The 43,480-nt window shown below is 74.6% G+C and carries 19 protein-coding genes and 2 pseudogenes; 17 read left to right on the top strand and 4 right to left on the bottom strand.

The window, feature by feature from the left end; genetic code table 11:
- Window positions 1-21 precede the first annotated feature (21 nt).
- The 15 genes and pseudogenes from ACFYOU_RS29885 to ACFYOU_RS29815 form a co-directional block, all read left to right on the top strand.
- Window positions 22-90: pseudogene (locus ACFYOU_RS29885) on the top strand (hypothetical protein); the annotation flags it as partial.
- 15 nt (window positions 91-105) lie between these two features.
- Window positions 106-9,537: an SDR family NAD(P)-dependent oxidoreductase gene (locus tag ACFYOU_RS29880; RefSeq protein WP_391309972.1), complete on the top strand. Its 9,432-nt coding sequence runs from the start codon at window positions 106-108 to the stop codon at window positions 9,535-9,537.
- A gap of 25 nt (window positions 9,538-9,562) precedes the next feature.
- Window positions 9,563-19,918 carry an SDR family NAD(P)-dependent oxidoreductase gene (locus tag ACFYOU_RS29875; protein ID WP_391309967.1) on the top strand — a complete coding sequence of 3,452 codons (10,356 nt, stop codon included), beginning with the start codon at window positions 9,563-9,565 and terminating at the stop codon, window positions 19,916-19,918.
- Between the two features lie 58 nt (window positions 19,919-19,976).
- Window positions 19,977-23,123, top strand: a pseudogene (locus tag ACFYOU_RS29870) (type I polyketide synthase); the annotation flags it as partial.
- Window positions 23,120-25,048 carry an HAD-IIIC family phosphatase gene (locus tag ACFYOU_RS29865; RefSeq protein WP_391309966.1) on the top strand — a complete coding sequence of 643 codons (1,929 nt, stop codon included), beginning with the start codon at window positions 23,120-23,122 and terminating at the stop codon, window positions 25,046-25,048. The pseudogene ACFYOU_RS29870 and the gene ACFYOU_RS29865, both read left to right, overlap by 4 nt.
- Before the next feature lie 107 nt (window positions 25,049-25,155).
- Window positions 25,156-26,142 (top strand): MsnO8 family LLM class oxidoreductase, encoded by a 987-nt coding sequence (locus ACFYOU_RS29860; protein ID WP_391309964.1) that lies wholly within the window; start codon window positions 25,156-25,158, stop codon window positions 26,140-26,142.
- Window positions 26,143-26,251: 109 nt separating this feature from the next.
- On the top strand, window positions 26,252-27,904 hold the full coding sequence (locus ACFYOU_RS29855; protein WP_391309962.1) for an ABC transporter substrate-binding protein: 1,653 nt from the start codon (window positions 26,252-26,254) through the stop codon (window positions 27,902-27,904).
- Entirely contained in the window at window positions 27,889-28,890 is a 1,002-nt protein-coding gene (locus ACFYOU_RS29850; protein WP_391309960.1) for an ABC transporter permease subunit, read from the top strand. Before ACFYOU_RS29855 ends, ACFYOU_RS29850 begins: the two co-directional genes overlap by 16 nt.
- Complete coding sequence (locus tag ACFYOU_RS29845) at window positions 28,887-29,696, top strand: ABC transporter permease subunit (RefSeq protein ID WP_391309958.1); 810 nt, start codon at window positions 28,887-28,889, stop codon at window positions 29,694-29,696. Before ACFYOU_RS29850 ends, ACFYOU_RS29845 begins: the two co-directional genes overlap by 4 nt.
- Window positions 29,693-31,333 carry a dipeptide ABC transporter ATP-binding protein gene (locus tag ACFYOU_RS29840; protein WP_391309955.1) on the top strand — a complete coding sequence of 547 codons (1,641 nt, stop codon included), beginning with the start codon at window positions 29,693-29,695 and terminating at the stop codon, window positions 31,331-31,333. Before ACFYOU_RS29845 ends, ACFYOU_RS29840 begins: the two co-directional genes overlap by 4 nt.
- Before the next feature lie 197 nt (window positions 31,334-31,530).
- Complete coding sequence (locus tag ACFYOU_RS29835) at window positions 31,531-32,718, top strand: cytochrome P450 (RefSeq protein ID WP_391309953.1); 1,188 nt, start codon at window positions 31,531-31,533, stop codon at window positions 32,716-32,718.
- 7 nt (window positions 32,719-32,725) lie between these two features.
- The gene (locus tag ACFYOU_RS29830; RefSeq protein WP_391309951.1) at window positions 32,726-32,932 is read left to right on the top strand and encodes a 4Fe-4S domain-containing protein; all 207 of its coding nucleotides are present in this window, start codon (window positions 32,726-32,728) and stop codon (window positions 32,930-32,932) included.
- Window positions 32,933-32,985: 53 nt separating this feature from the next.
- Window positions 32,986-34,176 (top strand): acyltransferase family protein, encoded by a 1,191-nt coding sequence (locus tag ACFYOU_RS29825; RefSeq protein WP_391309949.1) that lies wholly within the window; start codon window positions 32,986-32,988, stop codon window positions 34,174-34,176.
- Between the two features lie 27 nt (window positions 34,177-34,203).
- Window positions 34,204-35,433 (top strand): cytochrome P450, encoded by a 1,230-nt coding sequence (locus ACFYOU_RS29820; RefSeq protein ID WP_391309947.1) that lies wholly within the window; start codon window positions 34,204-34,206, stop codon window positions 35,431-35,433.
- On the top strand, window positions 35,430-35,624 hold the full coding sequence (locus ACFYOU_RS29815) for a ferredoxin (RefSeq protein WP_389764309.1): 195 nt from the start codon (window positions 35,430-35,432) through the stop codon (window positions 35,622-35,624). Before ACFYOU_RS29820 ends, ACFYOU_RS29815 begins: the two co-directional genes overlap by 4 nt.
- A gap of 63 nt (window positions 35,625-35,687) precedes the next feature.
- Here the strand turns inward: ACFYOU_RS29815 and ACFYOU_RS29810 are convergent, their stop codons facing one another.
- The 3 genes from ACFYOU_RS29810 to ACFYOU_RS29800 all read right to left on the bottom strand — a co-directional run bounded on the left by ACFYOU_RS29810 (window position 35,688) and on the right by ACFYOU_RS29800 (window position 37,913).
- On the bottom strand, window positions 35,688-36,698 hold the full coding sequence (locus tag ACFYOU_RS29810; protein ID WP_391309944.1) for an aldo/keto reductase: 1,011 nt from the start codon (window positions 36,696-36,698) through the stop codon (window positions 35,688-35,690).
- Between the two features lie 13 nt (window positions 36,699-36,711).
- Window positions 36,712-37,227: a hypothetical protein gene (locus tag ACFYOU_RS29805; RefSeq protein WP_389764313.1), complete on the bottom strand. Its 516-nt coding sequence runs from the start codon at window positions 37,225-37,227 to the stop codon at window positions 36,712-36,714.
- 80 nt (window positions 37,228-37,307) lie between these two features.
- Window positions 37,308-37,913, bottom strand: a complete 606-nt coding sequence (locus tag ACFYOU_RS29800; protein WP_391309942.1) for a TetR family transcriptional regulator — start codon at window positions 37,911-37,913, stop codon at window positions 37,308-37,310.
- Between the two features lie 100 nt (window positions 37,914-38,013).
- On the opposite strand from ACFYOU_RS29800, the gene ACFYOU_RS29795 reads away from it, so the two are divergent.
- Window positions 38,014-39,444, top strand: coding sequence for an MFS transporter (locus ACFYOU_RS29795; protein WP_391309940.1), 1,431 nt, complete (start codon window positions 38,014-38,016; stop codon window positions 39,442-39,444).
- A gap of 251 nt (window positions 39,445-39,695) precedes the next feature.
- Complete coding sequence (locus ACFYOU_RS29790; protein ID WP_391309939.1) at window positions 39,696-42,506, top strand: AAA family ATPase; 2,811 nt, start codon at window positions 39,696-39,698, stop codon at window positions 42,504-42,506.
- 53 nt (window positions 42,507-42,559) lie between these two features.
- Here ACFYOU_RS29790 and ACFYOU_RS29785 read toward each other — a convergent pair whose 3' ends face one another.
- Window positions 42,560-43,333 (bottom strand): BTAD domain-containing putative transcriptional regulator, encoded by a 774-nt coding sequence (locus ACFYOU_RS29785; RefSeq protein WP_391309937.1) that lies wholly within the window; start codon window positions 43,331-43,333, stop codon window positions 42,560-42,562.
- Window positions 43,334-43,480 lie beyond the last annotated feature (147 nt).

Genomic DNA, 43,480 nt, shown 5'->3' with positions numbered 1-43,480 from the left:
GGGGGTGGTCGTGGTGGTGGTGTGCCGTTGTGGTTGGGGTCGTTGAAGTCGAATGTGGGGCATGCGCAGGCGGCTGCGGGTGTGGGTGGGGTGATCAAGGCGGTGATGGCGTTGGGTGCGGGGGTGTTGCCGCGGACGTTGCATGTGGAGGTGCCGTCGTCGCGGGTGGAGTGGGTGGGTTCGGGTGTGGAGTTGTTGGGGGAGTCGAGGGTGTGGCCGGATCGGGGGAGGCCGCGGCGGGCGGGGGTGTCGTCGTTCGGGATCAGCGGGACCAACAGCCACGTCATCCTCGAACAAGCACCCGAGGAAGAACCGGACGGCACGCTGCCGGTGGACACCCGTGACCCCGGTGCGGACCCCGAACCGTCGTCGCCCGTACCGTTCCTGCTGAGCGCCAAGACCGCCACCGCGCTCCGGGCCCAGGCCGCCGCACTCCACGACGCCCTCGCGGCGAACCCGACGCTCCGACCCGTCGACGTCGCCCACACCCTCGACCGCCGGGCCCGGTTCGCACACCGGGCGGTCATCGACGCCGACCCGGACGTGCTGGACGCGCTCGGCGCGGTGCGGGACGGCCGACGGCACCCGCGGGCGGTGGTCGGCCGGGCCGCCCCCGACGCCCGGTTGGCGTTCCTCTTCTCCGGGCAGGGCGCCCAACGCATCGGCATGGGCGGCGAACTCCTCGACCGTTCCCCGGTGTACGCCGCGGCCTTCGACGCCGTCGCCGGCCACCTCGATCCGCTGCTCGACACCGGGCTGCGCGCCCTGCTCACCGGGGACGCCGAGGTGCTGCGCGAGACGCGGCACGCCCAACCCGCCCTGTTCGCCGTGGAAGTGGCGCTGCACCGCCTCGCCGAGTCGTACGGCCTACGGCCCGACTTCGTCCTGGGGCACTCCGTGGGCGAGGTGGCCGCCGCCCACCTCGCCGGGGTCCTCGACCTGCCCGACGCCTGCACCCTGGTCGCCGCCCGCGGACGGCTGATGCAGTCCGCGCGTCCGGGCGGGGCCATGGCGGCCCTCGCCGCCACGCAGGAGCAGGCGGTCGAACTGCTGGCGTCGACGGGCGGCGCGGTCGAACTGGCCGCCGTCAACGGGCCCGGGTCCGTGGTGCTCGCCGGGGAGGCGGACGCCGTGGACCGGTTGGTGCGGCAGTGGAAGGAGGCCGGCCGCAAGGCGTCCCGGCTCAAGGTCAGCCACGCCTTCCACACCGCGCACATGGACGACGTGCTCGACGAGTTCCGTGCGGCGCTCGCCCCGCTGACCTTCCACACCGCAGACACCCCCGTGATCTCCACCGTCACCGGAGCCCTCGCCGACGCGCAGGAGCTGTCCACACCGGAGTACTGGGTGCGACAGCTCCGACGCCCCGTACGGTTCGCGGACGCGGTGCGCACCGCGGTCGCGCTCGGCGTCACCCGCTTCGTGGAAATCGGCCCCGACGGCACCCTGGCCGCCCTCGCCGCAGAGACCGGGCGGACCGGGTCGGCCGACGACCTCGTCACCGTCCCCCTCCTCCGGCCCGGCAAGCCCGAACGGGACACCGTACGAACGGCGTTGAGCCGGCTCCAGGTCGCGGGCATCGAGGTCGACCGCACCGCGGACCTCGTCGGCGCGCGTCTGGTCGATCTCCCCGGCTACCCCTTCGAAACCCGCCGCTACTGGCTCGACGCACCGGAAGAGGAGGGCAGCGCCGAGGCGTTCGGGTTGCGGACCAGCCCCCACCCGCTGCTCGCCGGATCGACCGAACTCCCGGACGGCAGCGTGTTGTTCACCGGCGTCCTGTCCCCGCGGCGGCAACCGTGGCTGTCCGAGCACCGCATCGACGGGCGGACCCTGGTCCCGGCCGCGGCGTTCCTGGAACTCGCCTTGGCGGCGGGCGACGCCCTGGACCGCCCCGCGCTACGGGACCTCTTGGTCCGGGCCCCGCTGGAGCTGATCACCACCGCGGACGTCCCGCTCCAGGTGAGCGTCAACGCCGAGGGCGAACTCGCGGTACGGGCCAGGGACGCCGACGGCACCTGGACCGTGCACGCCACCGCCGTCCTCACCGACACGGCGACCCCCGCCGCACCGGTGCCCGAGGAACCGGACCCCGCCCCGGTCGTCCGGCTCGACCTGGGCGACCGCACGGCGACCTACCAGCAGCTCGACGGGTCCGGGTACGCGTACGGCCCGGCCTTCCAGGGGCTGACCCTCGCCCGTCGTGCCGGCGACCACCTGCGGGCCGAGGCGCAGACCCCGTCGACGGTACGGGGCGCCGACCGGTTCGGCCTCCACCCCGTGCTGCTGGACGCCGCCCTGCACGTCCTGCCGCTGCACACCCACGGCGGCCCGCGGCTCGTCCCGTACGCCCTCGACGGGATACGGCTGCACCGGCGCGGGGCGACCCGGGTGACGGCGAGCCTGGCACCCGTGGGCCCCGACGCGTACCGCCTCGACCTCGCGACCGCGGACGGCGAGCCCGTGCTCACCGTCGAACGTCTCGCCCTGCGACCGCTGCCCGCCACGGCGGAGTTGTACCGGACGGACTGGGAGCCCGCCGCCGAGCCGTTCGCCACCGAGCCGCCCCCCGCCGAGGCGTCCGCTGTCCCCGACGTCCTCGTCCTGCCCGAGGCGGCGACCGCGGACGCCGGTGATCCGCTGCCGGCCGCCGAAGCCGTCCGGGCCGCCGTCGTGGCACGGCTCGCGGCTGACGCGCCCGCCCCGCTGGTGGTCGTCACCCGCGGACTGGCCCTCACGGAAGGGGAGCAGGTCAGCGCGGGCACCGCCGCGGTCTGGGGACTCGTGCGCGCCGTGCAGGCCGAACATCCGGGGCGCTTCGCCCTGGTGGACACCGACGGCACCCACGACGACGCCCTGCTCGCCGCGGTGGCCGCCCGCTGGCCCCGTGCGGCGGTGCGCGACGGCACGGTGCACGTGCCCCGGCTGACCCCCTTGACGGACGCCACCCCGGTGCCGGACGCCGACCCGGCACCGGGGGGTGCCCAGGACCCCGAGGCGTCCCCGCCCGGGGCCTGGCCGTTGAGCAGCGCGGGCGGCGTGGTCCTGGTCACCGGAGGCACCGGCACGCTCGGCCGGCTGACCGCACGGCACCTCGTCACCCGCCACGGCGCCCGCCGACTGCTCCTGGTCTCCCGACGCGGCCCCGAGCACCCCGACGCCCCCGCGGCCGTGGCCGAACTGACCGCACTGGGCGCCCGGGTCGACGTCCGCGCCTGTGACCTCGGCGACCGGGCGGCCCTCAGCGGCCTGCTCGACACGCTGGACGGCCCCCTCGCCGCCGTCGTGCACACCGCCGGGATCGCCGAGGACGCCGTCGCCGCGCGACTCACCCCGCAGGCGCTCGCCCGGGTCCTCGCCCCCAAGGCCGTGGCCGCGCGCCACCTGGACGAGCTGACCCGGGGCGCCGAACTGGACGCGTTCGTGCTCTTCGGTTCCGTGGCCGCGGTCCTCGGCACCGCCGGGCAGGGCAGCTACGGCGCCGCCAACGCCGCCCTCGACGCCGTCGCGCACGAGCGCCGACACGCCGGGCGGACGGCGCTCAGCGTCCACTGGGGCCTGTGGGACACCGACGGCGGTCTCGCCGGCGAACTCGCCGAACGTGACGTCGCCCGCCTCGCCCGCGCCGGCATCCGACCCATGCCGCCCGAAGCCGCCCTCACCCTGCTCGACCGGGCCCTGCGCCTCGACCTGACCACGGTGACCGCCGCCGGCCTCGACCCCCGCGCCACCGCCCCGCCCCTCCGACCCGGCGCCGTGCGGAAAGCGGCCCCGGACGGCCGGGGCGCCGGGCCGGACGTCACCCGGGTCGTGCTCGACGCCGTCGCCGAGGTCCTCGGTCACCCGGCGGGCACCACCGTCGACCCCGAACGCGCCTTCGTCGACCTCGGTTTCGACTCCCTGACCGCCGTGGAGCTACGCAACCGGATCAACACCGACCTCGGCCTGGACCTCCCCGCGACGATCGTCTTCGACCACCCCCACCCCGCCGCCCTGATCCACCACACGCACACGCTCACCACCGACGTCACCGACCCCGCCGCCCCCTCGCACCCCCGGCCCGACACCCCCGCGGCCGACCCGGCCGAGGACGCGATCGCCGTCGTCGGCATGGCCTGCCGGTTCCCCGGCGGCGTCCGCACCCCCGACGACCTGTGGCGGCTGCTGGCCTCCGGCACCGACGCGATCACCGAGTTCCCCACGGACCGCGGCTGGGACCCCGACCTCTTCGACCCGGATCCGGAGCGCCCCGGCACCTCGTACGCCCGGCACGGCGGCTTCCTCCACGACGCGGCCGAGTTCGACCCCGGCTTCTTCGGCATCAGCCACCGCGAAGCCCTCGCCGTCGACCCGCAGCAACGGCTGCTGCTCCAGACCGCGTGGGAGGCCGTCGAGGACGCCGGCATCGACCCGGCGCGGCTGCGCGGCACCGACAGCGGCGTCTTCGTCGGCCTCATGTACGCCGACTACGGCGCCCGCCTCCACCAACACCGGGGCGCCGCCCCCGACCTGGAGGGGTACCTCGTCAGCGGCAGCGCGGGCAGCGTCGCCTCCGGGCGGGTCTCGTACACCCTGGGCCTGGAGGGCCCCGCGGTCACCGTCGACACGGCCTGCTCCTCCTCGCTGGTGGCGGTGCACCAGGCCGCCCAGGCCCTGCGGCTGGGCGAATGCTCCCTCGCCCTCGCCGGCGGAGCCACCGTCATGGCCAGCCCGGCCACCTTCGTCGAGTTCAGTCGACAACGCGGGCTCGCCCCCGACGGCCGCTGCAAGCCCTTCTCCGCACGGGCGGACGGCACCGCCTGGGCGGAGGGCGCGGGGCTCCTCGTCCTGGAACGACTCGGTGACGCCCGCCGCGCCGGCCACCGGGTCCTCGCCGTGCTGCGCGGCTCGGCCGTCAACCAGGACGGCGCCAGCAACGGACTCACCGCACCCAACGGCACGGCCCAGGAACGCGTCATCCGCAGCGCCCTCGACACCGCGGGGCTACGTCCCCGGGACGTCGACGTCCTGGAGGCGCACGGCACCGGCACCCGGCTCGGCGACCCCATCGAAGCGGGCGCCGTCCTGCACACCTACGGCAGCGAACGCGGCCCCCGCGGCCCTCTGCTGATGGGCTCCGTCAAGTCCAACCTCGGGCACACCCAGGCCGCCGCCGGGGTGGCCGGCATCATCAAGGTGGTCCTCGCCATGCGGCACGGCGAGGTGCCCGGCACCCTCCACCTGGACCGGCTCTCCGAACACGTCGACTGGACGCGCGGCGCCGTGAGCGTGCCCGCCCGCACCACCGCCTGGCCCGAGGGCGGCGGGCCGCGGCGGGCCGCCGTGTCCTCCTTCGGCATCGGCGGCACCAACGCCCATGTGATCCTGGAGCAGGGCGAGGAGCCGGCCGCCCCCGCACCGCAGCCCTCCCGGGACAGCAACGGCAACAGGGACGCACGGGTCGTGCCGTGGGTCCTCAGCGCCCGCACCGACGAGGGGCTACGGGAACAGGCCGCCCGACTGGCCCGACGGGTCCGCGACGAACCCGGACCGCGCCCCGTCGACGTGGCGTTGTCCCTGGCGACCACCCGGACCGCCTTCGAACGGCGGGCCGTGGTCCTCGGCCGCGACCTGACCGAACTGCTCACCGGCCTCGACCACGTGGCCGACGGTACGAGGCCCGACCCCGGCACCTTCCCCGCGGTCGTCTCCGGCGCCCCGGTCCGCGGCGAAACGGCCCTGCTGTTCACCGGACAGGGCAGCCAACGCACCGGCATGGGAGCCGCGTTGCACCGGGCGTTCCCGGCGTACGCCAGCGCCTTCGACGAGGTCGCCGAAGCCGTGCGCGCGGCCGGCGGCCCCGACGTCCGCGCGGCCGTGGACGCCGACCCCGCCGTCGACCTGGACCTCACCCAGAACACCCAACCCGCGCTGTTCGCCCTGGAAGTCGCCCTGTTCCGGCTGCTCGCGGACTGGGGCCTCAGCGCGCCGCTGCTCGCCGGCCACTCCCTCGGCGAGATCACCGCCGCGCACCTCGCCGGCGCCCTGGACCTCGCCGCCACCGCACACCTCGTGGTCACCCGCAGCCGACTCATGGGGCACCTGCCCGGCGGCGGACAGATGGCCGCCGTCCAAGCGGACCTCGACACCGTCGAAACGGCCCTGGCCGGCACCGACGGCCGGGTGGACGTCGCCGCCGTCAACGCACCCGGCTCACTCGTCCTGTCCGGCGACCCGGAGCCGCTCGGGGACCTCCTGGAATCACTCGCCGCCCAAGGCCACCGCACCAAACGGCTCCCCGTCAGCCACGCCTTCCACTCCGCCCACATGGACCCGATGCTCGACACGTTCCGCACCTCGCTGCACGGACTACGGGCCACCCAACCCCACACCACGGTCGTCTCCACGCTCACCGGGCGCGAGACCGACGCCCCCGCCCTCGGCTCCCCGGCGCACTGGGTCGACCAGGTCCGCGGCACCGTGCGGTTCGCGGACGCCCTCCACCGGCTGCGCGCCCTGGGCGCGACCCGCTTCCTGGAGATCGGCCCGGACGCCGCGCTCACCGCGATGGCCGACCAGTGCGACCTCGGTGACGACACCACCGCCGTCGCCGCCCTCGACCGCAAGCAGGAGGACCTGTTCGCCCTCTGGTCGTTCGTCGCCGCGGCCCATGTCGCCGGCGTCGACTGGGACTGGCCGGCGCTGCTCGGCCCCGGCGCCGTGACCGTCCCGCTGCCCACGTACCCGTTCGCGCGCGAACGCCTGTGGCTGGCGCCCCCGCCCGGCGGCACCACCACCGCGACGGGCATCGGCGCCGACGACCCCGACCACCCGCTGCTGTCGGCCGCGATCACTGACCCCGACGGCGAGCGCACCGTGTACACCGGCGTCCTGTCCCCGCACCGGGACCCCTGGCTCGCCGACCACGCACTGCACGGCACCCCCGTACTGCCCGCCACCGCGCTCCTCGACCTGATCGCCCGGCTCGCACCCCGGCACGACGCCGACACGGTCGCCGAACTCACCCTGCACGCACCGCTCCTCGTCGACGGACCCACCCCGGTACACCTACGGGTCACCGTCGAGGGCCACGGCGTCCGCGTCCACGCCCGGGCCGGCAAGGACACCCCGTGGACCCTGCACGCCGAGGCCACCCTCGACAGCGCCCCGCCCCCCGCCACCTGGACCGGCGACCGCCCGGCGACCGCGCACGGCGTACGACTCGGGGACGTGTACGCCGAGTTCGCGGAGCACGGCTACACCTACGGGCCCGCCTTCCGGGGCCTGCGCGCCCTGTGGACCGAGGACGACACCCTCTACGCGGAGGTGGACACCGGCACCACCCCGGTCCCCGCCCAGCTCGACGCCGCCCTGCACCCCTGGCTCGCCGCCGCCCTGCGGAACCCGGACCGGCCACCCACCGACCCCGACGGTCCCCGGATCGACGTCCCCTACGGCTGGCGCGGCGTCCGACTGCACCGCACCCCGTCCGGACCGCTGCGGGTACGGATCCGACGGACCTCGGCCGCCGCGTTCGCCCTGGACGTCGCCGACGACCGCGGCCACCCCGTGCTCACCGTCGACGAGGTGCTGCTGCGCCCGGTGCCCACCACCGCCCTGCGCACCCGACGCGACGGCGCCGGTCTCCTGCACCAGGTCCTCTGGCGCACCCGACCGCTCGACACCGCCCCGCACGACGCCACGGTCGTCGCCGTCGTCCACGGAACCGACACCGCGGCCCCCCTGCCGTTCCCCGTGGTCGACGCGCCGGACGGCAGCGAGGACACCGTGCTCGCCGTCATCGCCGAGGACGACGTACGCCGGAACCTGAAGACCGTCCGGGACCTGATCCTCGCCCTTCCCGAACGCACCCACCTGGTCGTCCTGACCCGGGGCGCCGTCGCCGTCGACGCCACGGAAACGCTCCCCGCACTCGCCCAGGCGTCGCTGTGGGGCCTGGTCCGCTCGGCCCAGCACGAGCACCCGGGACGCCTCAGCCTCATCGACACCGACGGCCACGACGACTCCCTCGCCCTGCTCCCGCGCGCCGTCGCCGCCCGCCCGGGCCAACTCGCGCTGCGCCGGGGGCGCGCCCTCACGCCCCGGCTGGTACCGCTCGCCCCACGGACCGGCGCGACCCCCCGCTTCGGGGACGGCACGGTCCTGGTCACCGGAGCCGGCGGCGCACTCGGCTCCGCCGTGGCCCGCCACCTCACCGAACACCACGGCGTCCGGCACCTGCTCCTGGTGAGCCGGCGCGGCGACACCGACCCCGCCCTGCGCGACCTGGCCGAAGAACTGCGGTCCCGGGGGACGACCCGGGTGCGGACTGCCGCCTGCGACCTCGCCGACGGACCCGCCGTCGACGCCCTCGTCGCCAGCGTCGACCCCGCGCACCCGCTGACCGCCGTCCTCCACGCGGCCGGAACCCTCGACGACGCCGTGCTCGACCACCTCACCGACGAGCGCCTGGACCGGGTGCTGCGCCCCAAGGTCGACGCCGCCGGCCAACTCGACCGGGCCACCGCCGGCGCGCCGCTCACCGCGTTCGTACTGTTCTCCTCCGTCGCCGGGGTCCTCGGGAACGCCGGGCAGGCCGGCTACGCCGCGGCCAACGCCCATCTGGACGCCCTCGCCCAGCGACGCACCGCCGCCGGCCGCCCCGGCACCTCCCTGGCCTGGGGCCTGTGGGACACCGATACCGCCGATACCGCCAGGGACACCGATACCGCCGGGGCCACGGAGAACGCCGGGGCCACGGAGAGCGTCGAGAACGCCGGGAGAACCGCGAACGCCGACAGCTCCGGCGGCATGGCCGCCTCGCTCGACGCCGCCTCCCGGGCCAGGATCGAACGGCTCGGCATCCGTGCCCTGTCCACGGCCGACGGCCTCGCCCTGCTCGACACCGCGCTCGGCCTCGGCGACGACGCCCCCGCCCTGCTGGTGCCCGCCCGGTTCGACGCGGCAGCACTCGCCCGGCGCCCGGAGGCCCCGCCGGAGCTCCTGGCCGAACTGCTGCCGCCCCGGCCCGCCGCCGCCCGCGCCCCCCACGTCCCGCTGGCCGACCGCGTGGCAGGGCTGGACACCGCCGCCGCCCGCGCCCTGGTCCGGTCCACCGTCACCGGCGCCGTCGCCGACGTCCTAGGCCTGCCGAAGTCCGTCCACGTACCCGATGACCGGGGCCTGTTCGACCTGGGGCTCGACTCGCTCACCGCCATCGAACTGCGCAACCGACTGGGCACCGAACTCGGCGCACGACTCCCCGCCACGGTGCTCTTCGACCACCCCACCGTCCGCGCCCTCAGCGACCACCTCAGCGCCCTCAGCGCCGCCCCGTCGACCGTCTTCGACGCGTCCGCCCTCGGCGACTGGGTGGAATCGGCGGCCGGACTCACCCCCGACGACGAACAACGCGCCGCGCTCGTCGTGGCCTTGGAAACCGCCCTGGGACGGCTCGCCGACCCCGCGGGGCAGGCCACCGACCCGGCCGCCTTCGGCATGGATGCAGCTTCCGACGACGACCTCTTCGGGCTGCTGGACCGAGAACTCGAACACTGACCGACCTTCGGAGAGCGGTGTAGCGATGGCGAACGAAGACAGGCTCCGCGACTACCTCAGACGCACCACCGCCGACCTGCTGCGCGCCCGGGCGCGCCTCGAAGAGGTCGAGCGGGCCGCCGGGGAACCCCTGGCGATCGTCGGCATGGCGTGCCGCTACCCCGGTGGGGTGCGCTCGCCCGAAGACCTGTGGCGACTCGTGGCCGCGGGCACCGACGCCATCGGGTCGTTCCCCGACGACCGCGGCTGGCCGCTCGACGGACTCCTCGACCCCGACCCGGCGAAGGAGGGCACCACCTACACCGACCAGGGGGGTTTTCTCCACGACGCCGCCGACTTCGACGCCGCCCTGTTCGGCATCAGCCCCCGCGAGGCCCTCACCATCGACCCGCAGCAACGGCTGCTGCTCCAGACCGCCTGGGAGGCGTTCGAGCGCGCGGGCATCGACCCGCGGTCCCTGTCGGGGCAGCCCGTCGGCGTCTTCGCCGGTGTCATGTACGGCGACTACGGCTCCCGCCACACCCGGGCGCCCGAGGGCTTCGAAGGGTTCATCGGCACCGGCAGCGCCGGCAGCATCGCCTCCGGCCGGGTGGCCTACGCCTTCGGCCTCGAAGGCCCCGCCGTCACCGTCGACACGGCGTGCTCCTCCTCGCTGGTCGCCCTGCACTACGCCGCGCAGGCGGTGCGCCGCGGCGACTGCCGGATGGCGCTGGCCGGCGGCGCCACCGTGATGGCGACCCCCGCCACGTTCGTCGAGTTCAGCCGACAGCGCGGACTCTCCCCGGACGGCCGCTGCAAGGCGTACGCAGCCGGCGCGGACGGCACCGGGTGGGCCGAGGGCGCCGGCCTCGTCCTCGTCGAACGCCTCTCCGACGCCCTCGCCGCCGGGCGCCCCGTGCTCGCCGTGCTGCGCGGCAGCGCCGTCAACTCCGACGGCGCCAGCACCCAGCTCTCCGCCCCCAACGGCTCCGCCCAACAGCGCGTCGTCAGGGCCGCCCTCGCCGACGCGGGCCTCGGGCCGGCCGAGGTGGACGCCGTGGAGGGACACGGCACCGGAACCGGACTCGGCGACCCCGTCGAGGCGTCCGCCCTCATCGCCACGTACGGCAGGGGCCGCCCGGCCGACGACCCGCTGTGGCTCGGCTCGCTGAAGTCGAACATCGGGCACACCCAGGCCGCGGCCGGTGTCGGCGGGCTCATCAAGATGGTCCAGGCCATGCGCCACGGGGTGCTGCCGGCCAGCCTGCACATCGACGCGCCGTCCCCGCACGTGGCCTGGGAGGACAGCGGAGTCGCCCTGCTCACCGCCGAACGGCCCTGGCCCGAGCGCGACCGGCCGCGCCGGGCCGCGGTGTCCTCGTTCGGGATCAGCGGCACCAACGCCCACATCGTCGTCGAAGCCCCACCGGCCACCGCGCCCCCGACCTCCGACGGCACCGCACCGGACCCGGTGGATACCCCCGTCGCCTGGCTGCTGTCCGGCCACGACGAACGGGCCCTGGACGAGCAGATCACCCGGCTGCGCGACCACCTCACGGACCACCCCGACCTGTCCCCGCGCGACGTGGCGCACACCCTGCGCACCGGCCGCGCCGCCCTGCCGCACCGCGCGGTCGCCGTCGGCCGCACCCCGGAGGACTTCACCCGCGCCCTCACCGCCCTCGCCGACGACGTGCCCTCGCGCCGCACCGCACGCGGCGCGTCGACGGGCCCCGTGCGACCGGTCTTCGTCTTCCCCGGCCAAGGCTCCCAATGGGCCGGCATGGCCCGGGACCTCCTCGCCTCCTCCGAGCCCTTCCGAGCCGAACTGACACGCTGCGCGGTGGCGTTGGCCCCGCACACCGACTGGGACCTGCTCGATGTGGTGGCCCGGGCCCGGGACGACGCCCACGCACTCGACCGCGTCGACGTCGTACAACCCGCCCTCTTCGCCGTCATGGTCTCGCTCGCCGCCGCCTGGCGCTCCCTCGGAGTGGAACCGGCCGCCGTCGTCGGCCACTCGCAGGGGGAGATCGCCGCCGCCTACGTCGCCGGTGCCCTCGACCTCGATGACGCCGCCGCCCTGGTCGCCCGGCGCAGCAAAGCGCTGCTGGCCCTCGCCGGGACCGGAACGATGGCCTCCGTCGAGCTGCCCGCCGACGAGGTGGAGCAGCGCCTCAGGGGCCGCGCGGACCTCGGGATCGCCGCCGTCAACGGCCCCCGCAGCACCGTCGTCTCCGGCGCTGACGAGGCCGTCGCCGCGTTCGTCTCCGCCGTGCAGGCCCAAGGGCTGCGGGCACGCCGCATCCCCGTCGACTACGCCTCCCACTCGCCCGCGGTCGAGTCCCTGCGGCCCCTGCTGCTCACCGAGTTCGCCGAGCTGCGCCCCCGCCCCGCCACCGTGCCCTTCCACTCCACGGTGAGCGCCGCGACCTCGGCCGGCGACACCACGGCCCTGGACGCCGGCTACTGGTACGCGAACCTGCGCGAACCGGTGCTGCTCGCCGACACCGTGCGGGGCCTGCTGGACGCGGGGCACCGTCACTTCCTGGAGGTCAGCGCCCACCCGGTGCTGGTCACCGCCCTCCAGGACACCTTCGAGGACGCGGACGTCGAGGCGCACGCCACCGCGACCCTCCGCCGTGACCAGGGGGGAGCGGAGCAACTCCTCACCGCCGCGGCCCAGGCGTACGTGAGCGGGGTCGCCGTCCGGTGGTCGGAACCCCCCGGTGCCCGCACGGTGGCCTTGCCGACCTATGCGTTCCAGGAGCGGCGCTACTGGCTCGACACCCGAACCGTCGGCGGCACCCCGACCGCCCCCGTGGCCGACGGGCATCCGCTGCTCGGCTTCGCCGTCGAACAAGCGGACGGACAGGGGGTGTTGTTCTCCGGGACGGTTCCCGCCGGCGCCGCGCACTGGGCCCGCGCCCATCGACTGGGCGACCGCACCCTCCTGGTGGCCAGCGCACTCGCCGAACTCGCGCTCGCGGCCGGACAGCGGGTCGGCCTGCCCCACGTACGGGAGCTGACCCTGCTCGCCCCCGTCGACGTCCCCTCCGACGGGCCCGTCCTGCTCCAGGTGGCGGTCCGGGCGCAGGACGACGACGAGGCGACCGTCACCGTGCACTCCCGGCGGGACGACGGGGACCCCTGGCTGCTGCACGCCACCGGACGGTTGACCGCGGACGGACCCCCCGCCCCCGAGCCCGAACGGGACGGACCCGACGACGGCGCACTCCTCGACGTGACCGCGGGATACGACGCCCTGGAAGCCCGGGGCGTGCACTACGCACCCGTACTGCGCTCCGTGCGCACGGTCCGCAGCGACGGCACCACCGTCCTCGCCGAAGTCATCTCCGGCCCCCGACCCCCCGCGTCCACGGCGGGGACCACCGCGGACGGCGCACCGGGGTACACCGTCCACCCCGCCGAACTGGACGCGGCGCTCCAAGCGGCGTTCCTGGCCGGCCCCACCGCCGAGCCGGACACCGTCACCCTGCCCTTCGTCTGGACGGACGTCCGGGCCCATCTGCCGGGCGTGCCGGTGACCGGGGTGCGCGTCACCCGGCACGGCCCCGCCGCCCTGTCGGTCATCGCCACCGACGCCGACGGACGCGTCGTGCTCACCGTGGGCGAACTCCGCCTCCGCACCCTGGACGGCCCCCTCCCGGAGCCCGCGCCCGTCCCCGTCACCCCCGCCCGGCGGCTGACCGTGGCCCCGGCCGCCGAGGCGGCGCCCGCGACGGCCCTCGACCCCGAGGACCTGCTGAAGACGGTCACCCGGGCCGTCGCCGGCATCCTGGCGTACGACTCGCCCCGGGACGTCGACCCCGACCGGCCCTTCCGCGACCTCGGCCTCGACTCGATGACGGCCGTGCAACTGCGCGACCACCTGGCCAAGGTGACGGGACGCCGGCTCCCCACCACCCTGGTCTTCGACCACCCCACGCCCCGTGCCGTCGCCCGCCACCTCGCCGCCGACGGTCCCACCACCGGGCGCCGCACCGCGGCCCCGGCGACCACCGCCGGCGGCACCGGGGACGACCCGGTCGTCATCGTCTCGATGAGCTGCCGCTACCCCGGCGGAGTCAGTACGCCCGAGCAGCTCTGGCAGCTCCTGGAGGACGGCGGCGACGCCATCGGCACCTTCCCCGACGACCGGGGCTGGGCACTCGACGGCCTCTTCGACGACGACCCCGACCACCCCGGCACCTCGTACGCCCGACACGGCGGCTTCCTCCACGACGCGGCCGACTTCGACGCCGACTTCTTCGAGCTGAGCCCCCGGGAGGCCCGGGCCACCGACCCGCAACAACGGCTGCTCCTGGAGACCTCCTGGGAGGCGTTCCAACGGGCCGGCATCGACCCCACCTCGCTACGCGGCTCCCGCACCGGCGTCTACGTGGGCCTGATCTACACCGAGTACGGCGGACGGGTCCAGGCCGACCCCCGGGAGCACGGCGGCTACCTGGGCACCGGCAGCGCCGGCAGCGTCGCCTCCGGCCGGATCGCCTACACCTACGGCCTGGAGGGCCCGGCCGTCACCGTGGACACCGCCTGCTCCTCGTCCCTGGTCGCGCTGCACCTGGCGGCCGGTGCGCTGCGCGCCGGGGAGTGCGACCTCGCACTGGTGGGCGGGGCCACCCTGATGGCCACGCCCGCCACCTTCGTCGAGTTCAGCCGACAGCGCGGACTCTCCCCGGACGGTCGCTGCCGCGCCTTCGCCGACGCGGCGGACGGCACCGGCTTCAGCGAGGGCGTGGGGCTGCTGCTGGTGGAGCGCCTGTCCGACGCGCGCCGCCACGGCCACCCCGTGCTCGCCGTGGTGCGGGGCTCGGCGACCAACCAGGACGGCGCCAGCAACGGACTGACCGCCCCCAACGGCCTCGCCCAGCAGCGGGTGATCGAGGCGGCCCTGGACAACGCCCGGTTGGCGCCCGCCGACGTCGACGCGGTGGAGGCCCACGGCACCGGCACCACCCTCGGCGATCCGGTGGAGGCCGGGGCCCTGCTCGACACCTACGGCGCGGGCCGCTCCGATCGGCCGCCCCTGTGGCTCGGCTCGTTGAAGTCGAACATCGGGCACACCCAGGCCGCGGCCGGTGTCGGCGGCATCATCAAGATGGTCCAGGCACTGGAGCGGCACACCCTGCCCCGCACCCTGCACCTCGACGCACCCACCCGACACGTGGACTGGGAGCGCGGCGGGCTCGCCCTGCTCACCGAGAACACCCCCTGGCCGCCCGGCGAACGCCCGCGCCGCTTCGGGGTGTCGGCGTTCGGCATGAGCGGCACCAACGCCCACGTCATCATCGAGGAACCCCCGGCGACCCACCGGCCCGAGGAAACCCCCGAGCCGGAGCCGGCCCCCGACCCGCGGCGGACGCCGGTCACCCCGACCGGTCACGACCCGGTCGTCCTGGTCCTGTCCGCGAAGTCGGCGGCCGCCCTCCGGGGCGGGGCCCGCCGGTTGCGGGCCCATCTGGAAGGGCTGCCGCCCGCCGCACTCCCGGCCGTGGCCGCCGAACTCGCCCACACCGGATCCGTGTTCCCCCACCGCGCGGTCGTCATCGCCGAGGACCACGCACAGGCCCTGGCGGGGCTCACCGCCGTCGCCGAGGACGCCCCGGCACCGTCCGTGGTGTCCGGCCACGCACCCGCGAGCAGGGCACCCGTCTTCCTCTATCCGGGTCAGGGCGCCCAGTGGCCGGGCATGGCCCGGGAGTTGCTGCACCGGTCACCGGCGTTCGCCACCCGGATCGCCGAAGCCGCCGAAGTCCTCGACCCGTTGACCGGCTGGTCCCTCGTGACGGCACTCTCCGGCGAAGCCGACCTCGGCCGGGTGGACGTCGTCCAACCCCTGCTGTGGGCCACCATGACCGCACTCACCGCGGTCTGGGAGTCCTTCGGAGTGCGACCGGCCGGCGTCATCGGACACTCCCAGGGCGAGATCGCGGCGGCCTGCGCCGCCGGCGCCCTCTCCCTGGCCGACTCGGCCGCGGTCGCCGCACTGCGGAGCCGGTCCCTGCGCGCCCTGGCGGGCGGCGGTGCCATGCTGTCGGTCGCCGCCGACGAAACGACCGTACGGGACGTGCTCCTCGCGTCCGGCGCGGCAGCGGGCGTCGCCGCCGTCAACGGACCCCGCTCCACCGTCGTGGCCGGCGAGGTCGCGGCCGTCGAACAGGTGCGGCAGGCCTTCGTGGACCTGGACGTACGGGTACGACTGATCGACGTGGACTACGCCTCGCACTCCGCGCAGGTGGAGCGCCTGGAGGCCGAACTCCTCGCCGTGCTCCCCGAGGTGACACCACCCGACGGCTTCGCCGCGGACATCTACTCGACGGTCACCGGGGCCGCCGTGCCGCCGGGCGCACCGGACTTCGGGCAGCCCGCGTACTGGTACCGCAACCTCCGCGAGACCGTGCGGCTGCGCACCGCCGTCGAGAGCGCCGTGGAGGCCGGGCACGAGGTGTTCATCGAGATCAGCCCGCACCCGGTGGTCGGCATCGGCGTCCAGGACGTCCTCGACGCCGTGCCCGGGAGCGGTGGCACCCCGGCGGTGCTCGGCACCCTGCGCCGCGACGAGGGCGGACCCGACCGGGTGCTGCACTCCGTCGCCGAGGCGTGGGTGCACGGCGTCCCGGTCGACTGGACCGCGCACACCGGCCCCCGTATCCCCGGTCTGGCGCCGCTGCCCACCTACGCCTTCGACCGCCGACGGCACTGGCTCGACCCGGTCGTGCCCGCGGCCCCGGCGGTGCCCGGCGACGGCGCCCGCCCGGTGGGGCACCCCCTGCTGACCGGCGCCGTCCGGACCGCGGACACCGACACCGTGCTGCTGCTCGGCCGGCTCGCCACGGACGATCAGCCCTGGCTCGCCGACCACACCGTGGACGGCACCGTCCTCGTGCCCGGTGCGGTGCTCGCGGAACTTGCCCTCTTCGCGGGGGAGCTGGTCGGCGCGACCACGCTGGAGGAGCTGGTCCTGCAACAGCCCCTGACGCTGTCCCCGGACTCCCCGGCCGGGGGCGAGGACGGCGCCGTGGAGATCCAGGTGGGCGTCGGACCCCCGGAGCACGACGGAACCCGCGCCCTCACCGTCCACGCCCGCCCGGTCCCCGCGGACGACGACCCGCTCGGCGCCCCCTGGACCCCGCACGCCGCCGGCACCCTGACCACCGCCCTCGGGCAGCCGCAGCCGGCCCGCACCCCCTGGCCGGCTGCGGAGGACGGCGCCGCCGTCGACGTCACGGAGCTGTACGACGGCCTCGCCCTGCGCGGCTACCAGTACGGGCCGGCGTTCCGCGGGGTGCGGGCCGCCCGCCGGTCCGGCACCGAGGTGCACGCCGAACTGTCCCTCGATCCGCTGCCCACCGGTGGGCGCCCCGCCTTCCGGACCCCGCCGACCCTGCTGGACGCCGCCCTCCACACGGCCTCCGTCGCCGGACTGTTCCCCGACGACGGTGCGGTGCGGCTCCCGTTCACCTGGCGCGGCTTCCGACGCCACCACCCGGTGGGAGACGGGGAAGCGGTACGGGCCCTCCTGCGGCACGGGGACGACGACACCGTGTCGGTGTCCCTGCGGACCGTCGACGGAAGGCCCCTCGCGGACGTCGACGCCGTGGTGTTCCGCACCGCCGAGCCCTTGCGCGCGGACCCGCTGCACACCGTCCGCTGGGAGCGCCCGGCCCCGGAAGGACGCCCCGATGCCCGCCCCACGGACCCGGCGGTCGACTGGGAGCTCGGCTCCGCGGCCCACCCGGACCTGGCCGCCCTCCGCACGGCACTCGACGACGGGCACCCGTCCCCGCGGGCGCTGGTGCTGCCCGTGGCCGGCACCGGCGACGACCCGGCGGGCCTGCGCGCCACGCTCGGCGAAGTGGTCGAGACCCTGCGCGCCCTCCTCGCCGAACCCCGCCTGGACGGCACCCGCCTGGTGGTGCGCACCCGACACGCCGTCGAGGCGGTCCCCGGGGAAGGGGTCGCCGCGCCGGCCGGCGGTGCGGTGTGGGGCCTGGTCCGCAGCGTGCAGGCGGAGGAACCGGGACGGGTCGTGCTGCTCGACGGCGATCCCTCCACCGACGAACTCTCCGCGGCCCTCGCCACCGGCGAAACCCAACTGGCCCTGCGCGAGGGCGAGGTCCTGGTGCCCCGGCTGCGCCCCCACCGTCCGCAACTCGGCGCCGCCCCCGCCGGGCCCTGGCGGCTGGCCCCCGGCGGCAGCGGCGTCGCCGACGACCTCGTCCACCGTCCGCTGGCACCGGAACCCCTCGGGCCCACCGAGGTGCGGATCGCCGTTCGGGCGGCCGGACTGAACTTCCGTGACGCCATGCTCGCCCTCGGCATGTACCCGGGCGAGGCCGAGCTCGGGACCGAGGCGGCCGGCGTGGTGCTCGCCACCGGCGAATCGGTGGCCGACCTACGGCCCGGGGACCGGGTGACGGGGCTCGTCCCCGGTGGCATCGGACCGGTCGCCGTCACCGACCGGCGGCTGCTCGCGCCCGTCCCCGAGGGGCTGGACTTCGCGCAGGCCGCCACCGTGCCCGCCGTCTTCCTCACCGCCTACTACGCCCTGCGCGACCTCGCCGACGCCCGGCCCGGCCAATGGCTGCTGGTGCACTCGGCCGCCGGCGGCGTCGGCGGCGCCGCGATCCAACTCGCCCACCACTGGGGGCTGCACGTCTTCGGTACCGCGAGCCCCGGCAAATGGGCGGCCGCGGCCGCGGCGGGCCTCCCGCCGGAACGCCTCGCGAACTCCCGTGACCTGTCGTTCGTCCCCGCGGTCCGCGCGGCCACCGACGGCCGGGGCGTGGACATCGTGCTGAACTCCCTGGCCGGGGAGTTCGTGGACGCCTCGCTCGCCCTGCTCGTCCCCGACGGGCAGTTCGTCGAGATGGGCAAGACGGACCTGCGCAGCGCCTTCCGGGTCCGCGCCGAACACGGCGTCGGCTACCAGTCCTTCGACCTGCTGGACGCCGGCCCCGACCGGATCCAGGAGATGCTCACGGAGATCGTCGAGCTGCTGCGGACCGGTGTCCTCACGCCGCTGCCGGTCACCGCCTGGGACGTCGCCCGGGCCCCCGAGGCCCTGCGGCACCTCAGTCTCGCCCGGCACACCGGCAAGGTCGCCCTGACCGTCCCCCGGGCGCTGGACCCGGACGGCACCGTCCTCGTCACCGGGGCGTACGGCGGCCTCGGGCGCCTCGTCGCCCGCCACCTCGCCGACCGGCACGGCGCGCGCCACCTGCTGCTCGTCGGACGCCGGGGCGCCCGCACCGAAGCCGACCGGCAACTGCACCGGGAGCTCGCCGCCCTGGGGGCCGAGGTGACCTCCGCCGCCGTGGACGTCGCCGACGCGGACGCGCTCGCCGGGCTCCTCGCCGCGGTGCCCCCGCGCCACCCCCTCACCGCCGTGGTGCACGCCGCCGGCGTCCTCGACGACGCCACGCTCGCCAACCTCACCCCGCAGCGGCTCGATGCGGTGCTCCGCCCGAAGACCGACGGCGCCCGGAACCTGCACCGGCTGACCCGACAGGCCGACCTCGCCGCGTTCGTCCTGTTCTCCTCCGCCGCCGGTCTGGTCGGCAGCGCCGGTCAGGGCGCGTACGCCGCGGCGAACGTCCGGTTGGACGCCCTGGCCGTGGCCCGGGTCCGGGCCGGACTGCCGGCGACCTCGGTGGCCTGGGGGCTGTGGCACTCCGACAGCGCCATGACCGGCTCGCTGTCCGGCACCGACCGGGCGCGTCTGGTCCGCGGAGGACTGCTCCCCCTGACCCCGGACCGCGGGCTGGCCCTGCTGGACGCGGCGCTGTCCGCGGGCGACCCGGCACCGGTCGCCGTCCGGATCGACGCCGCTCGCCTCGCCGACACCCCGGACCTCGCCCCCGTACTGCGGTCCCTGGTCCGCGGGCGGCCCGGGACCGGCGCGCCGGGCCCCGTCCCCGCCCAGGGCGGTCTCGCCGAGCGGATCGCCGCGGTCGATGCGCCGCGGCGACGGGAACTCGTGGCGGAGACCGTGTTCCAGTACATCACCGCCGTGTTGGGGCGCCCGCCGGGCGACGAGGCCGGTACCGACGGCCGGAGCTTCAAGGAGCTCGGCTTCGACTCCTTGACCGCGGTCGAACTGCGCAACCGACTGGGCCGGGCGACCGGGCTCCGGCTCCCCGCGACCCTCGTCTTCGACCACCCGACCCCCACCGCGCTCGCCGACCACCTGCTGGACCGGTTGGCTCCCGAACCGCCCGCCCACCCGTCCGCCCACCCGTCCGCACGGCCTGACGCCCACCCGGACGGGCAGCCGGGGGACTCCGGGAACGGCAGCGGCTCCGGGGCCGGACCGGTGTCGGCGCCCTCCACCGCCGAGGAGCTCTTCCGGTTCATCGACTCCGAATTCCGTTCCTGATCCGAGCCCGAGAGGTGGCCGCCCCGTGGCCGACGAAGCGAAGCTGGTCGAGTACCTCCAGTGGACGACCTCAGAACTCGCCCGCACCAAAGAGGAGTTGGCGCGCCACGAAGCCCTGGCGCAGGCGCGTGCCGAACCGGTGGCCATCATCGCCATGGCCTGCCGCTATCCCGGAGGAGTGCGTTCGCCGGAGGACCTGTGGAGGGTGGTCGACCAGGGCGTCGACACCGTCGGCGGACCACCGGGGGACCGCGGCTGGGCGCCGGACGCGCTGCGCCACGCGCACACCGGCGGCTTCCTCGACGACGCGGCCGGCTTCGACCCCGCCTTCTTCGGCATCGGGCCGAAGGAGGCCCTGGCCATGGACCCGCAGCACCGTCAGCTCCTCGAACTGTCCTGGGAGGCCCTGGAACGCGCCGGGTTGCTCCCCGCCGAGCTGCGGGGCAGCCGCACCGGGGTCTTCGCCGGGGCCATCCAGCAGGAGTACGCACCGCCCGCCGGCACCGTCCCCGCCGACATCGAGGGGCACCTGATGACCGGCAACGCCGCCAGCATCGTGTCCGGTCGGCTCGCCCACACCTTCGGTTTCGAAGGGCCCGCCCTGACCGTGGACACCGCCTGCTCCTCGTCCCTGGTCGCGGTGCACCTGGCCGTGGAGTCCCTGCGCAGGTCCGAATGCGATCTGGCGCTCGCCGGCGGGGTGACGGTGATGGCGACGCCCCGGGTCTTCACGGACTTCGCCGCCCAGGGCGGCCTCGCCGCCGACGGCCGGTGCAAGGCGTTCGGCAAGGGAGCCGACGGCACCGGCTTCGGGGAGGGCGCGGGCCTGCTCGTCCTGGAGCGGCTCTCGGACGCGGTCCGCGCCGCTCACCCCGTGCTGGCGCTGCTGCCCGGCTCCGCGATCAACTCCGACGGCGCCAGCAACGGACTGACCGCGCCCAGCGGAGCCGCCCAGCGCAAGGTGATCGAAGCCGCACTGCGGGCCGCCGGCGTCCCGGCCGACGCCGTCGACGCGGTGGAGGCCCACGGAACCGGCACGGCCCTCGGCGACCCGATCGAGGCGGGTGCGTTGATCGCCGCCTACGGCGGGGCCCCGGGGCGGGACCGGCCGCTGCACCTGGGTTCGGTGAAGTCCAACCTGGGCCACACCCAGGCCGCCGCGGGCGTGGCCGGAGTGATCAAGACGGTGCAGGCACTGCGGCACGGGGTGCTGCCGGCGACCCTGCACGCCGACGAGTGGTCGGAGTTCGTCGACTGGCCCGCCGACCGCGTACGGGTCCTCAGCACCCCCCGCCCCTGGCCCGCCGAGCCCGGCCGACCGCGCCGGGCCGGCGTCTCGTCCTTCGGCATCAGCGGCACCAACGCCCATCTGATCGTGGCGGAACACCAGCCGGACGCCACCGCGCCCCCAACCGCCACCGCGCCCCCAACCGCCACCGCGTCCCCAACCGCCCCGCCCGACGAACCCCCCTCCGCACCTGGCACCGACGTGGTCTGGGTCCTGTCCGGCAAGGCGCCCGGGGCGGTGCGCGCCCAAGCGGAACGGCTCCGGGAACTGCTGCGGCAGCGGCCGGACCACGACCTCGCTGCCGTGGCGCGCACCCTGGCCACCCGGCGCACCGCGTTCCGCCACCGGGCCGCCGTCACCGGGGCCGACGCGAGTGAACTGGAACGTCAACTCGAAGCCCTGGCCGGCCCGTCGAGCACGGTCAGCACCGCGAAGCCCGGCCGGCGGGTCGGCTTCGTGTTCAGCGGCCAGGGCACCCAACGGCCGGGCATGGGCGCCGAACTCCACGCCCGCTTCCCGGTGTACGCGCAGACCTTCGACACCGTGTGCGCCGCCCTGGACGCGGCGCGCGACCCGTCGGCCGACGGGCCCGCCCTGCGCGATCTCGTCCTCGCCGCCCCCGGCGGCCCGCGGGCGGCACTGCTGGAGCGCACCGAGTTCACCCAACCCGCGCTGTTCGCCACCCAGGCCGCGCTCGCCCGGCTCGCCGAGTCCTTCGGCATCGTCCCGGCGGCGCTGTTCGGCCACTCCATCGGCGAGCTCACGGCGGCGTACGTCGGCGGCGCCCTGGAACTGACGGACGCGGCAGCGCTGGTCGTGGCCCGGGCCCGGGCGATGCAGGCCGCGCCCGGCGGCGGGAGCATGGTGGCGATCCGGGCTCCCGAAGCGGACGTCCTCGCCTCACTCGCCGAGTTCGGGGGAGCGGTGTCGGTGGCCGCCGTCAACGGGCCCCGCTCCACCGTGGTCTCCGGGGACGCCGGAGCGGTGCGGGCCCTCGCCGCGGCCTGGCGCGCCCGTGGGGTGCGCACCAAGGCCCTGCGGGTGAGCCATGCGTTCCACTCGGCGCACATGGACCCGGCGCTGCCCGAGATCGACGCGGTGGCCGCCCGGATCACGGTGTCCGAGCCGCGGGTGCCGCTGGTCACCGACCGCACCGGGGCCCCCGTCGACCGGGCCGGACTGGCCGCGCCCGACCACTGGTCGGCGCAGGCGCGCGGGACGGTCCGCTTCCACGACGGAGTGGAATCCCTGTACGCCCTGGGCGTCGACACCTTCGTCGAGATCGGTCCCGATCCGACGGTCACCGGGCTGATCGCGGACTGCCTCGCCGACCGGCGGGACGCGGTGGCGACGATCCCGTTGGTCCGGCGGCCCTCCGCGGAGGGCCGGTCCGTGGTGGGGGCCGTCGCCGAGGCGCACTGCCACGGCGTGCGCGTCGACTGGACCGGGCTGCTCGGTGCGGGGCCCCTCGCCGACCCCGCCGCGGTCCCCGTCTACCCGTTCCAGCACCGGGCGTTCTGGCTCGCCCGCCCGGCACCGCACCCGGGCGACGCGCCGGGCCTCCGGCTGCCGTCCGTCGCCCCGTCCGTCGTCCCTTCGGTCCCCGACGAGGAGGTGCCGGGCGGGCCACCGCTCGGAGAGGTCCCCGAGGAGGAACGGTTCGCCGTGGTGGTCGAGCGGGTGCTCGCCGCGGTCGCCGCGGCCCTCGGTCACGCTCCCGGGGAGGTGGACCCCGACGACGACCTCACCGACCTCGGCATCACGTCCTTCGGTTCGCTGGAGATCGCCACCCGGCTGACCCGGGACACCGGGCTGGAGGTGCGTCCCGGCGTGGTGCTGGAGCACCGCACCGCGCACACCCTGGCCGTGCACCTGGTCGACTCGCTCGCCCCCCGCCCCCAGGAGACCGTCCGATGACCACGCCCACCGACGGCACGTCCCCGCTCGACCAGCTGCGCGCCCTGCACCGCGACGGCGAACTCGGGCGGCGCTTCGACCGGGTCGCCCCGCTGCTGAGGGCGATGGAGCGCACGGACCTCGCCCGGGCGGCCCGGCTGCTCGCCCGCGCCGATCTGACGCCCGTGCCGGCCCACCACCCGGACCTGCCGTCCGTGACGGTGGCCCTCACCGGCGGCGGCACCCTGGACGGCCTGCGCACGGCGCTCGTCGGCGAACTCGCCCGCCACGGGTTCGTCCCGTCGGTACGGCTCACCGACTTCGGCTCGTACGTCAGGGAGCTCGGTGACCCCACGAGCTCCCTGCACGCCCGACCGGTGGACGTGACCGTGTGCGTACTCGACCACGCCACGGTGTTCGACGAGGTGCCCGTACCGTTCACGGTCGAGGACGTCACCGCGACCCTGGCGGCCAAGGTCGCGCTCTGGCGGGAGCTCGCCACCGGATACACCGCCCGGACCCCGGGCACCCTCGTCCTCAACACCCTCCCGTTGCCCGGGAACTGGCAGGCCCAGCTGCTCGACTACCCGGCCCGGGCCCGGCTGGGCGCGGCCTGGCGGGCGGCCAACGCGGAACTCCTCGGCCTCGGTGCGGCGACCGGACGGACCCTCGTGGTCGACGTCGACCCGCTCCTGGGCGATCCGATCCCCTTGGCCGACCCGCGCTTCGAGGTGTACGCGGGCGCCCGCTTCTCCGACCACCTGCTCGGCGCCTACGCCCGGGAACTGGGCCATCTCGTGCGCGCACTGACCGGCCGGTCGAAGAAGGTGCTCGCCGTGGACCTGGACGAGACGCTGTGGGGCGGCGTCCTGGGCGACGACGGGGTGGAGGGCATCGAGGTGGCCCACGGCCGTCGGGGGGACGCGTTCCACCGGTTCCAGGGCGTCGTCAAACAACTCCAGTCCCAGGGCGTGCTGTTGGCCGCCGTCAGCAAGAACGATCCGGACACGGTGCGGTCGGCGCTGCGGGACCACCCGGACCTGCGGGTGCGGGAGGAGGACTTCGTGCGGGTGCTGGCCGGCTGGCAGCCCAAGCCGGTGTCCCTGCGCGAGCTCACCGCGGGACTGAACCTCGGTGGCGACAGCGTGGTGTTCGCGGACGACAACGTCCGCGAGTGCGCGGCGGTCACGGCGGAGCTGCCGGAGACGGTGGTGGTCGCCCTGGACGGTGATCCGGCGCTGCACGTGCAGCGGTTGCTGGCCGACGGCTGGTTCACGACGACGGCGGTCACGTCCGAGGACCGGGTCCGCACCCGCCGCTACCGGCAGGAGGCGGCCCGCTCGGACTTCCTCGCGGCGGCGGGCAGCGCGGCGGACTTCCTCGCCGGACTCGACGTACGGGTCACCTTGGCGCCCGTGCTCCCCTCCGAGCTCGCACGCGTCAGTCAACTCACCCTGCGCACCAATCAGTTCAACCTCACCACCCGTCGCCTCACGGTCGACGAGGTGCGGCAGGCCGCGGCCGGTCCCGCCACCCGGGTCCTGACGCTCGCCTCCGGCGACCGGTTCGGTGGCAACGGCCTGGTGGGGGCGGTGTTCCTGCGGTCCGGCGACGACGTCCTGCACATCGAGAACGTCCTGCTGAGCTGCCGGGTCTTCTCCCGCGGCATCGAACAGGCGGGTCTGGCCGCACTGCTCGACCGGGCCCGCGCGGCCGGTTTCACGGCCGTGTGCGGCAGCTACCGGCCGACCGCGAAGAACGCGAAGGTCGCGGACTTCTACGTGCACTACGGGTTCGAGGTCGTACGGGACGGGCCGGAGGGCCGGGAGTTCCGGCACGCACTGGTCAAGCCCGTCGAGGTGCCCGGGCACCTCACCCTCGACGCCGCCGAGGACCTGCTCCCCGCCGCGGGCCGCCCGCCCGGGCGCGGCGGGCCCGCGCATTGACAACCTGAGGGGCCCTCAACTTAACTGGGGCGCAGACAACATGAGGTCGCCTCAGGATCACTTCGCACGGTGGACGGTGGCGACCCGAACGGTAGGAGGAGAGCCCGTTGGCCGAAGGAATCGCGATCTCGGTGCACGACACGGTGCCCGTCTGGCGGGGCGACACGCCCGGTGACGCGCTGCGCCGCACCGTCGACCTCGCCCGAGCGGTCGAGGGCTTCGGCTACCGGCGCTACTGGGTGGCCGAACACCACGGCACCCCCGCCCTGGCCACCTCCAGCCCCGCGGTCCTGGCCGGCCCGCTCCTCGCGGCCACCCGCACCCTCACCGTGGGCTCCGGGGCGGTCCTGCTGCCCAACCACTCCGCCCTCGCCGTCGCCGAGCAGTTCGGGGTGCTCGCCAGCCTCTACCCCGGACGGGTCGACCTCGGGCTCGGCCGGGCCACCGGCGGCTCCCCGGCCTCCACGGCCCGGCTCGGCGACCCCCGTGGCCTCGGCTTCGACGCACAACTCCAAGAACTCCAGGGGTACTTCGGCGAGGGGCAGTCGGGGGTGCGGGCCGTGCCGGAGCCCGAGACCCCGCCCCGCTTCTGGCTCGTCGGGTCCAGCGTCAACAGCGCCGTCCACGCGGGCCGGGCCGCACTGCCCTACGTGTACGCCCACGCCATCGTCGGCGGCGGCGCCCCCGAGGCGCTGCACGCCTACCGCGAGGCGTTCCGCGGCACCCCCGAACAACCGGAGCCGCACGCCTGCGTCGCCGTGATAGCGGTCGCCGCGGACAGCGACGAGCGCGCCGAGCGGCTCGCCGAATCCTTCGTGTACGGCCAGATCCTGATGCGCACCGTCGACCCCGAAGGCGTCCTGCCGACCGAGGAGGAGACCGCCGCCCACCGCTTCACCCCCACCGAGCGACAGTTCCTGCGCTCCCGCATCGACCCGCAGTTCGTCGGTTCCCCCGACCGGATCGCTCCCCGCCTGGCCGACCTGGTCGCCCGCACCCGCGCCGACGAACTGTTCGTCCTGACCCAGGTGCCCGACCACGAGGCCCGCATCCGTTCCTACGAACACCTCGCGAAGATCGCCGGCTCCCTCTGAGCACCCCGGCCGCCCCTCCCGCCCCCGCGTCCCACGCTTTCAGAGCGGCTTTAGCCCGGCCGTGCACCGTGGCTGACCAATCGTCACGAACCAAGCGATGAGGACACCGATGCACTCGGGCACACGGATACGTACACACAGACCCGCCACCGGGGCGGGCGCCACCGCGCTGCTGCTGGCGCTGGTGACCGCGTGCTCGGCGGACACCGGGGGAGGGGGCGGCAAGGCCGGCGGCCCGCCCCGCGAGGGCGGCACCCTGCGCCTGGCCATCGCCAAGGAACCCGAGTGCCTGGACCCGCACCAGAGCCCCACCGAGGCGGCCCGACTGCTGACCCGCCCGATCGTCGACTCCCTGGTGCACCAGACCGCCAAGGGCACCTTCGAGCCCTGGCTCGCCAAGAGCTGGAAGGTCTCGCCCGACGGGCTGACCTACACCTTCGTCCTGCGCGACGACGTCACCTTCACCGACGGCGCCGCGTTCGACGCCGCCGCCGTGGTCGCCAACCTGGACCACGTGGCCGACCCGGACACCAAGTCCCTGCTCGCCTCCAGCCTGATCTCGGCGTACAAGTCCTCCCGCGCGATCAATGCCCACACGGCGGAGATCACCCTGAAGCGGCCCGACTCCGGCCTGCTCGGCGCCCTCGCCCTGCCCAACCTCGGCATCGAGTCCCCGGCCACCCTCAAGGGCTCGCCCGCCACCCTCTGCAAGAAGATCGTCGGCACCGGCCCCTTCCGCACTAAGACCGGACTCGTCGCCCAGAAGGGCATCGACCTCGTCAAGAACCCCGACTACCGGTGGGCCCCCAAGTCCGCGGAACACTCCGGGCCCGCCCACCTCGACGGCATCGCCGTCCAGGTCGTGCCCGACAACGCCTCCCGCAACGGCGCGCTCACCAGCGGACAGATCGACGCGGCCACCGGACTCGACCCCACCAGCACCCGGAGCCTGCGCAAGACCCCCGGCTTCACCCTCCACACGAAGGACTTCCCCGGCGCCAACTACAGCTACTGGCCCAACACCGCGAACGGCCCGCTCGCCGACGTCGCCGTCCGCAAGGCCCTGCGCGCCGGCATCGACTGGGCCACCCTCGCGCGGAAGGTGTACTTCGGCCAGTACCCCGCCGCGGACGGCCCGCTGTCCGCCAGCACCCCCGGCCGCGCCGACCAGGGCGCCGCCCACGCCCACGACCCCGCCGAGGCCGGCCGCCTCCTGGACCGCGCCGGCTGGACCGGCCGCGACGAGGACGGCTACCGCACCAAGAACGGCAAGCGCCTGAAGGTCCGCCACCTGTGGTCCGACCCGTCGATCACCAACCTCGCCGTCCAGGTGCAGGCCGCGGCGAAGAAGCTGGGCGTCCAGTTCGTCGAGGAGAACGTCGACGGCGGCACCTTCGTCAAACGACTGCTCGCCGCCGACTACGACGTCATCGACACCAGCTTCTCCGCACCGGGCCCCGACGTGCTGCGCGTCCTGTTCGGCAAGGAGAACATCCCCACCCCCAAGCGCGGCATCAGCAACAACATGGCCCGCTACGACGACCCGGAGGTGGAACGGCTCTTCCTCGCCGCGCAACGCGCCGAGGACCGGTCGGAACAGTTCCGGATCTACGGCGAGGTGCAGCGGAAGATCACCGAGGACGCGGCCGTGCTCCCGATCTACTCCCCGGTCTCCACCCTCGCCGCCCGCGACGCCGTACGCGGCACCGGCTTCACCGCCGACGGCTCCGCCGACCTGTACGCCGCATGGCTGACCTCCTGACCGTCGGGCCCGCTCCGGGAGACACCGCCCCGGAGCGGGCCCGTCGGGCCCGCCTCCTCAGGCTCGTCCTGGTCCGCGCCGCCGGCTCCGTCGGCGTCCTGTGGGGCGCCGTGACCCTGACCTTCCTCCTCATCCAGATCATGCCCGGCAGCACCGCCGACGTGCTGCTCGCCCGCTCCAGCGTCAGCCCGCAGGTCCGTGCCGAGATCATCGCCCAGTACCGCCTCGACGACCCGCTGCTGATCCAGTACGCCACCTACCTCGGCCGCATCGTCCGCGGCGACTTCGGCGACTCGTACGTGCTGCGCCAACCCGTCTGGGACGCCATCGGCTCCCAACTGCCCGACACCCTGCTGCTGATCCTGTCCACCCTGCTCGTCACCGCGGTGGGCTCCGTCCTGCTCGCCGTGCTCGGCGCCCACGGCCGCGGCTGGGTCCCGGCCCTGTTCGCCGCCGTGGAATCCCTGGTGGTGGCCCTGCCCCCGTTCTTCCTCGGGCTGCTCCTGCTCACCGTCTTCTCGTTCACCCTCCACTGGTTCCCCACCGTCGGCACCGCCGGGGTCAGCGGACTGGTCCTGCCCACCGTCGCCCTCGCCGCCGCGCCCACCGCCGTGGTCGCCCAGGTCCTGCGGGAAGGGCTGCTCCGGGCCCTGGAGGAACCCTTCGCGGTGACCGCCCGGGCCCGCGGCATCGGCGAACTGGCCCTGCGGTTCCGGCACGTCCTGCGCCACGCCCTGCTGCCCGCCACCACCCTGATGGGCTGGATCGCCGGCTCCCTCATCGGCGGCGCCGTCATCATCGAGATCGTGTTCTCCCGACAGGGAGTGGGACGGCTGATGCTCTCCGCCGTCCAGAACAAGGACCTGCCCGTCGTGATCGCCGTGGTCCTGCTGGCCGCCACCGTCTTCGTCCTCGTCAACATCGCCGTCGACGCCCTGCACTGGCTGATCGACCCCCGCACCCGCGACACCGGGAGGTCGACGTGAACCGCCCCCGCACCGGGCTCTGGCTGGGCGTGGCGGTGCTCCTCGTCCTGGCCGCCATGGCCGCCGCCCCCGCGCTCTTCACCGGCACCGACCCCAACGCCACCGATGTGAACGCCCTTCTGCAACCCCCCGGCGACGGCCATCTGCTCGGCACCGACCAGAGCGGACGCGACCTGTACGCGCGGATCGTCCACGGAGCCCGACCCTCCCTGCTCATCGGCGCCGGCGCGGTCGGTCTCGCCCTCGTCGGCGGCACGCTCGTCGGCGTCGCCGCCGCGCAACTCGGCCGGATCGCCGACCAGGTCATCAGCCGACTGCTGGACGTCGTCCTGTCCGTGCCCGGGCTGCTCCTGGTCTTCCTGGTGGTCGCGGTGCTCGGGCCGGGCGCCACCACGGCCACCGTGGGGCTCGCCGTCGTGTCCCTGCCCGGCTTCGCCCGGGTCGCCCGCGCCGAAGTGATCGGACTCCGCTCGAAGGCGTACGTCGAAGCCGCCCACGGCTTCGGCTGGACCCGCACCCAGGTGGTCCTCCGGCACGTCCTGCCCAACGCCGCCGGACCCGTCCTGGCCCTGGCCACCGTTTCCCTGGGCGCCATGGTCGTGGCCAGCTCCAGCCTCAGCTTCGTCGGCCTCGGCCCGCGGCCCCCCACCGCCGAGTGGGGGGCGATGCTCGCCGACAGCCGGGAGTTCCTCGCCGTCGCCTGGTGGCCCGCCGCCTTCCCCGGCGCCGCCATCACCCTCACCGTCCTCGCCGTCACCGTCCTCGGCCGGCACCTCCAACACACCCTCGACGGGAGACACCGATGACCGAGGCGACCACCACGGAATCCCCCGTGCACGCCGAGGGCGGCACCGAACTCGTCCGGGTGGAGGACCTCAAGGTGGGCTTCGGCCGCGGTCGCCGCCGGGTGGACGCCGTCCGCGGGGTGTCGCTGAGCATCCGGCGCGGACAGGTCGTCGCCGTGGTCGGCGAGTCCGGCTCGGGCAAGAGCGTCACCGCCCGGAGCCTGGTCGGCCTGGCCGGCGACGGTGCCACCGTCGACGCCCGGACCCTCACCTTCGACGGCATCGACCTGCGCCGCGCCGACCCCCGCCGCTGGCGCGCCCTACGGGGCCGCCGGGTCGGCTTCGTCCTCCAGGACGCGCTGGGCTCCCTCGACCCGCTGCGCCGGGTCGGCGCCGAGGTGGCCGAACCCCTGCGGGAACACCGCACCGTGCCCGCCGCCCGGATCCCCGCCGAGGTCGAACGGCTGCTCGCCGCCGCCGGAGTGCCCCGCCCCCGGATCAGGGCCGCCCAGTACCCGCACCAACTCTCCGGCGGACTGCGCCAGCGCGCCCTGATCGCCTCCGCACTCGCCGCCCGCCCCGATCTGCTGATCGCCGACGAACCCACCACGGCCCTGGACGCCACGGTGCAACAACAGATCCTGCACCTGCTGCGCGAGCACGCCCGCGCCGGCACGGCCGTCCTGCTCATCAGCCACGACCTCGGTGTCGTCGGGGAACTCGCCGACCACATCCACGTCATGAAGGACGGCGTCTTCGTCGAGGAGGGGTCCGCCCGGCAGGTCCTCACCGACCCCCGCCACCCCTACACCCGCGCCCTGCTGGCCGCCGTCCCGGGGGGCGACACCAGGGCCGTTCCCGCCGAACCCGGCCCGGTGCTGCTGCGCGCCGAGGACGTCGTCAAGCGGTACCGGTCGCCGCACGGGCCCGCGCTCACCGCCGTCGACGGGGTGTCGCTGACCGTGCGGGCCGGCGAGACCCTCGGCATCGTGGGGGAATCGGGCTCCGGGAAGACGACCGTGGGCCGGATGCTGATGGGACTCGTGCCGCCCGACAGCGGCCGGATCACCCTCGACGGCCGCTCCTGGACCGAACGCTCCGCCGCCGAACGCCGCACGGACCGCCGACGCGTCCAGATGATCCACCAGTACCCGCTGGGCTCCTTCGACCCGCGTTACACCACCCGGCAACTGCTGGAGGAACCGCTGAAGGCGGTGCGCACGGCGCGCGGCGCCCGCGCGGCGCGGGTGGCGGAACTCCTGACGTACGTCGACCTGCCCGAGACGGTGCTCGACCGCCGGGCCCGCGACCTGTCCGGGGGACAGCGCCAACGGGTCGCCATCGCCCGGGCGCTCGCCCCGGACCCCGACGTCGTCGTCTGCGACGAACCGGTGTCGGCCCTCGACGCCTCCGTCCAGGCCCAGGTCCTCGACGTCCTGGTGCGGGTACAGCAACGCCTCGGCGTGGCCTACGTGTTCATCTCCCACGACCTGGGGGTGGTGCGCAGGCTCAGCCACCGGGTCGCCGTGATGAAGGACGGCCGGATCGTGGAGACCGGCTCCGCCCGCGACGTGTTCGCCGGCCCGCGGGACCCCTACACCAAGGCCCTGCTCGCGGCCGTCCCCCGGCTGGGCGCGACCGGACGAAAGCGGTTCTGAAGCCCCGCTTAACCGCTCTTGCCCAGGGTGCCCGGGCTGCATAGCGTCGAGTCTCCGCAGGCTCGGGCGCCCTCCGCGATTCCCGAACGACCTGCGTGCCCTGAGTGCCCTGCGCTCGCCGTCTTCCCCGCCCCGCCCTTCGTCCCTTCGTCCCTGCGTTCTCCGATGTTCGCCTCCCGTGTGAAGGACGTAGCCCCATGACCGCATCCCCGCCCTACCCCCAGCCGCGCACCTGCCCCTATCAGCCGCCCGCCGGATACCGCGAGATCGGTGCGGCGGGACCGGTCCTCAAGGTGACCCTCTTCGACGGCCGCGAGGCATGGATGATCACCGGGTACAAGGAGTCCCGTGACATCCTCACCCACCCCAACCTCTCCTCGCTGCGCACCCACCCCGACTTCCCCATCGTCGCCCCGCGGTTCCGCTCCCAGATCGCCCGCAGCCTCGCGCTGATCGCGATGGACCCGCCGGTGCACGACACCTACCGGCGCTATCTGAACCCGCACTTCAGCCTGAAGCAGGTGCGCCGGATGAAGCCGGAGATCGAGCAGATCGTCTCCGGATTCGTCGACCGCATCGTCGACCAGGGCCCGCCGGCCGACCTGATCCCGCTGCTCGCGGTGCCGCTGCCGTCCCTGGTGATCTGCCGCCACCTCGGGGTGCCGTACGAGGACCACGCGTTCTTCCAGGACGCCAGCGGCAAGGTGATGCTCGGCACGGAGGAGGAGTCGGCGACCGCGGCCCAGAACCTCGTCGACTACATCGACGCACTGGTGACCGAACAGATCAAGTCGCCGACGGAGGGCCTGCTCGGGCAACTCGTCACCGAGCGCGTCCTCACCGGGGACATCGGGCACGACGAACTGGTCTCCATCGCCCTCGTCCTGCTCATCGCCGCGCACGAGACGACCTCCTCCTCGCTGGCGCTCGGCGTCATCACCCTGCTCGAACACCCGGAGCAGTTGGCCAAGGTGCTGGAGGACGGCGACCGGCTGCCCGGAGCCGTCGAGGAACTGCTGCGCTTCATCGCCACCACCGACCTGGTCGCCACCCGGATCGCCAAGGGCGACATCGAGATCGGCGGTCACCTCATCCGGGCCGGCGAGGGCGTCCTGGTGTCCGGCACCCTCGCCAACCGGGACGAGAACGCCCACGAGCGCCCCGACGAGTTCGACGTGCTGCGCGCGGACACCCACCACGTGACGTTCGGGTTCGGCATCCACCAGTGCCTGGGACAGAACCTCGCCCGCCTCGAACTCGAAGTGGCGTTCCGGGAACTGTTCACCCGCCTCCCGGGCATCCGGCTCGCCGTCGACGTGGCCGAACTGCCCATCCTCGGCGCGGGCACGGTGCAGCGGGTGCTGTCCCTCCCGGTGGAGTGGTGACGGCGCCGTGCGGGTGTACGCGGACCGCGAGTCCTGCATCAGCGGCGGCCGTTGCATGGCCACCCTCCCCGAGGTGTTCGACCAGGACGACGAGGGCCTCGTCGTGGTGCTCACCTCCCGCCCCGCGCCGGAGCACCACGCCAGGACCCGGAAGGCCGCCTACCTGTGCCCGGCGCGGGCCATCGACGTGACCGAGGGTCCGTCCGCGAACTGAAGCACCGCCCGGACGCGAGCGTCCCGAGCACAAGAGAGAAGCGAGCACCGAACATGCCACCCCACCCCCGGACGCCGGGCGTCCGCCCCGCCGACGAGCCGTCCAGACTCCCGTCACTCACCGGAACGCGGTTCGTCGCGGCGTTCCTGGTCTTCCTCTGCCACGCCTTCGTGCTCGGCTACTTCCACCCGGAGACCGAGCGCGCGCTGCGGCCCTTCGCCTTCGCGATCGGCTGGCTCGGGGTGGAGTTCTTCTTCGTCCTGAGCGGGTTCGTCCTCACCTGGTCGGTGCGGGCGGGGCAGCCGGCGCGCCGGTTCTGGCGCCGTCGGTTGGCGAAGGTCTACCCGAACCACCTCGTGGCCTTCGCCGCCGCGGTGGGGGTCGCGCTGTGGTGGGGGCAGGACCTGGACGTGCTGAAAGCGCTGCCGGGGCTGTTCCTGGTGCACACCTGGTACCCCCAGCTCGACGTCATCCTCTCGGTCAACGTGGTCACCTGGTCGCTCGCCTGCGACCTGTTCTTCTACCTCGCCTTCCCTCTGCTGTACGCCGTCGTCCGGCGCGTCCCCGCCCGCGGCCTGTGGGCGGCGGCCGGGGCCGTCGCCGCAGCGGTGATGGTGCTGCCCGCACTGGCCTCCGCCTGGCTGACCGGCGCCCCGCGGCTGCCGGGCCAGGACATGTCGCTCGTCCAGAACTGGTTCCTGGTGTCGTTCCCCCCGGTCCGGATGCTGGACTTCGTGCTCGGCATGATCATGGCGCGGATCGTCCGTGAGGGCCGGTGGATCCGTCTCGGTCCGTTGGCCGCGTTCGCCCTGCTCTCCGTCGGCTTCGCGGCACAGGTCTGGCAGTTCCCCGGTGTGTACAGCCTGACGGCACCGATCGTGGTGCCGATCGCCCTGCTCGTCCCGGCGATCGCCGCGGTGGACGTGGCCGGAGGCCGTTCGGCGCTGCGCGGTCGGGTCGCCCGCTGGCTGGGCACGGTGTCCTACGCCTCGTACCTGGTGCACTACCTCGTGCTGATCGTCGGACACCGGCTGCTCGGCGCGGGGCGCACCTGGGACGTGCTGCCGGCGACGGGGCTGCTCGCCGCGCTGTTCGCCGTGACGACGCTGCTGGCCTGGGCGCTGCACCGGTTCGTCGAGGACCCGGGGATGCGCCGCCTGGGCCGGTCCCGGGACGCGCCCGCTCCCGCCGAACACCGCCCGGACGTACGGGAGGCGCCGTCGGCACCCGCCCTCTCCGACTGACCCGAACCACGGAAAGGAACGTGCCCCTTGTTCTCCTACCCGCAGGACCGGACCTGTCCCTACCAACCGTCCCCCGGATACCAGGACATCGGGCGGAACGGACCGCTGCACCAGGTGGAGTTGTGGGACGGCCGGGCGATCTGGATGGTCACCGGACACGCCGCCGCACGGAAGCTCCTCGCTGATCCACGGCTCTCCGCGGACCGCTCCCGGGACGACTTCCCGGTGGTGCTGCCCCGCTTCGAGGCGCCCATCTTCAAACCCCTCGCCCTCATCGGGTTCGATCCGCCGGTCCACGACGTGCACCGCAGGATGCTGGCCCCGCACTTCAGCCTCAAACGGGTGCGGGACCTACGGGGCGGGGTCGAGGAACTGGCGGGTCGCCTCGTCGACGACATGCTGCGCACGGGGCCGTCCGCCGACCTGGTGCAGGACTTCGCGCTGCCGATCCCGTCCATGGTGATCTCCGAACTGCTCGGCGTCCCCTACGAGGACCACGAGTTCTTCGAGACCAAGACGACGAACCTGCTCCAGGCGAGGGACGCGGAGGGCGCCGAGGCGGCCGGGCGGGCGCTGTGGGACTACCTGGACGACCTGATCACCGCGACGGAGGGCGCATCCGACCCGGGGGAGGGGGTGTTGGCCCGGCTGGCCCGTCAGGTGGACGACCGGGACCTCACCCGCGACGACCTGTTGCGGATCGCCCTGGCCCTGCTGATCGGCGGCCACGACACGACCTCCCAGATGATCGCGCTCGGTGTGGTCACCCTGCTGGAACACCCGGAGCAACTGGCCGCACTGCGCGCCGCTTCGCCCGAGGAACTGCCCGCGGCCGTCGACGAACTGCTGCGGATCGTGTCCGTCACCGATGTGTCGGGGGTCCGGGTCGCGACCTCGGACATCGCGGTCGACGGAGTCGTCATCCGGGCCGGGGAGGGCGTGCTCGTCTCCTCCTCGATGACCAACCGGGACCCCGGGGTCTACGACGACCCGTACGCCTTCGACGTCCACCGCGGTGCGGGCCGCGGTGGCGTGCCGTCCGGTCGCCAGCACCTCACCTTCGGCTTCGGCATCCACCAGTGCCTCGGGCAGAACCTGGCCCGGATGGAGCTGGAGGTGGCGTTCTCGACGCTCTTCGAACGGATTCCGGACCTGCGGCTCGCGGTGCCCGTCGACGAACTGCCGGTACGCACCGGCGGCACCATGCAGGGCGTGCACCGACTGCCCGTCACCTGGTCGGGGGAGGCACGCCGATGAGGGTGAACGCCGACCGGGAGCGGTGCATGGCCGCGGGCCACTGCGCGGTCACGGTGCCCGCGGTCTTCGACCACGGGGACGACGGGCTGGTGGTGGTCCTCGACCCCGAGCCGGACGAGGACGTCCGCGAGGAGATCGAACTGGTGGTGGACCTGTGCCCGTCCCGGGCGTTGTCGCTGGCCACGGAGTGACGCGGGGGTGGGGACGAGGGCCGACCCCCGTCCCCACCCCCCGGTGCGCCCGCCGCAGGGCGCTCAGAGGCCGATGTAGGCCATGCTCTGCTCGTTCCAGCGGGCGCCCCGGACCTCGGCCGGGGGAACCGCGGCGGTGACGGCGGCGAGCTCCTCCGCGCCCAGGGCGAGTCGCACCGCCGCCGCGTTCTCCTCCAGGTGCGCCACGTCACCGGTGCCCGGGATGGGGACGACGTCGGGGCCGCGCTGGTGGAGCCAGGCCAGCGACAGTTGGGCCGGTGAGGCGCCGAGCCGGTCGGCGAGGGCGGCGAGCCGGTCGACCAGGGGCAGGTTGGCGGCGAGGTGCTCCGGGGCGAAGCGGGGGAGGCCGAACCGGCGGAAGTCGCCCTCGGCCAGCTGGTCCACCGAGCGGACGGCGCCGGCGAGGAACCCCCGGCCGAGCGGCGCGTACGGGACGATCGCCACGCCGAGCCGTCGGCACGTCGCCACCAGCTCCTGCTCGATGTCCCGCGACCACAGGGACCACTCGGTCTGGAGGGCGGCCACCGGGGCGACCGCATGGGCCCGGGCCAGCGTCTTCGGGCCGACCTCGCTCAGTCCGAACTCGCGGATCTTGCCCGCAGTCCGGAGTTCCGCGAGTGCCCCGACGGTCTCCTCCACGGGCACGTTCCGGTCGATCCGGGTGAGGGTGAACAGGTCGATGTGGTCGACCCCGAGGCGCCGCAGCGAGGCCTCACAGCTCGCCCGGACGTGGGCCGCGTCCCCGCGGATGCCCGTACCGACCCCCGGGCCCGGCCGGACGACTCCGAACTTGGTGGAGATCACCGCTTGTTCGCGTCGCCCGGCGATCGCCTTGCCGATCAGTTCCTCGTTGGCTCCGTGGCCGTAGACGTCCGCCGTGTCCAGGAGCGTGACGCCCAGGTCGAGGGCGTGCCGGACGGTGGCGATCGCGCGCTGCGGGTCCACGGGGCCGTAAGACCCGTAGAACTCGGACAGTCCGAGACAGCCCAGGCCCTGGGCCCCCACGGTGAGCGAGCCGATCGTGCGGGTGGGCAGCGGGGCGGTGCGGGTCATCGGTCGGGTCCCCTCACTTCTTGTAGACGACGATCGACGACTCGTACGTGCTGTGCGATTCCTTGACCAGCGGCCGGAACTGCCGGAAGCCGATCGCGCCGCGCAGGGGTCCGCCGACGACGACGGCCGGGAACGTCGCGTGTTCGCCCGCCGTGAGCCGGGCGTCGTCGACCAGTCCGCCCGCCCTGATGACGTTCCCGTCGTGGAGGGTGATCTCTTCGCCGAAGTAGGCGACGAAGTGGCCGTCGCCCGGCTGGCGGTAGAGCATCCGGCCCGCGCCCTCGGTGCGCCCGAGCGGCGCACCGTCCGGGCCGAAGATCTCCAGGGACACGGTCGCGAAGTCGTTCTCGGTGGGGCTGGTCCCCGTGGGGTCGGGGTTGTTCGACCGGTAGGCGACCACCTTCTCGGTGAGGTCGCGCAGGATGAGCGACCGGCTGGTGTCACGCAGGGCGCCCACCTCCGTCGAGTCGGTCTTCGGGGGCGTGGCGACCAGCGGCAGCAGCCGGTCGTACAGGACCTGCAACACCACGATGAGCCCTCCTGATGCGGGATGCGCGATTCCCGTAGACGCTAGGAGGCCCCGCTCAACCGGTTCTAAAGGACGTGCACTCACCGCCCGGGCGGTGGGGCGTGCACGACGATCCCCTCCAGCACCAGGCGCAGGAACCGTTCGCTGCCGTCGTCCTGGCCCGGCCGTGCGTTCTCGCGGACCCAGGCCGCCCCGCTGAGCAGGTCGAACAGTTCGTCGGCGGTGAGGTCGGGGCGGATCAGCTCGGCCCGTTGGGCGGCGCGCAGCAGGTCCGCCCCGCTGCTGTGCATCGCGGCGCACGCGGCGTGCGAAGGCGTGCCCTCGTCGTACATGCTCTGGGTGAGGATGCCGACGAGCCCCCGGAACGTGCTGATGTGGTGGACGGCGCAGTCCATCCACTCCGTCAGTGCGGCCAGCGGGTCGTCCTCGTCGGCCAGGCCCTCGGCGCGGGCGATGAGGTGGGCGAGACCGTCCCGGGTGGCCGCCTCGACCAGTGCGGCTCGGGTCGGGAAGTGGCGGTAGAGGGTGCCGATCGCCACCCCGGCGCGGGCGGCGATGTCCTCCAGGGCCGCGTCGGAGCCCTCGGCCTCGAACGCCTTGCGGGCCGCGGCGAGGATCGCGTCGTAGTTGCGGGCGCCGTCGGCCCGTTTCGGGCGCTGTGCGATGTAGGGCGGGTCGTCTGCCACGGGACCTCCACTTGACTACCTGAGGATGCCTCAGGTTAACTGCATCCGCCTAACCTGAGGCTGTCTCACCATAGTATCCCGCGCCGACCGTGGAGGACCCATGACCGCAGACACCGCCCCCGGCGAGCTCCCGAAGGGCGCCGCGCCCCCACAGACCTCCTGGGCCCTGGCGCTCACCGCGATCGTGGGCGCGGAGTTCATGCTCCAACTCGACGGCACCATCGTGAACGTGGCCCTGCCGGCCCTCCAGGAGGACCTCGGCGCCTCCGTCGCCTCGGCCTCCTGGGTGCCGAACGCCTTCCTCCTCGCCTTCGGCGGGCTGCTGCTCTTCGCCGGCCGACTCGGCGACGCCCTCGGCCACCGCAAGGTCTTCCTCGGCGGCATCTCGCTGGTCGTCGTGGCCTCCCTGATCGCCGGCCTCGCCCCCAACCTGGAGGTCCTGCTCTTCGGACGGGCCCTCCAGGGCATCGGCGCCGCCATCGCCGGCCCCACCGGACTCGCCCTGCTCGCCCTCGTCTTCGAAGGGGAACGCCAACAGCGCGCCTTCGGCCTCTACTCCACCGTCGCGGGCCTCGGCGCCTCCGGCGGCATGGTCCTCGGCGGCCTGCTGACCTGGGCCGGGGACTGGCGCTGGAGCCTGCTGGTCAACGTCCCCGTGGGCCTGGCCCTGCTGCTGCTCGCCGCCAAGACCCTGGGCCTCAAGGACGGCCCCACCCGCCCCCGTTCGCTCGGGCTGCCCAGCGCTGCCCTGGTCAGCGGAGCGGTCACCGCCGGCGTCTACGGCCTCGTGCACGCCGCCGAGCAGGGCTGGGGCGACCCCTGGAGCATCACCGCACTGGCCGCGTCCGCCGTGCTGTGGACCGCCCTGTTCGTCGTCGACTCCCGCAGCGCCGAACCACTGCTCCCGGGACGCATCTTCGCCGACCGGGTGCGCGCCGGGTCCTTCCTGAACCTGCTGCTCCTCGCCGCCGTCCTCACCAGCTTCCTCATCTACCTCGTCCAGTACCTCCAAGGAGTGCTTGACCTCAACGCCCTCCAGAGCGGCCTCGCCATCCTGCCCTTCGGTCTCGCCCTGCTGGTCACCACCCAGGTCCTCACCAAGCACCTCGCACCGATCGACCTCAAGCTGCGCGCCATCGGCGGACTGGTCGTCGTGCTGGCCGGCGTGGCCTGGCTGACCCTGCTCGACGGGAACAGCTCCTACGCCACCGGCGTCCTGCCGCAGATCGTGCTCATCGGCGTCGGCGTGGGCGTGGCCATCGTCCCCTTCAACATCATCATCCTGTCGACGGCTCCGCCCGAGTACGCCGGAGTCACCGCCGGAGTGCTCCAGACCGCCCTGACCATCGGCGGTTCCGTGGGCCTCGCCGTCCTCCTGATCCCCTTCACCGCCGACGGCGGAGCCGTCGCCGACACGATCTCCGACGTGTTCGTCTGGGCCTCGGCGCTCACCGCCCTCGCCATCGCCGTCGCGGTGGCGTTCTGGTACGGCCCCGGCGCCCGCACACCGGAGCCCGCCGCACAGGACTGACCCCCGCCCGGCGGCCGGCACGCCACACGGACCGACCCGACGGCCGGCCACAGACCCTCCACCAGGACCGGGATCCGCGCTTCCACCGGGCGGATCCCGCCGAAGCGTACGGGCGGTTCCGTGAACGTTATGTTGCGTGATAAACCGCTCTCTCGGTGCTCTCCTATGCTGGCGGAGCCCTCAGCGGTGCCCGGGACCCGAGAGGCGTCCCGACCGCCGTTGCAGCAGACCGCGGAAGGAGACCGGCCGACATGGTCACCGCTCTCGCAGGGACGAAGACGCGCACCGCCGTCCGCCGCACGGAACTGGAGACGCTCCGCGACCTCGTCCGATCGGCGACCGCCCGCCGGGACGCGACCGTGGAACTCACCGGGGACCCGGGGTCCGGCAAGACCGCGCTGCTCGCCGCGCTCGCCGCCGAAGCCCGGGCCCAGGGCGTCGTGGTGTTACGCGGACTGTGCACCGCAGCCGAACGGGAACCGGTGCCGCTGCGCCCCTTCGCCCAGGCGTTCGGCGGCCTCGAAAGCACCGGAGCCGGCGGCCCCGCGTTGACCCTCGGCTCCGCGGCCCTGGTGCACAGCCTCGCCCGCCCGCCCCGCGACCCCACCGCACTCGTCCCGTCCGGCGGCGGACTCACCCGCGGCTGCCACTACTTCGCCGAACTGCGCCGCATGATCGCGGACTGCGTCGCCGCCGTGCCCCGCGGTCTGCTGCTCGTCCTCGACGACTTCCACTGGGCCGACCCCTGCTCGGTGCGACTCGTGGAAGCCCTGATGCGCCGGCCCATCGGCGGCGGCCTCGGGATCGTCGTCGCCCACCGGCCGCGCCAGGCCCCGGTCGGTCTGCGCCTGGCGGTCCGCCACGGCGTCGAACTGGGCACCGTCGAAGAGGTGAACCTGGCCCCGCTGACCCTCGCCCAGAGCGCGGAACTGCTCGCCGTGCGGATCGACGCCCCCGAGCTCGACCGACTCCACGAACGCAGCGGCGGCAACCCCCTGCACCTCACCGCACTCGCCGCCGAGGAGGGCCCGCCCGACGACCCCGGACACCTGGCCGTGCGCCGCGGCCTGGAGACCCGACTGCTCACCGAGTGCGCACCCCTCGACCCGGACGAACGGCTCGCCGCACACGCGGCGGCCGTGCTCGGCGAGTCCTTCGACGTCGAATCCGTCGCGGTCGTCGCCCGGATGGCCCAGGACGAGGCGTGCCGGGCACTCGGCTCGCTGCGCACCCGCGACCTCGTCCGCGCCGCACCCCGCAGCAGCGTCCTGGCGTTCCGCGACCCCCTGCTGCGCGACTTCCTGTACGGCGAGGCCGACTCCTGCTGGCGGCTCGCCGCCCACCGCAGGGCCCTGACCCACCTCACGGCCCTGGGCGCCCTCCCGTTCGACCTGGCCCCGCACGTGGTCCTCTCCGGCTCCCTCGCCGCCCCCCGGGACCGGGCGGTGCTCGGCGCCGCCGTCAAGGAGGCACTGCCCGCGGGACGCACCGCCCTCGCCGCCCAGTGGACCGCCGCCGCCCTGCGCCTGCACCGCGCCGCCCGCGAACCGGCGCGCGCGGCGGACCCGCCCACCGGCCCCGACGCCACCTGCTCACCGGGCTGCGAGCTGTGGCTCCCCGTGGTCCAGGCCCTCGCGGCCGAGGGCGACGTCACCCATCTGCGGACCCTGACCCGCGAGATCCTCGCGACCCTCGCCGACCTGCCGCCCGCCGACCGCATCCCCGCCGTCGCCACGATCGCCCTGGTCCAGGCGACGCTGGGCCTGCCCGACGAGGCCGGGGCGCTCCTCGCCCCGCTCCTGGCGGCCCTGCGCGGCACGGGCAGACCGGAGGCGGCCCTCCAGGTGCAGTCCCAACTGGTCCTGGTGCTCGCCGGGCAACTCCCCTCCCGCGCCGATGTGGAGGTCCTCGCCCGGCACACCGAAGCCGCCCCACCGATCACCGCCGCCGGCGCGCTCGCGCTGCGCGGACTGAGCACCGTCTTCGCCGGGGACCTGAGCGCCGCCGAAACCGACCTGGACACCTGCGCCCAGATCCTCGACGGTCTGGAGCCCCACGGCCCCGGCACCCCGGCGGAACTGGGCGGCGCCGACGTCTTCGCCGGCTACCTCGCGGTGCTGGCCTGCGGTGAATCGGCGATGGGTTGGTACGGTCCCGCGCAGGCGCACGCCGAGCGCGCCCTCGCCACGGCCCGGCTGCGCGGCGACACCCATCTGCTGCCCATGCTGCTGAACGTCCTGGCCTACGTCGCCTACCAGGACGGGCGGATGTCCGAGGCGCTGGAGTCCGCTCAGGAAGCACGCTCGCTCGCCCGGGCGACGGGCAGCGACCACCACGTGGCCCTCGCCGACGCCGTCACCGCCGCGGCCTGGGCGTGGCTCGGGGACGCCGGACCGCACCCGACCCGCCCGGACAGCCACGGGGCGGTGACCGGAGAGGTCCCCCGCACCTCGGTCATCGCCCTGCTGCACGCCGAGGCGGCCCTCGCGGCGGGCGACGGGCACACCGCGCTCGCCCTGCTGCTGCCGGCCCGGGACGCCCGGCGCGTACCCCAACCGGCCCGCATCCTCGCCGCCCGGGTGTACGAACTCCTGGCCGCCGCGTCCGTGGTCACCGGCGCCGACGCGACCTGCTGGGCGGAACGCGCCGAAACGGCAGCCGCCGAGGCCCGGGTGACGGAGCAGCACGGGTACGCACTCCTCGCCCGCGGCCACGTCCTGCTCGCCGGCTCCCTCCCGGCGGACGCCGCCCACTGCTACCACGAGGCACACGCCCTGCTGGGCGAGACCACCGCCGGCATGCGCGCCCGTGACCTCGCCCGCATCGCCCATCTGGCCTGCGGCAACGGCGAGACCGCCGCCGCCGCGGACGGCCTCGCCGAACTGACCCTCCGGGAGCGGCAGGTGGCCGACCTCGCGGGCCAGGGCCTGAAGACCCGTGACATCGCCGAACGCCTCCTGGTCAGTCCGCGCACCGTCGACGTGCACCTCACCCGCATCTACAGCAAGCTCGGCGTCCACAGCCGGGCCGCCCTGGTGCGGCTGCTGGCCCGGGCCGCCTGACGGCGCCGACCCCGGGACCACCTCAAGCGGGCGGGGACGGGCCGCGGGTCCGCTCAACCCGCCGTGGGCAGGTCGAGCAACCGGTCGGAGGTGAGGATGGCCTGGTGCAACAACCGCAGCGACCGGTGCGGTTCGAGGCCGAGCTCGGCGCGCAGCACCCGCTGCGCCGAGCGGTACACCTGGAGCGCTTCGGCCTGTCTCTCGGAGCGGTACAGCACCAGCATCAACTGCCGGTAGAACGACTCCCGCAACGGGTACTGGGCGGTGAGCGTGCTGAGCAGGCCGACCACCTCGCGGTGCCGTCCGAGGGCCGTGCGCGACTCCACCGACAACTCCAGGCACTGCAACCGCTCCTCCTCCGCCCAGGTCGCGAACGAGGTCAGTACGGGCCCCTCCGTGACCCCCTCCAGAACGGGACCGCGCACCAGTGACAGGGCGTCCTCGAACCGCGCCAACGCCTCCTCGTGCCGACCGGCCGACCGCAGTTCGCGACCCGCCCGCATCGCGGCCTTGAAGTCGTCCACGTCCCAGCTCGAACCGTTCAGGCACAGCTCGTACCCGAGCGGCCGGGTGACGATGGCGCGCCCCGGGTCACCGCCCGCCGCGGCCAGGAACTTGCGGGACTGCGAGACGTACACGTGCACCGCGGCCGAGGCCCGGCGCGGTGGTCGGCCGCCCCAGAGCTCCGTCACGAGGTGTTCCTTGGTGATGACCCGGCCGTTGCCGATCAGCAGCGTGGCCAGCGTCGTCTCCACCTTCGGGGCGGACAGCGAGAAGCTCTGCTCCGCGTGGCGAATGCGGAGGGGCCCAAGGAGTTCGTAGCGCATCGCATCCTCGTCCAGTCAGGGAACACATGTGTGAGTCTCACGTGGTGCATCACTGTCATCTCCGGCGTCGAGTCCGCGCATCGGGGAAAGTACGTACGTAGCCGTATTGGCTTGATCTCGTGGTTGTTGAGGGGAGCGGGAGCAGGG

The organism is Streptomyces sp. NPDC005955 (assembly GCF_042871255.1).
Taxonomy (GTDB): Bacteria; Actinomycetota; Actinomycetes; order Streptomycetales; family Streptomycetaceae; genus Streptomyces.
Note: the sequence above shows the minus strand (reverse complement) of the source record. Positions and strands in the feature narration are given on the sequence as shown.

Coding starts and splice junctions, on each gene's coding strand:
- ACFYOU_RS29880 (WP_391309972.1), top strand. CDS start 106: ATGGCGTTGGGTGCGGGGGTGTTGCCGCGGACGTTGCATGTGGAGGTG.
- ACFYOU_RS29875 (WP_391309967.1), top strand. CDS start 9,563: ATGGCGAACGAAGACAGGCTCCGCGACTACCTCAGACGCACCACCGCC.
- ACFYOU_RS29865 (WP_391309966.1), top strand. CDS start 23,120: ATGACCACGCCCACCGACGGCACGTCCCCGCTCGACCAGCTGCGCGCC.
- ACFYOU_RS29855 (WP_391309962.1), top strand. CDS start 26,252: ATGCACTCGGGCACACGGATACGTACACACAGACCCGCCACCGGGGCG.
- ACFYOU_RS29850 (WP_391309960.1), top strand. CDS start 27,889: ATGGCTGACCTCCTGACCGTCGGGCCCGCTCCGGGAGACACCGCCCCG.
- ACFYOU_RS29840 (WP_391309955.1), top strand. CDS start 29,693: ATGACCGAGGCGACCACCACGGAATCCCCCGTGCACGCCGAGGGCGGC.
- ACFYOU_RS29835 (WP_391309953.1), top strand. CDS start 31,531: ATGACCGCATCCCCGCCCTACCCCCAGCCGCGCACCTGCCCCTATCAG.
- ACFYOU_RS29825 (WP_391309949.1), top strand. CDS start 32,986: ATGCCACCCCACCCCCGGACGCCGGGCGTCCGCCCCGCCGACGAGCCG.
- ACFYOU_RS29815 (WP_389764309.1), top strand. CDS start 35,430: ATGAGGGTGAACGCCGACCGGGAGCGGTGCATGGCCGCGGGCCACTGC.
- ACFYOU_RS29810 (WP_391309944.1), bottom strand. CDS start 36,698: ATGACCCGCACCGCCCCGCTGCCCACCCGCACGATCGGCTCGCTCACC.
- ACFYOU_RS29795 (WP_391309940.1), top strand. CDS start 38,014: ATGACCGCAGACACCGCCCCCGGCGAGCTCCCGAAGGGCGCCGCGCCC.
- ACFYOU_RS29790 (WP_391309939.1), top strand. CDS start 39,696: ATGGTCACCGCTCTCGCAGGGACGAAGACGCGCACCGCCGTCCGCCGC.
- ACFYOU_RS29785 (WP_391309937.1), bottom strand. CDS start 43,333: ATGCGCTACGAACTCCTTGGGCCCCTCCGCATTCGCCACGCGGAGCAG.